The sequence below is a fragment of the Woodsholea maritima DSM 17123 genome (assembly GCF_000382325.1).
In the GTDB taxonomy this organism is placed as follows: domain Bacteria; phylum Pseudomonadota; class Alphaproteobacteria; order Caulobacterales; family Maricaulaceae; genus Woodsholea; species Woodsholea maritima.
The window spans coordinates 1-55,793 of record NZ_KB908056.1; the positions used below are offsets into that span (position 1 = coordinate 1).

The following is a 55,793-nucleotide window of genomic DNA, read 5'->3' on the forward strand; positions in this document are numbered from 1 at the left end:
AAGCAACAGCCGCGCGGGATCAGCGGCGGCGAACACCAACCGTTTATCGAATGGTCGTAACAAAGTGGAGAAGGGCTTGCCCTTGTTCGTCCGCCACGCCCGCGTGGCAGATTGATGAGGAAGCAATGGGGGAGGTATGAATGATATGAATATTAAAGAGCTGCAAGAGCCATACATTCTGCATAAAGGCTATGAAGCCTCTTAAATACGGTGACAGGCTTGAGGTTTTTGATGTTAGACCGCGTCCCAGCCGCTCACTCTTCGACCTGATGGATATGCTTCAGATGATGAAGGAGCGGAACATAGCGTTTCGTTCAATCTGTGTGGGGTGGATACAGGCTCGCCGTATAGGGAAGCCATCTACGCCATTGCGAACGCTGGAGGGCAAACACATCGCCGAACGCACATACGCTGGAATCGCTGCAGCGAAAGCACGAAGTTAAGGAGAATATCGGCGCTTAACTGCGAGATAATACGGGAGGCAGGCAATCAAGCAATGAAAAAAGGCATATCTGGACGAGCATTAGCTGCGCACCTCGGCGTTGGACACTCTACATTGTGTCGAACTTGTAGCAAGTTACTTAAGCTGCTTAACCACTAGCAGGCGGTGGTCCTATTATACCCATTTCGGTGGAAACTATCTGACCATCTAAGACAACTTGATGTGGCCCCACGCAAGCACCTTTAAGCACTTTACCAAATGGCTTGATTGTTGCGGTGGGGTCTATCTTTGCAAAGGCCGATACGAGACCTCCGACACTACCATCTGGATTTTTGTGTCTTGATAATAAATCGGGTGAATTTTCCGGCATTGGGTTCGTTCCTTGTATATATTCGCATTGGCGCAATAATTTGAATGCGCGATTCAAGTTAATTATTAATTAATAAAAATAAGCATAAACAACTATAAATGTAAATATAGCAGGCGTTAAAAAACTTAAAATGTTAGCTATTGTAACAAGGGCGTTTAGCACATTTTTTTTTCCGACAAATGTCCGACTATCGTCATCACTAATGCTCTGCGCTTTTGCACTTTGTTTAACATTCTCAAAATGCTCAATTAGAAATGATTTAATTTTATTAATATAATATACGGGCAAAATAAAGCAAAGTGCTGTGAAACTAGCTTGAATTAAGCTTATTGTGTCTTTAGATGAAATTTCGGCAATGCCAAATTTCACAGAAAATTCCTCTACGGACTCCGCTGCTAGTATAAAAATCCCTACAGAATAAATTAACCTATCATTTATAAGCTCTCTATTCATCGTATCGTTACTTCGTCCCCATTTGTAATGATAATCCTTGCTGTGCGGGGCGAGCCAGGGCCTTTGCGCTGTGTGATCTCGACTTTACGGATTTTTTGCCCCTTTAGGGTGTATTGTTTTGCTGATAGGGTGTGGAAAAAGCCATCCTGCATGTATGAGTTTTTGTAAGGCAGCTTTTCAAGATCAGCGATGGGGTACCGTGTAATATTAGGGCTCGGATCAACGTCAATATCTGCATTTGGATGGGCTAGTGCGTGAACCACGCCCGTAGAAAGGATTGGTAAAACAAAGACGTCATCGCCGATTTCCATGCGGTTCTCCTAGTCCCATTTTTTAGGGAAATTTAAGTATGGCGGGTCTACTGATGATCAAAGTTTTACAAATTTGTCAACGTAAAAATAAGCGTAAGAAGTTCGCGTGGCCCACTCCCTCAACGTATTGTAATGAGAAACCCATCGACATTCTCTTCAGCCGCCTCACGAACCTGAGGATCAGGATCGGCTAAAGCCAAGTCACTTCACGAAGCAGAGCGGATAATTCGCCTTTGTTCAAGCGCTTGGCTTCGGATGGATTTGGAATGCGCAGTGTCATTTTGACCTCCCTCGTTGGTGACGAGGAAAGCAACAGCCGCGCGGGATCAGCGGCGGCGAACACCAACCGTTTATCGAATGGTCGTAACAAAGTGGAGAAGGGCTTGCCCTTGTTCGTCCGCCGCGTCCGCATGGCAGATTGATGAGGAAGCGGTGGGGGAATTGGATGTCTTATTAGCACGTTATTTTCAAATTAGACTCGTTAGCTGATGGGTGAAAATGTGGGCAGTTTAAGTTGCGGGTGTGTGAATTACCTGTTAAGCAGTTCATGGCAATTTATGGTAGAAAGCTAAGCCGTTGTGCTCGCGTTTTTGGGGGAAATAATGAGAATGACTATTCTGAGGGCGGGTGTCGCCTCGGTTTCGGTTTTGATGCTGACTGCATGTTCTGTAACGGCATCTAGGCAAGAGATGGGTACCGTTCTTGGCGGCGCGCTGGGGGGATTAATTGCTAGCCAAGTTGCGGATGACAACGAGGAGGCATGGATTGCCTTTGGCATGCTTGCTGGTGGTTTTCTTGGCAATCAACTCGGTCGCTATCTTGATGAGCGCGACCAACAACGTATGGCAGTTGCCACACAACAGGCTGCTGCAACCGGGGTAGCCCAAACCTGGTCAAATCCGGACAATGGTACGGCCGGACAGGCGCGTGTGGTTTCCAGTGAAGTGAAGTCGCAACCTGTTAGTGTGCCAGTACTGCGAGAGCGGATCAATGAGGTTCCTCCGCTGGACATTATGGGCGAGACCTACAGAGCACGTGGCAACTCAAACTTGCGGGGTGGACCAGGAACTGACTATGTGGTCGTTGGTAGTCTGACGCCTGGCGAAGTGGTGAACGTGGTCGGACGAGTGCAGGGCCAGGACTGGTTCATGATTAGCCAAGGTGGGGTCGGAAGCGGCTTCATCTATGCCCCCCTACTTGAGGCTGCCCCCGGCGCTCAGCCCTCAGACCTCTCTACGCAGTTCGCTGATGAAGACGTGTATGAAACGGCGTTGGCCGATGAGCAGCTCTGCCGTACAATTGAACAGTCGATCACGCTTGCCGACGGTTCCACCCATTCCTCCTCTATGGAGGCTTGCCAGGGCGCGAACGGCTGGGTCGCCCAAGCCTAAGGAAGTTTGCGCATCAGCGAGGTGACTGATGAGGATGAAGCGGCATGGGGAAACTTGCAGGAATAGGTGCTGCACTTGCCTTGTTTGCGGCTCAATCTGACCCAGCGCTCAGTCAAGAAAGGGTGCTGGCGTCGGATGGCGCGGACGTAGAACTGACGTTGCCTGGTGATTACACATGTGCTGAAGAAGCGCCCATCACCATAACGACACGTTCGGCAGCATATTTTGATCAGGACGCAGCGACGATCCAGCGGCTCGCCAACGTTGTTAGCGCAGTCCTTGGTTTCGAGTGCTCACTGATTGAACGCATTACTCTAGTCGGCGTAACGGACGGCGTGGTTGTGTTCCGTGCAGATGCTGCGGCGACTCAAAACTGGGCGATCCAGTCTGAACCAGCTCCCCTTGAAGCGCGTGCATTGCTATTTAGCGTTCTGGAGCCAAGCTTCGGGCTTCTCGGCCCGCTGGAAACAGAACTCGCCCCCTTCAGGTCAATCACAGGTCTTCAGGGAAGCCAGCAGTACAGAGCATTCCGAGCGCAAGGTGAGTGGATCACGTCAGAAGTCGTTGATGGCGATCTCGACGCGTTTCGAGCCTATCTAGAAAACCCTGCGTTTGAATTCGCAGAATTCGAACAGGCGCTCGAACACTTTCGCAATATCCTCGCGTCAATCGAGGCGTATGCACCAGAGCAATACCCTGCCTACTTGAGCGCGTATGAAGAAGTGTCTGCGGGTTTGAAGGATCGTATATGGTCCACGAGGGTGGCGCAGGCGCTCGGTGGTGACGACATATCTCTTGCTCCGGCCGTTAGCGCATCGATTGAACTCTCTCGCAATGCGTCCTCGCCGGAATTCAAGACCTATCTAGATGACCGTGTACTGGCTTGGCTTAATGAGCAAACGGCCTGGATCGAAACGGATCTTGAGGAAGCGCCTCTCTTTGATTTGGCGTTTGCAGCCGATCAGATTGCCGCTCTGAACTCTACTGAGGGGCTAGAGGAGCTTCCGACCACCTCATCACGTATTAGCACGCTACCGGAGCTGGCCGCTCCAATTATTGCTGAACGCCTAGACGTATTGCGGGTGCTTGCGGTCGAAACGGTCGTGGCTTCAGGTGAGCGCTACACTGACGCTTCTGTCATGCTTGAGACAGCATTCGCGCTGGCGGAAGAGTTTGAGCTATCCGGCTTTCCTGACGATGCGCAATTGGTCTTCACTGACGCATTAAACGCGATCAACGAATTCTTATCGGGCGACTTGGATACCTATAAACAGGAATTGGCGGAACTCGAATGGTCTGCTGATGACGCAGAGGACGTTCAGCAGCAGGCGCTGTTGTTTGAACAATTGAGCGCCGATTTTACCGCTTTCGGGCTCTACGAGACGGCGGCGGAGACAGCGCTCCGGCGCAACAATAACGAAATCTGTCAGGGTGTGCTTCGCGATGCTCGAGTCAACGGCTTGGATTTCAACAAGCGAATCTTTGTCGATGGAGAGTGGCTAACCCTTACAGAACTAACGTGTGATCTTTTCGAATACGATCATAGAGTTACGGAATTCATTTGGGCGTTCCGGCCTGGCGTATTTAATCTCGAGATTACAGACGCGGACGGTGTTGCGACACGCTTTAGATTCAACGCTGAGAATTTCTTTACAGGTCAGAATCTCCGACCTGTCGACCAGCTTGCGCCTGAAGAGCGATCGATTGATCAAGATGATTGGGATCAATACCTAGCTGAGCTGCTTCTTCCACCTCCGAGCGGGCGACCTGACGCCAACGGAGTCCGAGAGTGTGATGTTCTCGCTGCCGACCCAAATGATCCGACGAAGCGTGCCGAAGGGGTTCACTTTCAGGGTAACGACGACCTCGATTTTGAACTCTTTGAGCGCGGTATCGATGCATGTATTGCGGCGGTCGAGGACGACCCCACAGACACACACTCTCTATACCAACTTGGTCGCATTCTTTGGTATGCAGGTGAACAAGACGAAGCAGCACCCTATATAAATGCGGCATCTGAAGCGGGCTACGCATCAGCCATTCACTATCAGGCTGAGCTGCTTCTCTCGACGTCAGAAGACCCGGATGTGTTTGTCGAAGCGTTGGAGCTGTTCGAGCGATCCGCAGATGCGGGCTATCAACCCGCGCGTCAGATGGTTCTTGAGCTCAATCCCGATGGGATGCATTTCTTCCGTGAAATTTCCCCACCAACTGAGCAAGAGATACTCAGCACGTTATCCAACCGCAATGTCAGAAGTCCGGCCTTTCTCGGGATAACAACTGCCATTGATGTTGTCGGTGTGGAGATACGGTCCTGTTTTCAGACGAATGCAACGGACTTCATGTGCGAGTATCGTCGTATCGCCTCATGCCGGATGTCGGGCGGTGGAAACGATCCGATCATGGGATTAATGAATATGGCGCTTCAGGCTGACTGCAACCAGAATTTCCCTGATTTTCATACGTTTAGGAAGCGTGAAGATGGGCGCTGGACGATGGTCCAGTCATAATCACTCAGCTTGACCAAGCACCAAATAAAAGCGCCAATGATATAATGCCTCTGATGCTTCAATCAGCTCGCCATTTCCAATCATCTTGTAAATAAGCCGCTTGCGCATACCTTCGACCGCCGACGCTAGATCGCATTGCTGCGATAGCGTGGGAAGATTGGGTTTAACGTGAACTGCTATTGTAGGAAGGTCCTTGCGGTTATCGTACGCCCACTCGCCTGCAAAGTCAGCTAGCTGGTCTAGACTTTCAATTCTGTTTTCAAAATAAACGCTGTTTTGAAAAACTCCATCGCAGATAGAAAAAAACTCTTTCCTTTCAATACTTGCATCTAGTTCGATCACGGCATTTTTGATATACTGAAGCTCCTCAGCCCATTGGTTTATTGATATTAGCACTATCGAATCCTTGTCGGGTTTGTAGTCATATGGTTTTTTGATAAGTATACATCGCGACCATCGTCGCTTGCAATAATTCGTATACGGCCCCGATCTGCCGCTCGGGGGTCAGGAACGGTGTACTCCCGATAAGTTACCCCCCGCCGCATTGATGGAAATCTCTCTCGGTTTTCAAAGATCTTGCCCCAGTTGTCACGATTTGCCCAACTCGGACGCGTTCCCGCGCGCACATGCCCATACACACTCGAAATGTTTCGTTGTACCGCCGCTGGGAGCTCGCGCATTGCGTTGCGCAATGGTAGACACCTGGAGTCGTTGTGAACCCAGACCGGCGCTGCAGTGCCACTAGTTCCAGCGACGAAGTAGCTGTGGTAGTTGGCGATTGAAAGATTGTATAGAGACGATGCGCCAGCTAGGTGTTCTATCGCCTGCACAGTTATCAGCTGCCCCCCTGCGCCAATCAGTCGATCACCGATGTTCAAGTCTTCCGCATAAACCCAATCGTCAATATCTCGATTGATAGCTGATCTGGGATTGTTTCGGTCTTGCTGCCGGAAAAAACGATGATTCAGGCTAGCCGTTAAGGTGCTTGTTTCTCCGGTAGCTACATCCTCTACAGAAATGCTCAGCATTTCAAAGTGGCGGCCTCGGTTAATCCAATTGATTTCCTGCCAACCATAATCCAATGTCTCATCACTTCTGGACCAAACAACGTCTGAAAGTGGCATCACCTCGCTAATTCGAATCAATCCCCTTTGAGTTAAGACTAATGTGTCCGGTGAGAAGGAAGCACACCTCGGTGCGCGACAGACACCTTCTGGACAGTTGTTGAAGTTTCGCCGCGCTCTTTGCAAACGGCTATTAGTTAGCCGACCAGCCGCTTGGCGAGGCGGTCGAGTGCTTTGAACTCGGTTAAGAAGCGTTCGGCGTGCATCGATTTGTTGCCGCACCGCCGCCGTCATCAAAGACGTAGGTCTTGGTGCTTGGTCATTGTTAAAACGATTGGTGATTTGTGCCCTTAACGCAAGAACGGGTCGATTTACGTTGCTCGCAATTCCTGCTCTAGAAGCGAGTGAGGCTAGGGTCTGACGCTCCGTCCGGTCTTGTCGCTCATCAGTTTCTCTGCGCTCTCGACGTTCGCGCTCAAGCCTTCTCAACCGTTCCTGACGCTCCCTCATCAATCGTTGCTGCCTGAGAGATTGTCGCTGCCTGCCAATTTCTTGCTGCCGCGCGCCCTGACGACCGGCCTGTACCTGGGCCTGTTGACGGGCGAGCTGACGGTTCGCCATTTGCTGACGCTGTTGCACAGACTGCTGTCGGCGCAATTGAATTTGTTGCTGCATTTGAGCTTGACGTTGGCGCATCATCTGCTGCTGGCGCGCGCGGGCCTGTCGCATCTGCGCTTGTTGCCTCTGCATGGCCGCTTGCTGCTGCCGCATCTGTGCCTGGCGGGCTTGTTGCTGTTGAGCGGCCTGCGCTTGTCGTTGCGCTTGCTGCCTTGCATAGAAGCTGCCGCCACCACCGCCTCGATAGCGTTGTGCCTCCACCGAAAAATCTATGATTAACATCGCGGCAATCGCGAAAAATACTATTGAGATAGTTGTTCGCATGTCGAAGTCCATTAAACACTTAAGATGCTATCTAGCAGGAACTCAAGGGATGGGCTAGTCGATGCAACTAGAAATTATAGATGACTGATGTCTTACCGATGTGGTCATAGATTCGTTCGCGAAAGTTTCATTTTGAAACCTTGCATTGTTAAATTGTTTCATCCTTTTCATAACTGATGTGCCATAAATGGCGTTGTGCGAGATGTGAGCTAAAGCTCGTTGCGCAAGGAGTGCGTTGTAGTACAACGCCGTCCTTGGCAAGGGGACCCGTTAGCACGTCCCCGTTGCATCCCCCCGGCGGTGGCTTGATTGTCTCTGATCCCGTTTCGCTCTCCTGGCACCGGGTTTGCGCTTGGCATCATAGCTGATGTTGCGCATGCCGGTGGGGAGGCTCAGGTGGGACCGATCAATCAAGCCAGTAAACGCGCGCGCGTTTAATCCGCGCTTAGGGAAGCTTCCATGCTCCCCTAAGAACCCCATGGCCATGTCATGGAGACACGTTCCGTGGGACGCTTTCAGCGCGACCAATTCTTGGGGACCAACCCTGCGCGGATTGGATGGCGATCAGGTCTTTCGAAACCCGATACCTCCAAGCCTGTTTTGCTGCCGATGTGAGGCGGCGTGTGTTTATATAATGGGGATGTACTAGTCATAGAGTCTGTATCGCACGCTTACAGACTCTATGATCACGGTTTCAACATCGGGCTCAGCGCTGATGTCAGGGTTGAACAGCGCCAAATTCATTCCGGCTTCGATGGAGCTAGCGTATGCAACACCATCAAAGCCCTGCTTCTTGATAAACTCGCAAAGATACTGACTGGGAATGTAATTGATCGCGGCGGCAGTTGGCACAACGGGCCTAGTTAATTCCGCGCCCAAGTTCTCCAGAAACTCGACATCCCCTCGTAGAGCGGGAAGGTCGCTATCATCAAACTGGAATGGTGAGATGCTTGCGCGTGGATTTCTGAGGTCTGCAATTTTTAGATTGTCTGGGGTGTTAAAGGTGCCCACACAAACGGTTTCACCGGGGTGGGGGCGAACTTCCGCTACCGCAGTCTTTTTGCTCGATGCTAGATACAAGTAGGGGATGCCTGCTGGATTGGCTCGCCCTTGCCCAGCACGCATTTTGGGTGGCGCTCCCATTTCATCCGCGCCAAACTGTCGACCATCCTTGACGATTCGCGCCCTAAACCACTGAGTGGGGAGATATATAGAATCAAGCAGGAGCTGATCCAACAATTCTGCTAGTCGTTCTTTGTTAAAGTCAGAATCTGGGAAAAAACGATTTCGATGTTGTAGCTCCTCCTTTAAGTCTCGCCAACGGTCTAAATTGACCGTCTGACACTGTTCTGACGGTGAGAAATTCCGCCGCACGATTTCGCCATCGTCAAGAATTTCCGCGAGGAGAATTTGAGCTTTCTCCGCTGACATGGACGCTGTCTTGAAAATTAGCCAATCGCCCATCAACCACTCAACAAGAGGTCGGCCACCTTCGTCGTCAGGAACATAAACTCCGATTACGGCACCGAATTGGTCACCCAGTGATCGCGGGGTGACCAATTGTTGGTTAGTCGCTTTGCAGAATGAGCAGCGGCCTGTGCATTCGCTTAGTGTGGGAATGATTTCCTCGCGAAGGTGACGATCTCCGAAGCATTCCGCACAACACAATTTTTCGACGAGCGGCATAGCTCTAGTCATCTCGTCCTAAATATTCGGACAGTGTCTCGATGTGGTGGATCATCGAAAGTTTCTTCACATAGCCTAGGCCTGGATAATGCCCTCTCGCGTGAAGGTCCCGAAACTCTTGCATCGCTGTGGTTTCAAATATCTTGCAATCCGCAGAATCTAGTTCCCGGATTAGTTTTCGCAATGCCTCGGCGAATTTACCGGCTGGGTTCTGAGGGGACTCTTGACTGTCCGACTTAAAGTGATGGACGTCCATCACGTCGTCTCGCTCATCATCGATATAGGTGATGTGGATGGCTACGGTATACGCTGGGCCTCCGCCCTCGGAGTAATCATCCCCGACGATCAGGAAGTCTCCGAACCCTGTCATGTTCTCGTCTTCGTAGGTGATATGTAGGTCGGAAAAGAATTCAGAATCAGGATGATCGCGATTTCTCCGCCGTTCAAACCCATCGCTTACCAAGATGCGTGATGCATGTCCTCGGAAATGGCGTCGATACAACCTGCCGCCACTGCGTTCGTCTATGAAGATGCTAGTAGTGATATTCGGGAAGTCGGCCACGACACCGGCCAAAGCCCCTCCATCTGCGAACCCGTAGTGGATGATTGCGACCTCTTGGTCAGAATAAAGATCGCAAAGGCCCCGAATTTCGTCGAGTTCCGCTTCTTCATCCAACATCAGACCTATAACAAGCTGATCTGTGTCGCGAAATGTTTCGGTCAGCAATTGGGTGATGGGCATATGGTTTCTGGCGTGATCACCAATCGCTGGATTGGCGATGACAATCGCTTGGGCGCCTTCCTCGAACAGAGCATCTAGGGCGCGGGTCAACCCGGACAACTGCCCCTTCACTGGCTCAATGATCGGCACAAAGCCGCTTGCGGCGATAAGTGACGCCCTGTCCCGTAGGGTGATCAATTCGTATTGCTTGCCGCGAAAATATGGATGATACATGCCTATGCCCACTCCAAGGCGTCGCTAATAGATAAGCCCATCGTGCTAATCAATCGGCTGTGATCTTGCCGACGAATCTTCGAAGTGAGGGCTGCTGAGTATAGGCACGATGGAAGTTCATTCACCAATTCCGAAAGCGCAGTCAGCTTGCGCGTGTGCTTCAGGGTGCTGACCATTTGTGTGTGTGCAACGCTACCAGGGATTTGAATAAAAAGTTCGCGGCAGGCGTCATATAAGCGCGTGTTTGGCACTTCCGGGACATCAATCAACAAGTTGCGAAGTATGATCTGAGCCTCGTGTAAATTTATTGACTCAAAGATTGTATCTGCCCGAGTTCGTTCCGGCTTGTTTTCGCCTGTACGGATTGTTGAAATCCGATGCTTTGAGGAAAGCTCCATGACGCCTATCTCTGGCGGGGTCATGTCTAGGACGTGATCAGTATGGTTTTCTCCGACGATGACGTTCACTGTCGCAAAAACGTTCATATACGCGCCTATCTGCCGTTCTAGACGCGTGAGCGTGTCTCGTTCGGATTTGATTTCATAGACGGTCCCAGTGCCATTGAGGATAACAACGTCCGCTTTGCAATCCCCCACCCGAAACTCTGTGATCATCGATGCGGTCTGTAGGGAGTGAGTACCCAGTAACACCTTGTTCGTAATTGCCGATTTATAAATGTACTCGTGACGATGTGCCTTGCGACGCAGCGCGCGGAATGCAATCTGAAAGCATTTTTCGAGAGTTTCCGTCGGGAGAAGTTGTTCGGCCAAGCCAGATTCGCGTAATAGGCGGGCAAGCAGGGGCGAGCCGCCGTAACGACTCAGTTCTTGAAGAACTTTGGCCGAAAACAAGCGAGCGGTTGCGGAAATGTCTATGTTTTCAATATTCTTCATCTTTCCCCTTAGAGTGCACTTGTTACCGTATGCACCACCTGAATTCTAGAATAATTAACAGGATAATGAAACTGAAATCTAGAGCCATTATATTAAAAGAATCTGATGATTAGGTGGTTTTTGAAGTGTGAGTTCGGTCATGCCGGACGGCGGTGGATGGTTTAAGTGGTTCGGCAATAACAACCTCTACATGGAGGTCTTAAGCTGGGACAAGGTGCTGCGTGACGCCGAAATGCGCAACAGTATCTTCTTCCATAAGCTTGGCATCAAATAATGTTTTGTCTTTGTCTCCCCTGCCTTGAATACCCGCAAAATAGCGGCTGCCATGCCGGTCACAACAGTCCTTCCGCGCCACGGCCTTAAGGCCCCGTGAAGGCTATTGTGTCCGCCATTTAAGATCACCCGCTGTTCCTTTTTGCGTTCAAAGCAAAGGAGGAACACATGACCAACATTTATCACGCTACACCTTACGATATTTCAGCAACGGGCTTTTACTTCAGCACTTACGAAGATTATCTCGAAAAATTCGCATCTCACCGCAATGAATATGGTGATCCGGTCGAGGAATATGAAATCCAGTTCATCGACGGCGATAATTATGAGGTTTTTTCAGCCATCGGTGTCAATCAGGCCAATCTCAAGCTTTGGTTCGAAGCGTTCGAGGCTCTGGACGAAGATGATGCCGTCAAGGTGATTTATTTGGCCGATCACTTGGGCTGTACAACCGATGAGGTTTTGGGCCATCTTGATGATGTTTATCTTTTTAAGGGTGCGGCGCTCGAATATGCCGAGCGTTATATCGAGGATACCGGGCTCTTAAGCGAAATCCCAGAACATTTGCGTTATTACTTCGATACCGAAGCCTTCGCGCGGGACATGGTCCTGGGCGGTGACATCACTGAGGTTGAAATCATGGGTCAAAAATGGGTTGCGTGTCCCCATTGACACGCCTTGCACGATACAATGCCTCACCGCTCACGCTCACGCTCCGGCCCCGGAGCGGGGCGGTTTTTGTTTATGCCATGAAGACGCTCCCTGGCTGTTGGGCGTTGGCGCAAGCGGCTTAGCGCCTCTTGATGTCTGGCGGAGATGCCGGGCGGCGCGTGGGGTTGAGCGGCCCTGTCAAAGGCGAGTTTGGCTGAAGCCTGAGCCTGAGTGTTTTTGCGCAAGGTTTCATAGTGCTGGCGCTGCGCCTCAAGGCGTAATTCCAGGGCCTTTGCCTGCTGGCGCGCCTGTTCGCGTTTTTGGTCCAGGTTTTTGCGTTGATCAATATGGCTAAGGATTAAGGCGTCTTTTTGTGCCCGGTCGCGTAAGTGAGCCTGATAGGCGTCATGCTCGTTCTGCCGGGTGATCCGGCGATGTTCCCCGCGCAAATGGTCCCATACCCCTTTCAGGCCCGGCCTAAACCGTGCCTGTCTTTCGCGCGCTTCGGCCCAGTGGCGGCTTTCTATGTCTTTGGCTTGTTGTTCGCGTTCTGCGCGTTGACGTGTGATCAGCGCTTGCTTGCGGGCTTCAAACGCTTCGGCCTCGGCCTGATCCTTCTGCGCGGCTTCGTGTTTTAATCGCTCCATCGCCGCGATCATGCCGCGCGCGATTTTGTCCCTGGCTTCATCCATGGAGGGTAGAGCCGCCGCACCGCCAAGGCGCTGGCGTATGTCCCTGGCCTTAACGCCCGCATAGCGGGCCAGCGCATAGGGCTCGCCCGTATGATCAACCGCCACAAAACCGCGCCGATCACCGCGCGCGAGGGTTAAGCCGCGGTCTTCCAAAGCGTGGGTCAGCGCCGCCGGGCTGTCAGAAATCGCCCAGGCCTCTTGAATGGCGGCCTTAATTTCTCTGGGGTTGACGCCCTGGCGCTGGCATTGCTGCCATTCTTCCAGGGAATAATTTTTAGGGTCCCGCAAGGACCGATCCGTCATGCCGCGCGGGGTGTCCCATCCATGTTCACGGTAAAGCTGCCGCGATAAATCACGCAGCTTATAGCCCGAATGGGAGAGCTGAATGGCTTTCATGGTATCTGGGTCGATGCGGCTCCACACCGCGTGGGCATGGCGGCGGCCTTCTTTTTCATGAAACACGACGGCGCGGGGCTGTCCGCCTAAGCCTAAGCGCTCTTCAGCTTGGTCAATGGCGGATTCGAAGGTCTCGGTGCGAACCTGCTGATCGGGCGGCGGGTTCAAACTTAAGGAAAAGAGATATTGCTTACACCGTGTTGCCCGGCTGAGCGCCTCAACCTCCCGCAAAGCGCCTTTGAGATCACTGGCCACAAAACCGCGCAGCTCATGAACGCTGACATGATCATTCTCATCCTTGAGCAGATGCGCCGCCAAATCACGCGCGCCGCCGCGTTGATTACCGATCAGGATCATGGCGGGCCTCCGGGCTTAAGGCCGAGCCCAGCCATCAACGCATCACGCATCGCCTCAATGTCGGCGCAAGCCTCATGCAGCTCATCAATCAGCTCCGGCGTGACCGGCAATGCGCCCATATGGGCGGCTTTGGCGATTTGATTGAGGTTTGACGACAGGCGCGATTGCCCGAGCGCACTTAAAAGCCGGGCTAGAGCCACCTCATCGGCGCGGGGTTTACGGCGCTCGCTGGCGCGCTTTGACACCTTATCGCCCAGCAATTGATCACGGATATAAGCCCCCAGGGGCCGCCCGCCCGCCATCGCGTCCAGCGCCGCGCGCTCTTCAAAGGTCAAACGCAAGGAAAAAGGCGGGGGCGAACCCGCCTTGGGCTTGCCTGCGCGGGCAAAGGATTTGGCCGCAGAAGCCTTGCTCTCCGGGGCCTTCATGAATCCATCCCCAGATTATTAGATGACCCCTGATCCAAATGCTCGAGTTCACGCGTCCAATCATCTAAAACACTGAAAAGCTGGTTCAAGTCGAGTTGGTCGACCTGCACCATTTTTCTCTTAAAAATTAAGTTCCTCGCTCACGCTGCGGGCGCGCGGTCGCGCTTGCGGCCCGATAGGCCGTTTAAAGCGCCCTCAAATATAAAAGCGAATTGTCATCCCGGACGAACTTTAGTGAGATCCGGGATCTATCGAGTTTGCCATGAAAGCGCATAGATCCCCGATCACGTCGGGGATGACAGGTTTTTTATAAAGTCCTCGCTGACGCTGCGGGCGCGCGCTCGCGCTGGCGAACCTATGGTTCGATTATCTATACATCCTCGCTGACGCTGCGGGCGCGCGCTCGCGCTGGCGAACCTATGGTTCGATTATCTATACATCCTCGCTAACGCTAGGAGGACACAGCAATAAGGATCGCGGCCCCGGACGTGATCCGGGGTCCAGAGACTAAAGCCCCGCCAAATCCATCTCCACCGCTGTTGCCGCGCGAAGGCCTGAGCTGATCGCGCCATCAACATAGCCCGACCAGGCAATCGCGGTTTCAGTGCCGGCCCAATGGATCCGGCCATGGGCTTGGCGCACGCTATGACCATATAGGGACAAAGCGCCAGGCGGCATGAAGGCCCCATAACAGCCCTGCGACCAGGCTTCGCGTGTCCAGTCCCGCTCAAAATATTCAATCGGGGTTAAAGCCTGATCGCCAAACCCGCGCTGCAAAGTCTTCAACACCTCCTGCTTGCGCGCGTCTTGGGTCTTCTCACTCCATTGCGCCGCACAGCGCGCATCAAAGAAGCCCGCCAGAAAGCCCCTCTCACTGCCAGGCGGTGTGGCATCAAACACCGGGGCAAAGGCGCTATCTTCATAGAATAAAATGCCATTCCAGCCCGCATCACGCCAGAAAGGACGCTCATACGCCACCCAAACCTTGATACACGCCCCCATGATCTGGCGTTTCAATAATTCCTGGCGCGCCATGGGTAAGGGGGGTGAAAAGCTCAACTGTTGCACCAAGCCTGGCGGGATCGCCACAATAACCTGGTCGGCGTGATAATTGGCGTCCTGGGTTAAAACTTGAACGCCCGTGTCGTCTTGATCTATGGCCTTAACCGCTTGATTGAGCGCCACAACGCCGGGCATCTCAGCGCTCAATTGCTGGGCCATCTGCGCCAAGGTGTCATGAAAGAGCAGGCTTTGCGCCCCGCCGGGCTTGGCCTCGATCAAAACTTCAAGCCCCCCTGCCGCTTTGACATAGAAGAGGAAGAAGAGAAAGGAGAGCTCCTCAGGCTCGGCACAAAATACCGAGCGTACAATCAAGTTTAAAATCGCACGCACGCGCTTGTTTTTGATATGACGATCCGACCAGCTGGCGACACTATAGGCATCAAGGTGCGCGGCCTGATCACCCGCCCATGGCGCAGCTGGATCAAGAGTTTTGAGATAGCCATTGAGCTTGACGAGGAGAAGGCCGAGCTGAACCTTGGAGATTAAGCCAATCGCATCTTCAAAAGCTTCCCCTTTGGCACGAAAGGCATACCCCCCGGCCTGGCCCTGGCTTTGTCCCTCTAAGGGTGTAGGATAGGTCTTCGCGCCCAGACGTGCCGCCAGAGTTTTCAAGTGAATTTGCGTCGGGCCCAGCCACATCCCACCGGCATCAATATGGCGTCCAGCAAAGTGCGCCATCTCCGTACGCCCACCTACACGATCGCGCGCTTCAAGCACACGCACCTTATAGCCTTGGGATGTTAAATGCTGCGCCGCGGACAGGCCTGCAAAGCCCGCCCCAACAATAATACAGTCAAAACGCTGCATGGGTTTTCCTCGCCCTGATTTGGAGCCCTACGGCCCTCGCCTCTTATGACACGTCGGCTTTGTTTTTTGAGGCGTTTTCATGAAGCGTGGAATATCGCTTAGGCGAAGTCAATAATATTTTATAATTAAAGGGAGGCAGGGAACTTTACGCATCTGCAGCAAAAAAGGCGGACCTGAGGCCCGCCTTTTTCTAGTCTTTTAAGCCGATAAACCGGACTTATTTGAACTTAATTTCGTCTTGCTTGGTCACGACCTGATGGCACAGACCATAGTCAATCGCTTCTTTGGCAGACAGCCAGAAATCACGATCGGTATCTTTCTGAATACGCTCCAAAGGTTGGCCGGTCGCATCTGCAAAGATCTGATTGAGACGCTCACGCATGATTTTCATTTCACGCACCTGGATCTCGATATCAGAGGCCATACCGCCTGCACCGCCAGAGGGTTGGTGCAAAAGGAAGCGGGTATTGGGCAAGCAATAGCGGTCTTCTTTTTCCGCGCCGACATAGATGAGCGCGCCCGCGCTGGCGACCCAGCCCGAGCCCAAGGTGATCACGCGCGGCTTAATAAAGCGCATGGTGTCGTGGATCATATCCCCTGATTCGACATGGCCCCCTGGAGAGGACACGACCATCAAAATCGGATCATCGCTTTTTGCGGCCATGGCAAACAGCTGGGCACATACGGTGCGGGCCATTTTGTCATCCACCCCGCCGGTGATCAGGATGGTGCGCGCTTCAAACAGCGCCTTGCCTAAAAATTCAGGAGCGGCTTTGGCAGCATCGGCCTCGCCCTCTTCCTCGTCATTGCGGATCAAGCGATTATCATACGTCAAAGACATGAGCATCCTCATCAGTCTTACAAGTGAAATAGCCAAGGCGGCCTTAGGCGGGATCTGTGAACCCGAACCGATCCACAGACATTTATACCTGTTCTAGGCGATAACAGTTATCTGAAGGTTAGGAGCGTGATCGCCCTTGCACAAGGGGCAAGACTGCGCCGCTTTACACTTTCAAAAACCGACTAAAGCCCTGTAGCTCACTTTCCACCGCTTTTAAGCGCGCTTCATCAGCGCCACGCGCGACCAAAACCACGCCGCGGGTCATCTCACCGGCCTCATTGTCTTCAAACCAAGGGTATGAGCCTAAAGACAGATCAGGATAATTCAGCGCGGTTTGCCCCAGGGCTTCGGCGATATCGCCTTCACGCACCCCATCAAGACGCACACTGATGGATTGGGTGACGGCCCCGCCCTCTAAGCGATCGGCAATATCCTCCAACATGGCGCGTACGATTTTGGGCACCCCGGCCATGACGAAGACATTGTCTAATTGGAAGCCCGGCGCGCCGGTCACAGGATTGGCAATCAGCCGCGCCCCATCGGGAATACGCGCCATGCGCAAGCGGGCCGGGGTCACTTCGGTGTTGGAGCGCGCATACCAGTCTTCCAGAATTGCGCGGGCATCATCGCGAAGGGTCAAGGCCACATCAAAGGCCGCCGCCACGCATTCGGCTGTGATGTCATCATGGGTCGGGCCAATGCCGCCGGTGGTGAAGACATAGCGATAGCGCGCGCGCAAAGTATTGAGGGCTTCGATGATCTGATCGGCCTCATCGGCGACAATGCGCACTTCACCCACGCTGAGGCCCAAGGGAGCCAGAAAGCTCGCGATTTGCTGCACATTGATATCGCGCGTGCGTCCTGAGAGGATTTCATCGCCAATGATAAGAATGGCTGTCTTGACCGGTTCCATTGTGCTCGTCTCCGCTTATCATACCCTATCTTTTGTAGACCTTTTTATCGTTAAAGCCACGAGTTTAGAGACGCTTATGCAGTTTGACCCTCCGTTGGAAAAAGCGGTTTTGAAAAAACGCTATAAACGCTTCCTCGCCGATATTGCGCTGAACGATGGACGTCTGGTGACGGCCCATTGCCCCAATCCGGGCGCGATGGCAGGTCTAAATGCGCCCAATTCGACCTGTTGGGTCAGCTATAAAGATGATCCCAAAAGGAAACTGCCCTACACTTTGGAAATGATTGAGGTTGAGCGCCAGATCGTGGGCATCAACACCCAACACCCCAATCGCCTGGCCGAAGACGCGATTGCAAAGGGCCTGATAGGTGAGCTGACCGGCTATGACACCCTACGCCGGGAAGTCAAATACGGACAAAACTCGCGTATCGATCTTTTGCTGCAAGATCCGGGCAAAGCCAATTGCTATGTCGAGGTCAAAAATGTCCACTTCGTGCGCACACCAAAGCTGGCTGAGTTTCCAGACGGTGTTACCGCACGTGGGACCAAGCATCTGGGTGAACTGATCAGCATGGTCCAAGAGGGCCATCGCGCCGTGCAGCTTTTCATCATTCAGCGCGATGATATCGAGGCTTTGAGCCCCGCCGGTGACATTGATCCAGCCTATGCGGGTGCCCTAAGGGCGGCGCAAAAAGCCGGCGTGGAGATCCTGGCCTATGCTTGCGAGGTTAGCCCCGAAGCCATCACGGTGAAGCGCGCCATTGAGGTGCAGATATGAGTGCGTCTTCGCATTGGGATCTGCCCGCGCCCTTTATTCATAACATCACCGCAAAGCCGGAAGACATCGACACGTTTGGCCATGTCAATAACGCCTGCTATCTTAAATGGGCCGATGAAACCGCCTGGGCTCATTGGTTCAAGGATGGTCTCACCCGCGAAGATTGCCTCGGCGTCGATCAAGGCATGGCGATCATTCACAGCGAAGCTGATTATTACGGCCATGTACGCGCCGGTGAGGCGTTAGAGTGTGCGGTTTGGATCGCCCAATCGGATGGGCGCCTTCGCGCCCAGCGCTGGTATCAATTTCGTAAAGCCTCGACGGGCGAAACAGTGTTCCGCGCCAGAACCCAACTGGTCTGCTTTTGCCTCTCCAGCGGCAAACCCACACGCATGGCCCCGATTTTTGCCCGTCATTATCATAAACCAGAAGGTGACTTGGCCGTAGCTATCGCTAAACTTACCGAAAGTTAAGCTGACATCCAGAACTATAGCCGCATTGTGATACGTTATTACTTTGCGACGCGCAGAAAATGCAAAGTCTAAGGGGAGAGACATGAAACACTTAATGATCGGCGCCGTATCATTACTGGCGCTTAGCGCGTGTGCGAGCACGCAAACCACCACGGCAATGGCACCTGTGGCTCCGGTGCAACCGACCGTCACCGCCGACGCCATCGAAGCCCATATCCGCTTTCTGGCTGACAATCTGTTAGAAGGCCGCGATACCGGTGAGCGCGGATACGATATTGCCTCGCTTTATGTGGCCTCACAGTTTCGTTTGTTGGGCCTAGAGCCTGGCGGGGATAGTGGCGATTATTATGCCAGCGTGCCTTTGCAAAAGGTCACCTTGGATCCTGAAGGCTCGTCTTTGAAGGTCAATGGCGAAGATCTGATCTTTGGTGAAGAATTCTTGATGGCCGCCCACACGGAAAACGATATGACCCATGCCGAAGGCGAGCTGGTCTTTGTCGGGTTTGGCCTGGACGCAGAACAATTCGGTCTTAATGATTATGCCGATGTCGATGTTGAGGGCAAAATCGTCGTGATGTTCTCTGGCACACCCCATGGTCTGCCCAGCGATGTCGCCGCCCACCTTGGCTCTAACAGCACCAAAGAAGCGATTGCGGCTTCCCACGGTGCCAAAGCCATGATCACGATTGTAGCTGATCATACCAGCCGATATCCTTTCTCAACCTACGCCCAATACGCCACACGCCCTTCGATGAGCGTGCGTAATGCGGGCACCCCGCTGGAGGCGCGTCTGTCCGTTTCACAAGCGGCTGCGGAAAAACTGTTCGCAGACGCTGACGTTACGGTCGCTGATCTGGCCGCCAAGGTTGAAGCCGAAGAAGCCCTCACCAGCTTTGCGCTGCCCGCCCATGCTGAGGTGACACAAAGCTCAACGCGTGAAGATGTGAAAAGCCAAAATGTCGTCGGCGTTCTGCCTGGCTCAGATCCAGCCTTGGCCAACGAAACCGTTGTCATCACCGCTCACCTCGATCATATCGGTATTTGCCGTCTGGAAGAGGCTGAAGACCGCATCTGTAACGGCGCGCTCGATAACGCATCTGGCTCTGCGATCATGCTGGAGACGGCGCGTGCCCTTTCTGAAGGTGAGCGTCCCAAGCGCAGCGTCGTTTTCGTTGCCCTGACCGGTGAAGAAAAAGGCTTGCTCGGCTCGCAATATATTGCCCGCAACCCAACGCCTGCGATGGGTGACATGGTGGCCAATATCAATCTGGACATGCCGGTCATCGTTTATGAATTCAACGACCTGATCGCCTTTGGTGCCGAACATTCCAGCCTGGGCCCGATCACATCACAGGCCGCGGAGACCGCAGGGGCTTATATCTCTGAAGACCCCATGCCGGAGCAATCTTTGTTCGTGCGCTCTGACCATTATAACTTCGTCAAAGTCGGCGTGCCTTCGATCTTCTTGATGACCGGCTTCTCTTCTCCTGATGAGGCCGATGACGAAGGCAAGGGCTTCTTGGGCTTCCTGGGCGGAAATTATCACGGTCCCGGCGATGATGTGATGCAGAATATTCGCTATGATCAAGGCGCGAAATTCGCCCGCATCAACTTCCAGATCCTGCAAGACATCGCCAATGCGGATGAGCGTCCACACTGGAATGAGGATAGCTATTTCGGCAAGGCCTTTGGCCAGCAATAAGTCTAAAGCTGCGTAAAAAGTGTTGAACGAAGACAACGGGCCGTTTCCCAACGGCCCGTTTGTCGTTATATTCTTGGGACATGAAAGGAGCCCCACACTTGGCTGATCTCGATCTCGATACCGCGCACAACCCCACCCGTGATGGTCACATCAAACGCCATGGCCCTGAGGGCTTTGAAGGCATGCGAAAGGCCGGACGGCTGGCGGCGGACGTGCTCGATATGTTGGTCGATCATGTCGATGTTGGGGTAACGACCCAGCGCCTGGACGATTTGGCGCGCAATTTCGTGCTGGAACGCGGCGCGGTTCCTGCAACCTTGTTCTACCGCGGCTATACCAAGTCTTTGTGCACCTCGATCAATCATGTGGTCTGCCACGGCATTCCCAATGATAAACCGCTCAAAGACGGTGATATCATCAATATCGACGTCACAGTGATCGTCGATGGCTGGCATGGCGATACCAGCCGCATGTATGCGGCCGGTAATCTCAAACGCAAGTCAGAGCTTTTGGTTGATGCCACCTATGAGGCGTTGATGAAGGGCATTGAGATGGTTCACCCCGGCAACACCTTCGGGGATATTGGCGCAGCGATCCAGGAATACGCTGAAGGCCAGCGCTATTCCATCGTGCGTGATTTCTGTGGCCATGGCCTGGGCCAGCTCTTCCACGATGCGCCCAATGTGCTGCACTATGGCGAGTACGGTACCGGCGATGTGTTGGAGCCGGGCATGTTCTTCACCATTGAGCCGATGCTCAATGCCGGTAAGCCCAGCGTCAAAGTCCTTGCCGATGGTTGGACGGCTGTGACGCGCGACAAATCCCTGTCGGCCCAGTTTGAGCACTCAATCGGGGTGACGCAAGACGGGTGTGAGATTTTCACCCTCTCGCCCAAGGGCCTTCATCAGCCGACCAAGGCCTAAGATACAAGTGAGGGGGTGTCAGGGTGAGCGAGACCACAATGGATAAGCCCGCCCCCCATTATCATGGCCATCGTGATCGCCTGCGCGAACGCTTCAAAGCGCAAGGGGCCACCGGCATCCAGGATTATGAGCTATTAGAGCTTATCCTGTTTCGGGCCATTCCCCGGCGCGATGTCAAACCCATCGCCAAGGCCCTTTTACACCGCTTTGGTGATCTGGGCCGGGTGTGTGCGGCCGATCTGGATCAACTCTGCGCCATTGAGGGCATATCAGAGCGCACGGCCCTGGATATCAAGCTGGTTCATGCCGCCGCCATTCATATCACCAAGGGGCAAGTTTCTGGACGGCCGGTGATTTCATCCTGGTCGGCGCTCTTGGATTATTGTCGCGCATCCCTGCAGCATGCCAGCACCGAAGAGTTTCGCACGCTCTATTTGGATAAGAAAAACCGCCTGATCGCGGATGAGTTTCACGCCAGCGGCACGGTCGATCACGCCCCGGTCTATCCGCGTGAAGTGGTTAAGCGCGCGCTCAGCCTCAATGCGACCGCAATGATTTTGGTACACAATCACCCATCCGGCGATCCCACCCCCTCGCAAGCCGACATCACCATGACACGCGAGATCAAGGACGCCGCCAAACCCTTTGGCATTGTCCTTCATGATCACCTGGTGGTCGGGCGCGATAATATCGCCAGTTTTAAGCGCTTAGGCCTTCTCTAACCCGCGCTTAAGGGCTGATATAGCTCCAGCTTGATCCCATTGGGGTCCATCAGCCAGGCGAAGAGACCATAACTCTCGCGCAGGATCTCACCTTCCAGCTCAACCCCAGCGTCCGTGATTCGCGCCACCAAGCCTTCCAGGTCATCGACCACCATATTGACCATAAAGGGTTGATGGGAGGGGAGAAAATAATCGCTGTCACGCTTAAAAGGCGCAAAAATCACCTGACCTTCGCCGGACGCAAAAGCACTGTTAATTTTTTTGGCTGGAAAATCAAACCCGCCATAGGCGTTGGGGATAAAACCCAAAGTTTTTTCATACCAAGCCTTTGTCGTTTCTGGATCACTGCACAGAAAGAAAATCCCGCCAATCCCTAAGACCTCAGCCATAGTCCCACCCCATTTTAACGTTCATCATAAATCTTTAAGTTGCTACACTTTCAGAACGCAGCCATCGTGTAAAGCATCGCTTTACCCTCTTGCCGAGTAATCACCGTCTTCGCTACATCACGAGAAAGCATATTTCAGTTTCGATGTCAGGTAGTTACCGATGAACGCGCTCAAAGCCAAACGCCCCCTGGGCTCGATGATGCGCCAGGGATGGGTGCTGGCTTTGCTGTTTGTGATCTATGCGATCAATCTGTTGGACCGCCAGATTATGGCCGTTTTGCAAGAGGCCATCAAACTCGATCTGGGGCTAAGCGATACCGAGCTCGCTCTGATGACCGGATTATCGTTCGCGATTTTTTATTCGGTGATGGGGCTTCCGATTGCCTGGCTCGCCGATCGCCACCCACGCACCTGGATCATCTCCATTTCCTGCGCGGTGTGGAGCCTGTTTACGGCGCTGTGCGGCCAGGCGCAGAATTTCGCCACCCTGGCTCTGGCGCGCATTGGCGTGGGTATCGGTGAAGCGGGCGGGGTCGCCCCGGCCTATGCCCTATTGGCCGATTATTTCCCGCCGAAACAACGCGGCATGGCCTATGGCGTTATGACGCTAGGCATTCCTGTCGGCGTAGCGCTCGGCACTGCCCTTGGCGCAACCATTGCCCACAGTTATGGCTGGCGTGCCGCCTTTATGGCCGCGGCTCTGCCCGGTTTGGTCATCGCGGTGGTTTTCCGCCTCACCGTGCGCGAGCCCAAGCGCGGCCAGTTTGACGATGACAGCGAAATAGCCTCACCGCCCAGCACCAATATTCTGTCTACCCTTAAAGGGTTTAAAGACAATGCGGCCCTGCGCTGGTTGTTCATCGCCAGTGCCCTGGCCTCCATCCCCAGCCAATCCTTCATGCATTGGTTCCCCTCTTTCCTTCAGCGCTCGCATGGCATGAGTTTAGAGCAAGTCGGCCATTACTACGCCCCGGTGTTGGGCTTAGGTGTGATGTGCGGGACGTTTTTGGGCGGGATCCTCGCTGATCGGCTGGCCAACACCTATCCCAAAGCCTATATATGGGTGCCTGCAGGCGCGCTGTTCTTGGCGATCCCCTTCTCGTTGATCACTTTGGCGATCCCCAGCTGGAGCATTGCACTTCTTAGTGCTTTCATCCCCTTTGCCTTGGCAACGGCCTGGATGGCCCCTGTTCTGGCAGCTCTACAAAGCCTGACCCGTCAGGATGAACGCGCCACGGCCTCTGCTTTTCTCCTCTTCCTCAACAATTTAATCGGCATGGGCTTAGGGACTTTATTTGTCGGTGTCTTTGGCGATCTGTTCACGCCAATTCTGGGTGATCAGGCGCTTAGATTAGCGCTGGGCCTGATCCTTTTGGCCCTGCCTTTTGCGGGCTGGAGCTTTTTAAAAGCGGCTAAACACACCCCTACCCCAAAAAAGATTTGAACCCTTTTGCCTTTCGCGCGTCTTTGTCTTGACCCCTGATCACTTTGGGGCAAAGAAGATGATGTGCTGGGGAGACGCATCATGCAGTCCATGCTTTTTATCCGTGCGTTATTGATCGCCCCCTTCTTTGCGGTATCTGTCGCGGCCTGTCATGGCGACCGGGTAAAAGCGCCCCCGCCCGGCGATGACCCGGCAATCCTACCCATTGCGCCTGCGGCCATAACCCTGGATCGTCAGGGTGCGCATCTTTACGCCACTATGATCATGGCCCCCCAGCCGGGTTTGGGCATGGATGTGGAGATGGAATCCGCGCTTCATATGTTGGCCGGGCTTTTGGATGGCGAAGGGCTGAGTTATGAGGATGTCATCACCTTGCATGTCTATGTGCGCGGCATCCCCACGCCCATGGATACGCAAACCCTCGCCCATGCCTATTACCGCACGGCGGGCCATACGCTTGATGTTGGCCCACGTCTTCGCATCATAGGGGTGAGCGAGCTTCCGCTTGCCGAGGCACGCGTGGCGCTCGATGCCGTCATTCAAGCCCCGGAGCCCGCAAATCCTGCCTGATGGCAGGCGCTTTATAAGGCCCTCGCCCATGATCCCTCGCTATACCCGCCCTGAGATGGAAGCCATTTGGTCGCCTCAGGCGAAATACCGTATCTGGTTTGAAATCGAAGCCCACGCCACCGATAAGCTGGCCGAGTTGGGCGTCGTGCCCTTAAGTGCCGCCAAGGCCGTGTGGACCGCCAAAGATGTCGAGTTTGACGTCGCGCGCATTGATGAAATCGAAGCCGAAGTGAAGCACGATGTCATCGCCTTCCTGACCCATTTGGCCGAACATGTTGGCGAGGATGCCCGCTTCGTCCACCAGGGTCTGACCTCCTCTGATGTTTTGGATACCTGCCTGGCCGTTCAGTTAAAGCGCGCCTCGGATCTTTTGCTTGAGGCGATGGATAAAGTCCTCGCCGCGCTAAAAACTCGCGCGATGGAACATAAAAACACCATTTGTATCGGGCGCAGCCATGGCATTCATGCCGAACCGACCACGATGGGTCTGAAATTCGCCCGCTTCTATGCTGAATTTGCCCGCAACCGCGAGCGTCTGGTGCGTGCGCGTGAGGAGATTGCGACCTGCGCCATTTCTGGTGCGATCGGAACCTTCGCCAATGTCGATCCCCAGGTCGAAGCCCATGTCGCCGAGAAAATGGGCCTCAGCGTTGAGCCGGTTTCAACCCAGGTTATTCCGCGCGACCGCCACGCCAATTATTTTGCCGTTTTAGGCCTGATTGCCTCGGCCATTGAAAATATCGCCGTCGAAGTGCGCCACCTTCAACGCTCTGAAGTGCGTGAAGCCCAGGAATATTTCTCCAAGGGGCAAAAGGGCTCCTCGGCCATGCCGCATAAGCGCAATCCGATCCTGACCGAGAATTTGACCGGCCTGGCGCGCTTGGTGCGCTCAGCCGTTGTTCCAGCGATGGAAAATGTCGCCCTGTGGCATGAGCGCGATATCTCGCACTCCTCCGTGGAGCGCGGCATTGGCCCGGACGCGACCGCGCATCTACACTTCGCCCTGATGCGCACAGCATCCATGATCGAAAGCCTGATCGTGCATGAAGATCGCTGCCGGGAAAATCTCGAAGCCTATGGCGGTATCCACAATTCACAGCGCGTTCTGCTGGCCCTGACCCAAGCAGGGGCCTCTCGCGAGGATTCCTATCGCCTGGTGCAACGCAATGGCATGAAGACCTGGGATGAAGGCGGGCAATTGGTCGAGCATTTGAAAAATGACGCCGATGTCACCGCCCTATTAAGCGTTGAAACCATCGAAAGCCTGTTTGATGAGGCCTATCATCTCAAACATGTCGATACGATTTTCAATCGCGTTTTTGCCGATTAAGACCTTATTTCCCCTATCGGATCGCCGATAGGGGACATTTTTGACGAGAACTTTACCATGTCTCAGCCCCCTTTACCTCAAACCGGGACCTGCCGCTGCGGTGCGGTAGAGATAGAGGTTTCCGCCCAGCCGCTGATGACGGCGGCCTGTCATTGCCGGGGCTGTCAAAAGATGAGCGCCAGTGCTTTCTCCCTCACCGCCATGATCCCCAGCGCCGGCTTTAAAGTCACCAAAGGCACCCCTGTGAAGGGCGGCCTTCAAGGCCCGCAGCTGGATCATTTTTGTTGCCCAGAGTGCAAAAGCTGGATGTTCACCCGGATTACCGGCCTCCCTGACTTCGTCAATGTGCGCCCAACCCTGTTTGAGGATCTCAGCTGGGCCACGCCCTTCATTGAAACCATGACCAGCGCTAAGCTCAACTGGGTCAATCTTCCTGTTGAGCATAGTTTCGATGGCTTTCCGCCGGTGGAAGACTATATGGCGTTGATCACAGCCTATAGCGCGGCCCACACACGCGCGTGAGGGCCCCCTCCCCGCGTCGTTTGAGAGTCGTTTGAGACTGGCCAGAGGGAGCGTTAGCTTTTAAACCATCCCTAGATTTGGGAGTGCGTTATGCGAAACTGGCTTCTCGCCCTATTGATCGGTTTGGGAATATGCCTGGGCGTATCTGGCACCAGCCAGGCCCAGGACGAGGCGCGCATCGCGGGCGTGCTCTTTCGCTCCACCTGGTGCCCCCCCTGCCATATCCTTGAGCCGAGATTGAATGCAGCCAAGCGCGACTATCAGGGTCGCATCCATTTTGTGCGCTTTGATTTCAGCTTTCGCGATGAAGAGACCTTGCGCGATCAAGCCCGCGCCGAGGGCTTGGTCGGGGTGTTTAATCATTACCAAAACCAGCTGGGCGTCCTGGTATTGATGGACCGCGATAGCGGACAAGTCCTGGAAGTGATCACCGCACGCTATAGCGCCGAGGATATTGAGGATGCGTTTGAACGCGCCCTCGCCTGGCAAGGCTAAGAATAACGATAATCGGCCGTGATCTGACCGGCCGTGCGCACTTCAGCCTCATGGGGTTCATCGCGCCAAGGCTCCTTCAGGCCCGCCTCATACCACTCCACCATCGCCGGTAAAGCCAGCATGCGCGCGACATAGTCTTGCGCGACTTGACTTAACGCGGGGCTTTAAGTCTGAGCACGAAATACCACAGGGGCCTTGATCACAGGTCGACTTTACGTGACAAGGCGCGCTTTGAGCCGCGCATCCGGTAAGGCGCACATATCCGCACGCCCAAACCAGCGCACACGGTTTCGTGCCAGCACACCATAGACATAATCAAGGACACGAAGAGGGAAAAGCTGCGCACAGCGCGCAAGAATGGCCCAGCCCCCGGCAAGCCTTTGGCCCAGGAAAATCATCGCACTGGCATGGGTATAGACATGGCCCTGGTGCAGGACCATCCAGGTTTGCGGATCTTCAGCGCTTAATCCAGCACGTTCCAAAAGGGCAATGCCCAAGGGCGATTGGATCGTCGCGATACGAATACAATCATCGCCATCATGCTGGCTAAGCGTTCGCGCGCCCCAGCTACAGACCGCACACGCCCCATCCATAACCGCCAAGCATCGCCCGCCCTCAATTGAACTGAGGTCCAATCCGTCAAGATTGATCAGGCGATGCCGCAGCGATTGCATCAGATATTAAGCCGCAGAGACTTGCGCACGCGCCTCAATCATCAAATCAGCCATCTGACGGCGGATCTGATGCTCAGACTGGTCCACATTCTTCGCGGCCAAATCACCTGAGACTTTACGGAAGACGTCTTCTTCGCCAACTTCTTCGAAATCGGATTTGACGACTTCAGCGGCATAGGCATTAGCCTCATCGCCAGAAAGGCCCATCAGCTCAGCAGCCCAAAGGCCCAACAGCTTGTTGCGACGCGCAACAGCTTTGAACTCAAGGTCTTGATCATGGGCAAATTTGTTTTCAAACGCGCTTTCGCGATCATCCAAGCCTGACATGGGCGCACTCCATAGATAAGGATCTTCTCTTGATCTTCTACTTAGAATGCGGCGCGCGGGAAAGCAATTCACGAACCTGTATGCCAGCGTCTGGAAACAGTGATTTTTTTATAAAGAAACGGTCATCCAAAGGGTGAGGCTTGCTTGCAAAACGATCTAGGCCTCACCCCTTTGGCCTAGGACACCATCAACTCGCCATAGGCTTCGCTCATGGTTTCATCGATAAATTTTTGAATTTGACGATCTGACATCTCCACCCCATGGGTGTGGAAATCGGCTTTGAGTTTTGCGAACAGGCTGCCCTGCCCGCCGGCGATATTGGCGCTTAACACCTCATCGGCATAACTTAAGACATCCGCACCTGTGCGCCCCATCAGGCGCGCGGCACGCCGGCCAATTTTTTTGTTCCGGCGCATTTTAGCTTTAAATTCCAAACTTTGTTCATGGCCAAATTGATTAGAGAAGGCCATCGCACGATCTTTAAAGGCTTTCATTCACGCTTGCTCCTCTGCCAGTGCAAGCGCTTCTTTTATACAACTCCTCTTAAATGCGTGTTTCTAAACTTGATTAATATTACTTTGTGCATTTGCGCCGTACAAAGAGGCTTTTCAACAGCGCGCCGATATTGCGAGGGCGAACGCTTCGGAGTAACGTCTGGCCTTAAAAAGCGGCCCAGGATCTGATTTAAATCATCTGGGCCGTTTCGTCTTTATTCGGGCGGGAGAAGCCCGGTGGTGCCGAACAGATCGGACCTCACCCCCCTTCACCGCCCCTCATGCGGGCGCACGCGCGAGCTTTCGAGGCATGCCCGCCAACCACGGAGCGCCCAAGGCCCATGTCCCGCGGAAAAAAACTCTACGAAGGCAAAGCCAAAATTCTGTATGAAGGTCCAGAACCTGGCACCTTGATCCAGCATTTCAAAGATGATGCGACGGCGTTCAACGCCAAGAAGAAAGCCACTTTGGAAGGCAAGGGCGTTCTGAACAATCGGATTTCAGAACACGTCATGGGCCATCTGACCCGGATGGGCATTCCCAACCATTTCATCAAACGCCTGAATATGCGCGAGCAATTGGTCCATCAGGTGGAGATCATCCCCCTGGAGGTGGTGATCCGCAATGTCGCCGCCGGCTCCATCGCCAAACGCTTTGGCCTGGATGAAGGCGAAGAGCTGCCGCGCACGATTGTTGAGTTTTATTATAAAGACGATGCGCTCGATGACCCTATGGTCTCAGAAGACCATATCACCGCCTTTGGCTGGGCCAGCCATGGCGAGCTCGATGAGATGGTCGCCATGTCTTTACGCGTCAATGATATCTGCTCAGGCCTGTTTGCGGCGGTCGGCATTCGCTTGATCGACTTCAAGCTGGAATTTGGGCGTCAGTTTGACGAAGACCAGCTGACCCGCGTGATCCTGGCTGATGAAATCTCACCGGATAATTGCCGTTTGTGGGATATGGCCACCAATGAAAAGATGGACAAGGATCGCTTCCGCCGCGATCTGGGCAATGTCACCGAGGCCTATGCCGAGGTGGCCCGCCGTCTGGGCATTATGAAAGAAAACCAAGTTTTGACTGACACGAATGAGGCCGGCAAATGAAAGCGCGCATCCACGTATTCTTGAAAGACGGTGTCTTGGACCCGCAAGGCGAAGCCATTTCCGGCTCTTTGAAGCATTTGGGCTTTGAAGGCGTGGGCAGTGTGCGTCAAGGCAAGCTCATCGAAGTTGAGCTTCATACCGCCGACGCCGAAGCCGCCCATGACCAGGTCAAGGCGATGTGCGACAAGTTGCTGGCCAATCCGGTGATTGAAAATTACTCGATCGAGCTTTCGGCTTAATCCCTAACGGACGAGGACAGTTTCGCGATGAAAACCGCAGTCATCGTCTTTCCGGGCTCCAATTGTGATCGCGATGCCGCGATGGCCTTGGAGGCCGTAACCGGAAAAGCTCCCCTGATGGTCTGGCATGGCGACAGTCAATTGCCCGACGGTCTCGACTTCATCATGGTCCCCGGCGGGTTCTCCTATGGGGATTATCTGCGCTCTGGCGCGGTCGCCTCGCGCTCACCCGTCATGCAGGATCTGGTCAAAAAGGCCGAAGCCGGCGTGCCGGTTCTGGGCGTGTGCAATGGCTTTCAGATCCTGACCGAAGCGGGGCTGTTACCCGGTGCCTTGATGCGTAATGCGGGCCTACGCTTTGTGTGTGAACCCGCCCCGCTGACCATCGAAAACCACAATTCTGCTTTCACCCATGCCTATGGGGATCGTAAAGACGTGGTCTTCCCGATCGCCCACCATGACGGTAATTTCTTTGCCGATCAGGCGACCTTGGACCGCATCGAAGGCGAAGGTCAGGTGATTTTGCGCTATCGCAAGAACCCCAATGGCTCGATGCGAGATATTGCCGGTGTCAGCAATGAAAAGGGCAATGTGCTGGGCATGATGCCCCACCCAGAGCGCGCGATTGATGCCCATCATGGCGGCACCGATGGCCTTGCGCTGTTTGAAAGCATTTTGGGAGGCCTCAAATAATGGCATCGGTAGATCCAAAATACGCCGAGGGCATTGATGAAGCCATCGCCCTCGATCATGTCACGGCCGAGGAATATGAGGTCATTCTCAAAGAATTGGGCCGCGCGCCCAATATCGTTGAGCTGGGCATTTTCTCGGTGATGTGGTCAGAGCATTGCTCTTACAAATCCTCTCGCCTGCATTTGGGTAAATTCCCCACCACCGGTGAGCGCGTGGTCTATGGCCCTGGTGAAAATGCCGGCGTGGTCGATATCGGCGATAATCAAGTGGCCATCTTCAAGATGGAAAGCCACAATCACCCCTCTTATATCGAGCCTTATCAGGGCGCGGCGACCGGCGTCGGCGGTATCTTGCGCGATGTCTTCACCATGGGCGCACGCCCGATTGCGCTCATGAATGCGCTGCGCTTTGGTGATCCCAGCCATCCTAAAACCCGCCAGCTCGTCTCTGGCGTCGTGGCCGGGATTGGCGGCTATGGCAATTGCGTCGGCGTGCCCACCGTGGGCGGTGAGACCAATTTCGACAAAGGCTATAACGGCAATATCCTGGTCAATGCCATGGCTGTGGGCCTAGCCGACCGGGATAAGGTCTTCACCGCGGCCGCGCGTGAGATCGGCTATCCGGTGCTGTATGTCGGCTCGAAAACCGGGCGTGATGGCATCCATGGCGCAACCATGGCCTCAGCAGAATTTGGCGAAGGCTCTGAAGAGAACCGCCCCACCGTTCAGGTTGGCGATCCCTTCACCGAGAAAAAGCTGATCGAAGCCTGTCTGGAATTGATGAGCGAAGACGCCATTTCCTCAATCCAGGATATGGGCGCAGCCGGTTTGACTTCTTCTTCTGTCGAGATGGCCTCGTCAGGCGGGGTCGGGATCGAGCTGAACCTCGATCATGTGCCTCAGCGCGAAACCGCCATGACGGCTTACGAGATGATGCTCTCTGAATCGCAAGAGCGCATGTTGATGATCTTGAAGCCCGGCTCTGAACACATCGCAGAGCGGATTTTCAAGAAATGGGATCTGGATGTTGCCACCATCGGCGTCACCACCGATACCAAGCGCTTGGTCCTGAAGCATAAAGGCGAAGTGGTCTGTGACCTGCCGCTCGATCCGATCGGCGATAAGGCTCCCAAATATGACCGCCCGCACCTGCCCTCGGAAGTGCGTGCCAATATTGATCCCAACCGCTTAAAAGCGCCCGCTCACCTGGGTGAAGCGCTCTATACCCTGATGACCAGCCCGGACATGGCGTCCAAGCGCTGGATCTGGGAACAATATGATCGCCATGTCATGGCCGACACCGTGGCCTCATCCCAGAACCCGGCCGATGCCGCAATCGTGCGCATTCACAAGAGCGATAAAGCCTTGGCGATAACGACCGACTGCACACCGCGCTATTGCTATGCCGACCCTTATGAGGGTGGTAAGCAAGCGGTCGCCGAAGCCTGGCGCAATCTGACCGCCGTGGGCGCTGAGCCCATCGCCATCACCGATTGCCTGAACTTTGGCAATCCAGAACGTCCTGAGATTATGGGTCAATTTGTGGGCTGTATCGAAGGCATGGCTGAGGCGTGTCGCACCCTCAACTTCCCCGTCGTTTCGGGCAATGTCTCGCTGTATAATGAAACCGATGGTCAGGCCATTCCCCCGACCCCTGCGGTCGGTGCGGTGGGCCTGATCGAACAGCTCGATCAGCGCGCCACCTATGGTGGGTTGGAAGCGGGCGATGTCCTGTTGATCATTGGGGAAACCCACGGTCATCTGGGCGCTTCACTCTATATGCGTCATGTCGAAGGCGATGAAGATGGCTCGGCCCCGCCCGTTGATCTGGCCGTTGAGAAGCGCAATGGCGATTTCGTACGCGCCGAGATCAAAGCCGGTCGCGCCAAGATCGTCCATGACCTCTCTGATGGTGGGCTCGCCTGTGGTGTCGCCGACATGGCGCTCGCCAATATGATCGGCATTAAGCTGGCGTATAATGGCGATCTGCCGGTCTTTGCCTGGCTGTTCGGTGAAGATCAGGCCCGCTATCTGATCGCAGCCAAGCCCGCTATCGCTGAAGACATTCGTCGCAATGCCAAAGCCGCAGGCGTGCCTGTGGATGTGTTGGGCCTTGCTGGCGGGGATGCGATCACGATCAATGGCGGTCATGGTCTGGATCTCATTCGCCTCAAAACCGGCCATGATGGCTGGCTGCCCGCCTTGATGGCCGGTGAAGCCGCCGCCGCGGAATAAAGCCTCATACGCTTGTCAATAAAAAGCCCCGCTCAGTCGAGCGGGGTTTTTTTATGCTTCTGTCAGACAAGGCGACGCCAGGATGCACTTCTAAATACTTGTCATCCCGGAGAAGCGAAGCGCACATCCGGGATCTATTGAGTTTGCCATCAAAGTGCATAGATCCCCGATCACGTCGTGGATGACAAGATCGACCGTCCGCCCGCAGCGAAGTGAGAAATTAAGAACACCTGTCATCCCGGGCAAGCGTTAGCGCGACCCGGGATCTATCGAGTTGGCCATCAGAGTGCATAGATCCCGGATCAAGTCCGGGATGACACAACAGGGCTAAGACGCCCCTTTGCCTGATCTTGTCACCCCAACTTGATTGGGCAGACAGTGTCTTCCCTACTCTCCCGCCTGTTGAGCTGCAGCTTTCTGGGCTGCATGGGCCTCAGCGATCTCATCCAGCTGCGCATCGGCGCGGTGGGCGACATCGACACTGACCGCGATCGCCCCCAGGAAGAACTCCGTCGTCAGGACCTCATAATCATCACTGGGTTCGTGGTAATGCTCATGATCTTCCACACCCAGATATATCGCCGGAATACCCGCCCGAATGAAGGCCCCTTGGTCTGACAGCAAAGTCCAGTCATTGCGGGGATTATCGCTGGGCTCATCATAGCCCATCAACAAGGTTACCGGCGCAGGGATGGCCGCAGCTTCGATCATCTGCTTCAAGAAGGGGAAGTGATAGGTGCCAACGGCATAAAGTTCATTCTTCGTATTATAGCCGATCATGTCCATATTCAGCATGAAGGCCACTGTGGTGAGATCCAAAGGCGGCTCATCCACAAAGGCCCGCGCGCCGCGAAGGCCCATCTCCTCACCATCAAAGGCGATAAGGATCACATCATGGGCGGGAGGGTGATCCATAAAGCTCTGCGCGATGGCGAGCAGCCCGGCAACGCCTGAAGCATTGTCATCGGCACCATTATAAATCTCATCCTCGATTACGCCGACATGATCATAGTGTGCGCCCACGACCATGACAGGCCCAGCGCTTTCACCGGGAATACGCGCGATCAGATTGATGCCTTGAAAGGTTTCACGCGCACTCTCAGGATCGCGAAAATCAATGGCTTGTTCAAAGCTGAAAGGATGCTCGAAACTGTCGCCCAAGGGCTGCAAGCCCATCTCAGTATAACGCGCAAGGATGTAATCGCGCGCCAAAGCCCCGCCTTGGGTGCCAATGGCACGCCCAGCCATTTCATCCGCCGACAAGATGCGCACATCTTCAAGGGCTTGTTGTTCGCGGGCCTGCAATCGCGGACCTTCCCCCGAACACGCACCCAGCGTGATGACGGCGAATGATGCGACCATACCGGCCATAAGAATTGACTTCATAAGCCCCTCCCCGAGCTATGAGCAGGGATGGTCCCTGCGATTTTTTGTCAGCCTACAGCGCCATGAGGCTGCATGCTATGAAAACGCGCACTATATTGAGGGCGAAAGAATAAAGGACACGCGCCCATGCCCATGCCCGCAGACGCCATCATCGCCCTGATTAAAGTGGGCATTCCTGATGCTGAGATCGAGATGATTGATCTGGCCGGGGATAATGATCACTGGAAAGCGATCATTACGTCTGAAAGCTTTCGCGGCCTGCCGCGCGTGCGCCAGCATCAAAAAGTCTATGCCGCTTTAGGTGACAAAATGGGGGGGGAGTTGCATGCCCTGGCCCTAGAAACCAAAGCCCCTTAACCTCTTGTGGAGCGTCTTCTCATGACTGACCAAGCCATCCTTGACGACATCAAAAACACTGTTTCCAGCCATGATGTGGTGCTGTTCATGAAGGGCACACCCGTCTTCCCCCAATGCGGATTTTCGTCCGTCGTGGCGCGGGTGCTGGACCATTTGGGCCTGACTTATCATTCAGTCAATGTGCTGGAAGATGATGGCGTACGCCAAGGCATCAAGGAATTCTCCGATTGGCCGACCATCCCGCAGCTCTATGTCAAAGGAGAATTTGTTGGCGGCTGTGACATCGTTAAAGAGATGTTCGAAACCGGCGAGCTTAAAGCCTTCCTCAATGATAAAGGCGTTCTGAACTAAGCTTCAGACCCAAGCTTTAAAAATAAAAAAGCCGCCTCAGATCTGGGGCGGCTTTATGTTGTCTGAACCCAGCGGATGCAGTATTGTGGCAAAGATTGCCAAAGGGATGTCACCATGGCCACTATGAATGTCTCGCTGCCCCAAGCCCTGAAAGACTGGGTTGAAACGCGTGCAGAAACCGGGCGCTTCAGCAATGCCAGTGATTATGTGCGCGACTTAATCCGACGCGACCAAGACCGCGAAGCCAAAATTTCAGCTTTACAGACCTATGTCGATGAAGCCCTGGCGAGCGGCATCAGCTCTGCCAGCGTTAGCGACATTAAAGCGCGCTTTAAAACGCATTCGACAACATGACCTATCGCCTCAGTCGGGCGGCTGAAGCGGATCTCCAGGCTTTACTTGATTATGGCTACGCCCATTACAGCGCGCACCATGTCGACGCCTACTGGCAGGTATTGATAGACGCCTTTGAAACGCTGGGCAGATATCCGCACTTGGCCCGCCTACGCAGGGAGCTAAACCCGCATGTGCGCATTCATCGCTGCCAAGCGCATATCATCATTTACATGCAAGACGACGGCACGCCGGATATTTTGATCCTTCGTGTGCGCCATCATCTCGAAGACTGGCTGAGCGCGTCTTAACGCTGAACCGGGTTGATCAGGCGCAAACGCGCGCCCGGCGGCAAGCCCAGATCGTCGCGGGTATAAGTCACTTCCACGCCATTGGGGAAGAAAGCCTCACACAGATCTTCATGGATGCGGATCAGCTCAACATCGAAATCCCAACCGGGGCCACCCTCAACATAGGGTTCGAAGCTAGCATCATTGGTGCACCCGCTAGAGCGCACGCGCACCACCAGATCGCCATTGGCCTCTAGGCGCCAGCCATAAACGGCCTCACCCACGGGAGTATAAGGAGGCTCATAGGGAGGATAGTTCGAGTGACCACACGCGGCCAGCCCAAGCGTCACCACCGTCAGACCCAAGCCCGTACGCATCCATTTCATCACAGCCATGGCACTTCCCCTACGCTTAACCATCCCCGTTGGGGCCACCATAACGCGATCTCGATGGCTAAAACAGGGCAAAGTGAAGACAGATCATGGAAATAACGCACAACAAGAAAAAAGGCTGCATGGCAAACCCATGCAGCCTTTGTCTGTTGCGAATGCCGTCCCCTTAAGAGGAGTAGAATTCGACCACCAGGTTTGGTTCCATTTTCACAGGATAAGGAACATCATTGAATTCCGGAATCCGTGTGAAAGTCACCTTCAACGCTTTGGCGTCAACATCGACATAATCAGGAATGTCACGCTCTGGCGATTCCAGGGCTTCCAGCACCAGAGCCATATTGCGAGACTTTTCACGCACTTCGATTACATCACCCGGCTTGATACGGTAAGAAGGGATGTTGGTGCGAACACCATTGACCTTCACGTGACCGTGGTTGATGAACTGGCGTGCGGCGAACACGGTTGGGACCAGCTTGGCGCGGTATACGATCGCGTCCAAACGAGATTCCAGCAAACCGATCAAGTTTTCCGCGGTGTTGCCTTTACGACGAGAGGCTTCGTCATAGATGCGGCGGAATTGTTTTTCGGTGATGTTGCCGTAATAGCCTTTGAGTTTCTGCTTAGCCATCAACTGAAGGCCGAAGTCAGACATCTTGCCTTTACGACGTTGGCCGTGCTGACCAGGGCCATAAGGGCGGCTATTGATTGGAGATTTTGGACGACCCCAAATGTTTTCACCCATCCGGCGGTCGATTTTGTACTTCTGCGAATGACGCTTAGACATCAATACTCTCTTCTACGATATGCACCGGCGAAGGACATTCCCAGGTCCCTCACGATTGAAACGGCGGCACGCACATCATCCCGTGACAATAGAAATAGACCAGACAGAGCACGCTCTTCCGGCTGTGGGAAAGCGGGCAAAATACGCATTTCAGCCCTGAAGTCAATTCCTCTTGGCTGTAAAGCTGGGAAGGCCCACCGGCCCGTGAGAGGGGCGATAATGGGTAATGTCTTCCTTCGGACACATACGCGCGAGCAGATCGGTGAGTGAACGGCCCGGCTCATCGCGAAACCGCTCTTCGAGCACCACATAGGACGCCAGGCGATCAATGCGGAACATGCGAAAATCCTCGCGCAATTCACACCACGCGGTAAACGTCCACACATGACCCCAGCATTCAATCTGTAACGGACGCACAGTGCGCGCACTGGTTTCCTCTTTCAGCGAGATATAATTGATCGAGACTTTATGACGGGTACGAATGGCTTCGCTTAACGGGGCGAGCGCAGAGCGCGCTTCGCGCTCACCCTGCGCCCCACTGACCCAAAAGCCCCAAGAATGGCCCGAGCGTGGACGGTCACTCGGCAGCACCGCATCAATCTTGGAGAGCGCCGCCTTTGCCGCCCGATCATGGGCCGCATCGGCATAGGCTGAAACCATTTGTGCCCCCAGATGCAAGGCGCGCAATTCTTCCTCAGTAAAAGATAAGGGCGGCAGATGCACCGGTTCGCGCAGCAAATAGCCGACCCCGCGCGCGCCCTCGATGGCAATGCCCGAGCCCACCAGGCTTTCAATATCGCGGTACACCGTGCGTTGCGAAACACCCAGGACCTCAGCCAGGTCTTCAGCCCGGTGCAGGCGGCCATCGCGGAATATCTGGATCAGTTCAAATAATCGATCGGTCCGGCGCATCACACTAATCCTTATCAGGCGGCAAAATGCATCAGTTTGGCGTGCTTGAACTCCATCATCGCGGTGTCGATGGCGGCGATGAAAGCCTGAAGGCCGGGCTCACTCATAAACCCTTCAGAGGCCGCGCGGGCATCCTCCAGACAGGCCCAGTGGAGATGATCAAGCCACAGCCCATCCTCCTGCTTCGACAAGCGCCGGCCCATAAAACCGGCAAAGCAAGAGACATAATCCGAAGCTTTCTCTGCCTCGATCAAAAACGCCTCATCACTAATCCCTGGCTTCAAGCGAAATCGCACCGTCTCCACCACCGGCGGATTGCTGGAGTGCATATAATTCCACTGATCGGCTCTTAATATCGCAAGGCTCATACCTGATCCCTTCCTTGTCCCTTAGACTAGCTGAGGAGATCATGATGACACAGTCCTCCTGACACCTTTTGTCAGGAGAGGGTTACGCGGGAGCGCGTTTCAACAGGCAAGGCCTGGCGCGAATCGCTTTATCCTCCTGAAAAATACCGCTTGGTCCTATGCTTTACAGAGCCAAGGATGCGCGCATGAGCCTTGCAGATGGTTTTTTTCTGTTCTTTGCCGCGCTGTCTTGGGGCGGCAGTGCCGCGACGGGCACCATGTTGGCGCTCGCCAATGGCACAAGGGATGCGCGCGATCTGGCCATTACCTCAGACCTCGCCTTTCGCACCAATCTGTTCTTGAACACCCCCGCCCTGTTGGGCTGTGCGCCCTTTCTGGCCGTCAAGCTGACCGGCAGCGGTGCACGGATCGCCCTAGAGCCCGGCCCCCTTGCGCTGGGGCTCTATCTGGGTGTGATCATATTTTGGATCTGGCAAATGGGCCTGCAAGCGCGTATTCGCTTCGAGAGCCAACGCGCGCGCGCCGCGCATGAGCGCTTGTCCGGGCGTTATTATCGGCTCTATGCCATCGGTTATATTTTGGGTTTTCCCGGCTTTGTGATCATGCCGGTGATTATTGGCCTTACTCTATGGGTTTAGCTTCGCCGGCCTCCCCCTTGCGCAAACCATATTTGCCGCGCCCCTTGGCCAAGGCTTTAATGGCACCGCGTAAGGTGCGCACCTCTTGTTCGGTCAAACCACCGCGCGCAAAGATATTGCGTAAGTTCTGCACCATAAGGGGCTTTTTTTCAGGGGGATAGAAAAACCCACCCTTTTCCAGCTCTTCTTCGAAATGAACATAAAGGCGCTCTAAATCCTCACGGCTCGCCATCGGCTCCGCCGTGATAAAATCAGTGTCGATGGGAGCCCCGGCAGCCCATTCATGCGCCAACACCCCGCACGCCATGGATAGATTGAGCGATGAAAAAGAGCGATCCACCGGCAAGGTGATGATCGCATTGGCCATCGTCACGGCCTCATTGGGCAGACCGGACTTTTCCGCCCCAAATAAAATGCCAACCTTTTGATTCTCTTTGATTAGCGTTTTCATCTGGCCGATGGCATCGCGCGCATTGAACACAGGCTTGACCATGCCGCGCGGGCGCGCCGTTGTGGCAAACAGATAGGTGCATTCGCCAATCGCTGATTCGAGATCATCATATAGCTGCGCCTTTTCCAGCACCGGCGAACCGGCCGCCATAGAGACCGCTTTCGGGTTGGGCCAGCCATCACGCGGTGCAACGATGCGTAAATCGGATAAGCCGAAATTACCCATCACACGGGCCGCAGCGCCAATATTTTCACCCAGTTGCGGGCCGACTAAGACAAAGGCAGGGGTCATCAACTGTAGAGCCTCTTTTGCAAATCCGCTGAGGGTGCTAGATCACCCGCAATGTTTTTCCCTGACGTAAGAGAGCGCAGCCTCTCATCGTCGCAGTGCAGCCCCGCGAAGGGGGTCCCCCTTTCGCATACCGTCAACAAAAATGAAAGTTCTCAATCATGGCGAAGATCAAAGTCGACACTCCGGTCGTTGAGCTTGATGGCGATGAGATGACCCGGATCATCTGGGCCCTGATCAAAGAGAAATTGATTCTCCCTTATCTCGACATCGACCTGAAATATTATGACCTGTCTGTCACCAAGCGTGACGAGACCGACGACCAAATCACGGTCGAAGCCGCCGAAGCGATCAAGCATTACGGCGTCGGCGTGAAATGCGCCACCATCACCCCCGATGAAGCGCGCGTTGAGGAATTTGGCCTCAAGAAAATGTGGCGCTCGCCCAATGGCACCATCCGTAACATTCTGGGCGGTGTGGTCTTCCGTGAGCCCATCGTGATCTCCAACGTGCCACGCTTGGTCCCGGGTTGGACCCAGCCAATCGTCATCGGCCGTCACGCCTTTGGTGATCAATACCGGGCGACCGATATGGTTGTTCCAGGTCCTGGCAAGCTGACCATGACCTACACCCCGGCCGATGGCAGCGCGCCGATTACCCACGAAATCTTTGATTTCCCAGGTAGCGGCGTGGCGATGGGCATGTATAATCTGGACGAGTCTATTAAAGACTTCGCCCGCGCCAGCTTCAATTATGGCTTGCAGCGCGGTTGGCCAGTTTATCTGTCGACCAAGAACACGATTTTGAAAGCCTATGACGGGCGCTTCAAAGACCTGTTCCAAGACATCTTCGATGCAGAATTCAAAGCCGATTTCGACGCCAAAGGCATTACTTACGAACACCGTTTGATCGACGACATGGTCGCATCGGCCATGAAATGGTCAGGCGGCTTTGTTTGGGCGTGTAAGAACTATGACGGCGATGTGCAGTCTGACACCGTCGCTCAGGGCTTTGGCTCTTTGGGGCTGATGACCTCTGTTCTAATGAGCCCCGATGGCAAAACCGTTGAGGCCGAAGCCGCCCACGGCACCGTGACCCGTCACTATCGCCAGCATCAGCGCGGTGAGAAAACCTCAACCAACTCCATCGCGTCGATCTTTGCCTGGACCCAAGGCCTGTCGCACCGTGGCCGCATGGATGGCAATGAAGCGGTGATGAATTTCGCCGCGAAACTGGAAGACACCATCATCAAGACCGTTGAAGCCGGCTTCATGACTAAAGACCTGGCCCTGTTGGTCGGTGATCAGCAAGGCTGGCTGTCGACCGAAGGCTTCCTCGACAAAGTCGGTGAGCGCTTCGCTGAAGCCATGAAAGACTAAGGTCAATATTGATCTTGAACTCTGAAAAGGTCGGGCTCTGCCCGGCCTTTTTTGTTTGCACTCAGAAGGTCATTACACAAAGTTTCATTACGACTTGATTTGGGGCAATGGGTGCAAGCCTTGCCCTCCTCTGCATCGCGGGGGAGGTAGTCCGATAGGACCGGAGGGGGCGTGTTATTGTTTGTCATCCTCGCTTCGCAGCGGGCATACGCTTTTTTTGCCTATCGGCTATCGCCTACTTGAGAACAACCGATGGGTCGAATGGATCCCGGCTCAAGGCCGGGAACCTGGTAAGTATTGTCGCCTCTGCGCGGCCCCGGACTTGATCCGGGGTCCATGCTGGAAGAGTATTTATCTTCTTGTGTCATCCCGGAGAAGCAAAGCGCACATCCCCTAGCGCACAACGCAATGCGACCCGGGGTCCATGCCCCCTCAGTCAGCTTCGCTGACAGCTCCCCCGCATGCAGGGGAGCACACCCCCTTCGTCATCCGTAATGGCGATGAATAACTCACCTGTCATCCCCGACTTGATCGGGGATCTATGTGCCTGAATGGCGAGCGTAATAGATCCCGGATGTGCGCTTCGCTTCTCCGGGATGACATGTTTTTTTCTTCTTCAGCGCTGACTTATTCTGCCGCCGAGGATAGCTCGCGTGTGACGGCATGCTTGTAGACATTCTCACGCTCGCACGCCAAACGATCGCGCACCACTTCCGGGGCGAGGCCAAATTCCTCCAATGCCCGTCCCGCGATCTGCAGCCCCGCCTCCACTGTTTCCGGGATCACATAGGATACGCCCAGCTTTGTCAGCTCATTGGCGTGATCACAATCATGAGCGCGCGCAAAGATCGGCACCTCTTCGCGCACCTCGCGCACGGCGCGCACAATGCGATAGGCCTTAAACGGATTATCCAAGGTCAAGATCACCATCGAGGCGCGATCAAGATCAGCATGGTGGAGAATATCGGCCTGGCTGGCATCACCATAATAGACATTCCAACCGGCTTCGCGATGCTGGGCCACCAGATCAGGATTGGCATCCAGGGCCAAAATATCCGCATCTTCGGTGCGCAGAATTTCAGCCACCGCGCGCCCAACCCGGCCAAAACCGATAATGATGACGTGATCACTTTTATCGAGATCGGCTGGCAGATACATCGCATCCTGTGCGCCCTGGGCCTGTGGCACTTTATCGGCCAACCATTGCCCCGCTTTACCCATGGCCGGAATGATCATCATCGAAAGCCCGGCAATCGCGCTGAACATATCTGCTTGCGGCCCTTCCATCAGACCTGTAACGCGCGCAGTCCCAATAACCACAAAGGCAAATTCGCCCGCCGGGGCCAAAAGCGCGGCCACCTCAAGCGCGGAGGCTTTTTTCGAGCCAAACAGCCGCACCGCCAGATAACCGATCACACTTTTCAAGGTGAGGAGGATGACCAGCCCGCCCAACACATAAGGCCAGTTCGACAGGATCGACATTAAATCAAGGCTCATGCCGACCGTCATGAAGAATAAGCCTAAAAGGAGACCCTTAAAGGGCTCCAAATCCACCGCCGTCTGATGACGAAACTCGGTCTCTCCCACCAGAACTCCGGCCAAAAACGCCCCTAAGGCTAGGCTAAGCCCAGCCCCCGCGGTGATCAAAGCCGCACCAATCAGCGTCACCAAGGTCAAGGCCATGGTCAGATCGCGCCCGCCCGATTGCACCGCCAGGCGATAGAGCGGGCGTAGCGCAAAGCGTCCGATCAAAACAATCACCGCAACCGCCAGCACCCCTTGCACAACCGAGGTGGTCAGAAGGCTCATCAAGCCGCCTTCACCTTGGGTGGTCAGCAGCCCCACAAGAATCAAAATCGGGGCCACCAAAATGTCCTGCATCAACAGCACCGCCAGCGCGCTTTGGCCCACAGGGGTCGCGGTGCGCCGTTCTTCGCTCAACACCTGCATGACAATAGCCGTTGAGGACAAGGCCAAGGCTAGGCCCGCGATTAAAGCCACACGGGGCTCAAACCCAACGATCAAGCAAAAGGCCGCGATCACCGCGGCACTTAATAGCGCCTGTAGCCCACCCGCGCCAAACACCGCCTGACGCATACGCCAGAGACGTTGAAAGGACAGCTCCAGGCCTAAAATGAAGAGCAGAAAGAGCACACCCAGCTCAGCAAAGGGCTCGGCGGCATGCGGGTCCGTGATGGTGATCCAGTTGAGAAGCTCAAAATGCTCGGCCAGACGGCCCAACCCATAGGGACCAAAGACCAGACCCGCGATCAAAAACCCTAAAACCGCGCTCATCCGCACAAGGCGAAATAAAGGCACAACAAGACCGGCCGCAATCAGAAATACAATCGCATCCTTCATCCACATCGTGTCATGCATCGCCGGTCCCCTTTTTGATCACTACTATTTTAGCATGCCCTAAAAGAGGTTGGCGGAGTATTATAGGAGGTGCGTCAAAAAAAGTGTTTTTCCAAAATGGACGCTCTAATCGCGGACAAGCGTGATGAAGCTTTCCGCGTCAATAACCCAGATCTTGCCGCGCCGTTTCCATTTGGCGTGATACGCCCCGCGCGCGGATTTGGGCGCACCCCGCTCACTCCAGCGCCCCTGCCACGTCCCAATCTCGCTGGCCAGAGGAAGACCCTGCGCGGTGGTGATCCGTTCGGGCACCCGTTCAAACACCGTATCGGGATTGGCCAAAAAGATAGAGCGCCACGCCTCGATCTGCGCCTCACGCCCGTCAATCAACTGATTATCATCACCCGTGATCAAAAGGGCTTTGGGGTCCAAAACCTCGGCCATGGCGGTTAAGTCATGCCGGGCCAGGGCAGCGTTAAACGCCAAACGGCGGGCAAGGATACCCTCACCCACCGCTTGTGATCCGATAATCTCGGCCCCAATAATCTTGGTCCCAATAATCTCGGCCATGATTTAAGCGCTTAAATGCGCGCGCAAGGCCTCCAGCGCGCTGTCGGCTTTATCCGCATCGGGACCACCCGCCTGGGCAAAGTCCGCGCGGCCGCCCCCGCCTTTACCGCCCACGTGTGCCGCGCCAATGCGCACCAGATCCACGGCAGAATAGCGCGCAGTCAAATCCTCCGTAACGCCCACGGCCAAGGCAACTTTACTATCATTGACACCGATAAAGGCGGCAATGCCCGACCCCATTTGCGTGCGCGCATCATCGATCAGGCCGCGCAAATCCTTACCGCCAACGCCGTCAACCACACGGCCCATAAATTGGATATCGCCCAAGGTTTCGGGACCAACGGGGGCGGCACCGCCGCCGCCCATGGCGAGCTTCTTCTTGGCTTCAGAAAGCTGACGTTCTAAGGATTTACGCTCTTCAATCAGGCTTGAGACGCGCGTTTCCAAATCTGTGGTCGGAACTTTTAACAGATCCGCTGCCGCGCGGGCCAGATCCGCCTGACCTTCGAGATATTGACGTGCCGCCTCACCGGTCAGGGCCTCAATCCGGCGTATACCTGATGACACCGCGCTTTCAGAAATGATCTTAAAGAGGGCAATATCGCCTGTACGCTCGACATGGATGCCGCCGCACAATTCCACCGAATAAGCCCGGGTTTCCCCCTCACGCGCCTGGCCCATCGCCAAGACGCGGACGCTCTCGCCATATTTCTCACCGAAGAGGGCCAAAGCCCCCTTCTCGATCGCGGCTTCGGGGGCCATTTCAGCGGTTTCGGTCTCAACATTCTGGCGAATGACGCGATTGACCTCGCCCTCGATGGCCGCCATCTCCTCACGGGTCAATGCCTTGGCGTGAGAGAAGTCAAAGCGCAAACGATCCGGGCCCACATATGAACCCTTCTGGGTGACATGCGGCCCCAAAGTATCGCGCAAGGCTGCATGCATCAGGTGCGTGGCGGAGTGATTGGCCATCGTCTTGGCCCGGCGCGGGCCATCCACCACAAGGCTCGCCGCATCGCCGCGCGTGATCGCGCCGCCCTCTAAACGCCCAATATGAGCAAAGACATCACCCGCGCGTTTCTTAACATCTTCAACGATAAAGCGCGCGCCGCCCGCGAACACGATCTCACCGGCATCGCCGATCTGACCCCCGCCTTCGGCATAGAAAGGCGTCACATCAAAGACCAGCTCGCCGGTTTGACCAACATCGAGCGTATCGACCTCAGCGCCGCCGGACACCAGGCTCGTCACCACGCCCTTGCCGCTGAGATGGTCATAGCCGGTAAAGACACTCGCCCCCACACGTTCGCGCACGCTGAACCAGACCGCATCCGGGGCCGCATCGCCTGAGCTGAACCCGACCGCGCGGGCTTTTTCCTTTTGGGCGTCCATGGCGGCATCGAAACCGGCCACATCGACCTCAATCCCCTTGGCGCGCAGGGCATCTTGGGTCAGATCCAGGGGGAAGCCATAGGTATCATAAAGCTTAAACGCCGTATCACCGGGAAGGGCTTGGCCCTCAGTGAGATCGCTGATCGCCTCTTCCAACAGGCCTAAACCGCGGCCCAAAGTGCGCTGGAAGCGCTCTTCTTCACCGCGCAAGGTCTCTTCGATCACCGGTAAAGCGCGATTAAGCTCCGGAAAGGCATCGCCCATTTCGCGGGCCAAAGTCGGAGCGAGCTGGTGCATGACCGGCTCATGCGCGCCCAGAATGTGCGCATGACGCATGGCGCGGCGCATAATCCGGCGCAGGACATAGCCGCGCCCTTCATTGGACGGCGTAACCCCGTCAGCAATTAAGAAGCTGGTCGCGCGCAAATGATCGGCAATCACACGATGGCTCGCCAAAGCCTCACCCTCAGCCTTTGATTTCAAGACCTCTTGCGAGGCCTCGATCAAATGCTGGAACAGATCAACGTCGTAATTGTTATGGACGCCTTGAAGCACGGCCGCGATCCGCTCCAACCCCATACCCGTATCGATCGAGGGTTTTGGCAAGTTTACACGCGAACCATCGCTCTTCTGCTCAAACTGCATGAAGACGAGATTCCAGATTTCGATGAAGCGATCGCCATCTTCTTCAGGGGAACCAGGAGGCCCGCCCCAAATATCATCACCATGGTCGAAGAAAATCTCTGAACACGGTCCGCATGGCCCGGTATCGCCCATCGACCAGAAATTGTCCGAGGTTGAGATGCGGATGATTTTATCATCACCAAAGCCAGCAATTTTCTTCCAAAGGCTCGCCGCCTCCTCGTCCTCAGAATAGACGGTCACCAACAGCTTATCTTGGGGAAGGCCAAATTCTTTTGTCACCACATTCCAAGCATTTGAAATGGCTTCTTCTTTGAAATAATCACCAAAGGAGAAATTCCCCAGCATTTCAAAGAAAGTGTGGTGGCGCGCCGTATACCCAACATTATCAAGGTCGTTATGTTTACCGCCCGCGCGCACGCATTTCTGCGAGGAGGCCGCGCGGGTGTAATCGCGCTTTTCCTGACCGGTAAAGAGGTTTTTAAACGGCACCATACCGGCATTGACGAACAACAAGCTCGGATCATCTTGCGGCACCAGAGGCGCAGATTGAACGACGCTATGACCCGCCTTCTCAAAAAACCCTAAGAATTGAGAGCGAATATCACGTAGGGCAGTCATGCGCACACACTCCGGCAAGGCTGGAAACATAAGGGGATAAGAGACTTACCCCGACACAATCTGAATATAAGAACGGGCCTTCAGTTTTGCTGAACGCCCGCCTTTAAACATACATATCAAGTCTCATCAGGGGGGCCAAGTCGCTCACCCACTCAAAGGACGAGCCACGCTGATAGGATTAGCGCACTACAGCTAGCCCAACGCCGCCTCATCATCTTGACCTTCGATATCATCGCCCTCTTCAGGACCGGTCAGCATTTCTTCGGCCAGAAGACCAGCATTCTTTCGCACCTTGGCTTCAATGGTGTCAGCGATATCAGGATTGTCCAGCAAGAATTTACGCGCATTTTCACGCCCCTGCCCGATGCGTTGGGAATCGTAAGAATACCAAGAGCCTGACTTCTCGATGATATTACTCTTCACGCCAAGATCGAGCATCTCGCCCATTTTCGACACGCCCTCGCCATAAAGAATATCAAACTCCACCTCACGGAAGGGTGGGGCGACCTTGTTTTTGACGACCTTGACGCGGGTCTGATTGCCGATGACTTCATCGCGGTCCTTGATCGCGCCAATACGGCGAATATCCAGACGCACAGAGGAATAGAATTTCAGCGCATTACCGCCGGTCGTGGTTTCGGGATTACCAAACATCACCCCGATTTTCATACGGATCTGGTTGATAAAGATCACCAGGCAGTTCGATTTCGAGATCGACCCGGTCAGTTTACGTAAAGCCTGGCTCATCAAGCGCGCTTGCAGGCCCGGCAGGCTATCGCCCATCTCACCTTCCAATTCGGCGCGCGGGGTCAAGGCCGCCACGGAATCGATCACTAGAATGTCAACCGCACCTGAACGCACTAAAGTATCAGCGATTTCCAGTGATTGCTCACCGGTATCGGGCTGAGAAATTAGAAGTTCACCCACATCCACGCCCAGCTTGCGCGCATAGACCGGATCGAGGGCATGTTCGGCGTCAACGAAGGCGGCGGTACCACCCTTTTTCTGACATTCGGCCACACAATGAAGAGCAAGTGTTGTTTTACCTGAACTTTCAGGGCCATAGATCTCGACAATCCGGCCTTTGGGTAGGCCACCAATGCCCAGCGCAATGTCTAACCCCAGAGACCCGGTTGAGATCGCCTCGATATTTTCAATCGGACGCTGGCCCAGCTTCATCACCGAGCCTTTCCCGAAGGCCCGATCAATCTGGGTCAGGGCCGCATCGAGCGCCTTTTTCTTATCGGGATTAAACTCGCGGGTGAATTCACCTTTTTTGGCCATAGGGCTACTCTTTCTTACGTCTTTTAAGGGGAAAGCCCCCATGCGAATCTGTGTCTTATTCCCTTATGTAGGCCAATTTGATCCAGAACACAAGTAGAACAAATTAATCTTAATCCCGGGCTTAGCCCTCAGAATTGCCCTGAACCAGGGTCAGCTCGGCTTTCACCCGTTCCGCTAATTGCGGCAAGGTGAAGGGCTTGGGCAGGAAGGAAATTTCCAAATCCGAAGACAAGGTGTGGGAGAATTGCTCCTCCGCATAGCCGGAAATGAACACCACGCGCGCATCGCCTAACAGCTCGCGGCCTTTCTCCAACAAGCCTGGCCCATCAAGGCCTGGCATCACCACATCCGAGATCAGAAGATCAAAGCCTTGCGGGTTATCCTCCAGGATCTCCAGCGCCTCTTCCCCGTCACACGCCTCCATCACCTCATAGCCGCGCTTGGTGAGGGTTTTGGCGGCAATGGCGCGCACCGCGTCTTCATCCTCCACCAACAAAATGCGCCCGCGCCCAGCCAGATCAGCCGGTTTGACCTCAACCGGGGCGGCGGCCTTGTCTTGGATCTCTTGGGCCTGTTCTTCCTTACTCGGAATATGTTCAGGCAGATAAATCGTGAAGGTCGTGCCGACATCAATCTGGGAGGACGCAAAGAGGAAGCCGCCGCTTTGCTTGACGATGCCATAGACGGTCGCAAGCCCCAGACCTGTGCCCTGGCCCGCGGGTTTGGTCGTGAAGAAGGGCTCAAAAATCTTGCCCAAAGTGGCGTCATCCATCCCGCAGCCGGTATCGGTGACATGAATGGCGAGCCAGCGCCCTTCCTTGGGATCAGGGGCCCCTGCCTTGGCCACATCCTCGCTGGTGAGGCTTTCGGTGGTGATCGTCAACGTGCCACCACCCTTCTCACGCATGGCGTCCCGCGCATTGGTGGCAAGGTTCATGATGGCGTTTTCAAGCTGGGTTTTATCGGCGCGTACCAGCGGCAAATCACGGCCATGCTTAAAGTCCAAACGCACGCTTTCTTCCAAAATCTGGCGCAGCAAAATCGAGAAATCCGACAAGGTGTCAGAGATGTCCAAAGTCTCCACCCGGAAGGTCTGCTTGCGCGAGAAGGCCAACAGCTTTTTGACCAGACCCGCCGCGCGATTGATGGCCGAATTAATGGTTTGCAGCTCTTGATAGGAGGGATCGCCCACCGGGTGACGGCCCAACAGCTCATCAACATTCAAGCGCATCGCGGTCAGCAAATTGTTGAAATCATGCGCCACACCGCCCGCGAGCTGACCAACGGCCTGCATCTTGGCGGCTTGGGAAAACTGACGCTCTAACTCTTTCCACGCGGTGATATCCACCACATAGGCCACGCGTTTACCTCCGCGCGCCGGCGCAAGATAAAGATGCACATCGCGCAGATCAGCGCCCGCCTTCAAGCGCATCTCAACCGGCTCGCCTCTGCCTGCGAGCGCTGGCGCGAAGGCTTCATCCGCAGACTGACCATTTGACCAATCGAACAGATCCACGAAACGACTAGCGGGCAAGGCCGCCCCGCCGGTTAATTGCAACAAGGCCGGATTGGCGTCTTCCAAAAGGGCCGATTCTGGATCAGCCCCATCCATACGCGCCACGCCGAAGGGGGATGCGGCAAACATCTCATCAAAGGTACGCCCGGCCTTGCCCGTCATCGGCGCCATGGCCTGCGCCACACCGGGAGGGGCCCCAGTCGATGACAGACCATAGACCACCACGCGCGCGCGCGGTGGACGGGCGTCATCCCAATCAATGATCAAGGTAACCGGGCTTTCCACGCCTTCACGCGCCAAAATCCGTGCATCCAGACGCGTGACCTCATCTTGGCCCTTGGACTTGGAAAAGACCTTTGCGCCATCCCCGGCCAGGAAGTCTTTGACCTTTAAAACCGCATCCGCGCTGACCCCCAGCCAGGTGCGCAAAGTGGCATTAGCGGCCAGAACCCGGCCCTCGCCATCGGCCATGAAAAGCCCGACCGGCGCCAACTCGGCCCAATCCTGGGACAGTGTCGAGGTTTCATCCTTGGCTTCAACAAAGCGCCAAACCGCCCCGCCCGCCATCGGACGGATATGGGCTTGATAGACCTGCGCCCGGCCATCGCTGAGCGTGATGGGACCGAGAACTTCGATACGCGATTCCTGATTGGCCCCAGCTTTGGCCAAGCGATAAATCGCTGAGCTGGCCGCGCCCGCCCAGATGCGATCCGCCGACGGCGGGGTCAAAGATGCGCCCAGATTGGCCGCTTGATGGGCCAAAGTGCGATAGGCGGCATTAGCCCAGCGCGGCTGTCCGCGCTCATTCGTCACCAGAACCGGATCGGGCAAAGCCTCCAGCGCGCCAAAGGCCAGCGCCGATTGCCCTCCCGCTTCTTTCGCGGGGCGTGTACCGAGGAAGCGTGCCGCTGCCTCCCCTGCTGCCAGCGCATAAAGCAGAAGGAAGGCGACAAAAGCGACCCCTGCGAGAAACACAAAGCCATGCCAACCCGCACTGCTGGCGGCCATCACCGCGACGCCCGCCGCGGCGAGCGCGCCCAGGCCAGCGGCCCAGAACACAATGCGAATGATCCGGTTAAGGCTCGGGGCGGGTTGAGGAATAGTGTCGGTCATGGGTTGTGGATCCCGATTTATGGGCGATTGCACCGCATCATCCCAGCGGATGGTATCGCGGCGGCGGAGGACATCGCTATCGGATGGCTGGGTCATAGTAGAAATCCCCATGGGCGCTGGGCGTGATTCGTTAGTTTAAGGTTAACGCATTTTAGCGCGACTTGTCGCGATCTCTTCGCCCTTTCGCCAGGCTCATCACATAGCCGATGATCTTGGCGACGGCCTTATAATGAGTTTCCGGGATCAGCTCATCCAGCTCTGCACTGGCGTAAAGCGCTCGCGCTAAAGGCGGATCTTCAACGATAGGAATGTTGTGCTCCTCGGCGATCTCACGAATTTTCAGCGCAACCTTGTCCACACCTTTTGCCAAGCACACCGGCGCCGGGGTCTCGCCCTGCACATATTTTAACGCCACAGCATAGTGGGTCGGGTTGGTCACGACGACGCTGGCTTGCGGGACATTGGCCATCATCCGGCGTTGCGAGCGCTCCATACGGATCTGGCGCAATTTCGCCCGGATCAAAGGATCGCCTTCGGTATCCTTATATTCGTCCTTGATCTCGCGCCGGGACATCTTGTTGCGCTCAGTAAATTCATGGCGTTGGAAGAGATAATCGGCCCCGGCGATGATCGCATAGACAATCAAGGCCGCGATCATCAACTGAATGGAGGCTTCACGGATAACGCCCAGGATCGAGCCCAAATCGACGAGCGCCATCACGGCCAGCTCGTCTTGCTTAGGCCATAACACCAAGGTCATAGCCGCCCCGACCAAGGCGAGCTTTCCCAGACCTTTTAAGAAATTCATCCAGCCTTGCGGGCCGAACATCCGCTTCATGCCTTCAGCGGGGTTAAGCTTGGACAGCTTTGGCTCCAGCTTGGAGGGCGTAAACATCAAGCCATGTTGGACGAAATGGCCCATCAGGCCCGCCACCAGCAAGGTCAAAAAGGCAAAGGCCACCAAAATGGCAATGCGAATCCCGGTATCCTTCACCAGCTGAAGCGCCGCCCCGGGATCCAGGCTCAACGTGCCGGCATTGGCAAAGAACAAGCGCAAATCCAGCGCCATCGCCCGGCTGAGCCCTGGCACCATGAAGGCCAAGATCGCCAAACCGGCCGCGAGTAAAAACCAGCCCGAGATTTCCTGGGATTTGGGAACATCGCCCTTTTCCTGCGCCTGCTGCAGCCGGCGCGCGGTGGGCTGCTCGGTCTTTTCACTCTTATCTTCCTCTGCCATCGCGCCCGCCTATTCCAACGTGGCCGCGAAATGCTCAAACCGCTCCATCCAGGCCAGGCTCATCGCGCCCAGCGAAATCGCGAGAATGGCAAAGCCCAATAAGATATTGAGCGGCATCGCAATAAAGAAAATCTGGGCCTGAGGCATCAGCTTGGATAGCACCCCTAAGCCCAGATAGAAGATCAAACCAAACACCACCAAGGGCGAGGCAATCTGCAAGCCCAGGGCAAAGCAATCCACAAACAGGCCCAGCGCCCATTCCGCCGCATCCTGCATCATCGGGGCCTCACCCGCCGGCATCAAATCATAGGAATGGGCCGCGGTTGTCAGCAACATATGATGAAGGTTGGAGGAAAACAGCAGCAGCATAAAGACGATATTCAAAAACGCCGCCGGTAAGGCCCCTTGGGAATTTTGCGTCGGGTCAAAGGACTGCGCCATCGCCAAACCGGTTTGGTAGCCGATGACTTGACCGGCAATGGCCGCAACCGACAAGAAAAACCGGGCCGCCGCACCAATGATCAGCCCGATCAAAACTTCATAGATCAACAGCGCGATAAAGGCCGAAAACACTTGTGGTTCTGCGGGTAAGCGTGAGGCCACGACCGGGCCAATGGCCAGCGAAAAGGCCAGCGCGAAGGACAGGCGTATGCGCGGCGGCACCCCGCTTTCGGCAATGCCGGGCAGCAACATGACCAACGCGCCCATGCGTGCAAACACCAGGCCCGCCACAAATACCCAATTGGTTGGATCAAAGGCCGGTAGATCCATGACTAGCCCGCGATAATACGATCAGCGATGGTATTCATAAAGGCACTGATCAAAGCCCCCATCAAAGGTAGGAACATCAAAAGCGCCACAAAAATCGCGATAATCTTCGGCACGAACACCAAGGTCATTTCCTGAACCTGGGTCAGGGCCTGTAACAGGGCAATCACCACACCAATGACCAGGCCCACAATCATAATCGGTGCGGACATGGCCAGCATGACCCAGATCGCATCGCGCGCAATATCGAGGACTTCTCCGCCCGTCATGATCAACCCTTCTGGTGATTCGTTTGGATAATATTAACACATCAGTAAGTTTACCGCTGGCCCTAGATCCGCAAAGATGGTGATAATGAACAAATAGACTGATCTTACGGGGAGGTAGATCATGACGTTAAAGCTTTTATTGTCCGCCAGCGCGGGCGCACTCTTGCTGGCGTGCTCACCGCAAAATACCAATAGCGCAGAGACTTCAGCGACTTCTCAGCCCGCAGCCCAGAGCCAAGAGGCGGTGGAAAGCGTTGAGACGCAAAGCGAAAGCGAGCGTTTGAACGCTTGGTTCCAGGCCATCTTTGAGGAAGACCTCGCCGAATCGCCAGAACTGCAAACCTATCTGAATATGGTTAGCGAGCCCGCTGCCTATGGTCAGTGGGATGACAACTCTGAAGCGGCCTTCAATGCCGACCTTGAGCAAACCCGCGAGCGTCTGGCCGCAATGCGAAGCCAGATTGACTATGATGCGCTGGATGAAACCGCGAAAATCTCTTACCGCTTCTATGAGTTTGTCGCCGAAGATGCGATCCGCCAAGGCGAGTTTTGGGATCACAATCTGATCTTCACCCAATTCTTTGGCCCTCATACGAGCATGCCAACCACACTGATTGGTCTGCATCAAGTCAATAATATGGACCAGGCAGAGGGCTATGTATCTCGCCTCGAAGGCTTGGGGCCTAAACTGCGCGTTTATATCGATCAAGCCGATGCGCGCGCCCAAAATGGTATTTTGCCACCAGCCTTTGCCTATGAAACCATTATCAACACGGCACGCGGGATGATCACCGGTGCGCCTTTTGATGACAGCGAGACCGCTTCGCCTTTATTGGCGGACTTTGAGGGTAAGCTGGAAAATCTCGACGCCAGTGATGAACTTAAAGCCGATTTAAGAACCCGTGCGCGCCAAGCCCTCGAAACCAGCGTTAAACCCGCCTATGAATATTTGATCGAAACCATGCAACGCCATGAAGTCATGGCCGATGGGCGCAATCAAGGGGCTTGGGCAATGCCACGGGGCGAAGCCTACTACCAAGCGCGTTTATCAAACTACACCACAGGCTTGGATCTCAGTGCCGATCAAATCCATGAAACCGGTTTGGCCGAAGTTGAACGCATCCATGGCGAAATGCGCGACATCATGGCTCAAGTCGGCTTTGAAGGCACAGTCCAGGACTTCTTCGCGCATCTGCGTGAGAGTGATGAATTCTACTATCCCAACACCGATGAAGGGCGCGCGCGTTATCTCTCTGAAGCTACGGCCAAAGTGGACGCTCTGATGGAAGCTGCGCCGAACTATTTTGCGACACTGCCCCAAGCCGAATTGGAAGTGCGTGCGGTTGAGCCCTACCGTATCGAAACCGCCACAGGGGCTTTCTATGAAAGCGGTGCGATAGATGGCTCGCGTCCAGGCGCATACTATATCAATTTGGCCAATATGCGCGAAGTTCCCGTCTATCAAATGGAGACGCTGGCCTTCCATGAAGGTGCGCCTGGTCACCACTTCCAGTTATCTATCGCTCAAGAGCTTGAGAACATTCCAATGTTCCAAAAGTTCACCGTATACTCAGCTTATGCTGAGGGTTGGGCCTTGTATTCAGAATGGCTGGGTAAGGATATGGGCTTCTTTACAGATCCGTATCAAGACTTTGGCCGCCTTTCCTATGAGGTTTTCCGCGCCGCACGCTTAGTTGTTGACACCGGGCTTCATTCAAAAGAATGGAGCCAGGAACAAGCCATCACCTATATGTTGGAAAACACGCCCATGACCGAAGGTGACATTACAAACGAGGTCCGCCGATATACCGTATGGCCGGGTCAGGCGGTGTCTTACAAAGTTGGTATGATGACCATCCAGAACCTACGCACACGCGCAGAAGAAGCGTTAGGCGATGACTTTGACATTCGCGAATTCCACGATGTCGTGCTGACCAATGGCTCTGTACCATTGAGCCTGCTTTCTGACATGGTTGACGATTATATTGCTGAAAAACAAGGGTAATCTCAAAAAGGTTCTCTCATGATCAAAACACTTTTATTAAGCGCCAGCGCCCTGTGCTTGGTCACACTGCCTGCGGGAGCCCATGAGGGCTCCCATTTTCTTGCCAGCATCAATGCTGCGCAGCAAACTGCGAGCCTGGAAACCGAAAGTGATCGGTTAAATTTGTGGTTCGAAGAGGTGTTCGAGGCCAATATCGCCCGTTCGCCCATGACCCAGACTTATCTGGGCCGCAAAACCGCCTATGATCAGCTTGATGAGAATACGGATGGGGAAGCGCGCCTGAGCTATGAGCTTAATCAGGCTTTCGCTGAAGAGATGGTCGCGACTTTCGATTTCGATGCCCTCGACACCCAGGCCCAGCTGTCTTATCGCCTGTTCCAATATGACGCCGAGCAATCGGCCCGCATGTGGGCGTTCCGCGATAATGGCTATATCTTCCAGCAATTCTCAGGTCCACAGACCGGTCTTGCCACCTTCTTGATGAACCAGCACCGCATTGATGATGTCAGCGATGCTGAGGCCTTTATTGCGCGTGTCGTCGAAATTGAGCGCGTGATGGGCGAGCTATTGCCGCGCTTTGAGGCCCGCTTTGAGGCCGGTGTTTATCCTCCGCGCTGGGTCTATGGCAAAATGATTGAGACCGCGCGCAATGTCATCACGGGGGCCCCCTTTGATGACAGCGCCGAGGATAGCCCTCTGCTCGCCAATTATCGCGGCAAGATCGAAGCCTTAGAGATTTCCGATGAGGACAAAGCCCGCCTGATCAGCGAAGCTGAAACGGCGATGCGCGCGCATTTCCTGCCCGCCTATCAACGCATGATCGCGACGTTTGAGCGTCATCAGGAAACCGCCTCCAGCGATGATGGGGTGTGGAAACTTCCTAATGGTGAAGCCTATTACAATGCGCTGCTCCACCAATATACCACCACGGATATGAGCGCCGATGAGATCCATAATCTGGGCCTGGCCGAGATGGATCGCATCCATGGTGAAATGCGCGCGATCATGGCCCAGGTGGGCTTTGAAGGCAGTCTGCAAGACTTCTTCGAGTTTATGCGCACCGACCCGCAGTTTACTTATCCCAACACCGATGAAGGGCGCGAAGCCTATCTGAGCGAGGCAACCCGCATCATTGATACGATGCGCGATACCCTGCCCCAGGTGTTCAATACCTTCCCAGAGGCCGCGTTAGACGTGCGCCGGGTAGAGCCTTTCCGCGAAGGGGCCGCCGGTAAAGCCTTCTATCAACGCCCGGCACCCAATGGGTCACGTCCGGGGGTTTATTACGCCAATCTGCGCGATATGACCCAGATGCCGACCTATCAGATGGAGGCCCTGGCCTATCACGAGGGCATTCCCGGTCACCATATGCAGCTGGCTATCATGCAGGAACTCGACGGCATTCCGTCCTTCCGTAAGTTTGGCGGCTATACCGCCTATACCGAAGGCTGGGGGCTTTATAGCGAATACCTGCCTAAGGAAATGGGTTTCTATCAAGACCCCTATTCAGACTTTGGCCGCCTCGCGATGGAGCTAT

At 54.8% G+C, this 55,793-nt stretch carries 58 protein-coding genes (1 of these 58 running past the window's edge); 27 read left to right on the plus strand and 31 right to left on the minus strand.

Annotated features, from left to right (window positions below; translation table 11 throughout):
- Nucleotides 1-881 precede the first annotated feature (881 nt).
- Nucleotides 882-1,265, minus strand: coding sequence for a hypothetical protein (locus tag H151_RS0100015; RefSeq protein ID WP_019959558.1), 384 nt, complete (start codon nt 1,263-1,265; stop codon nt 882-884).
- Nucleotides 1,262-1,576 (minus strand): hypothetical protein, encoded by a 315-nt coding sequence (locus H151_RS0100020; protein WP_019959559.1) that lies wholly within the window; start codon nt 1,574-1,576, stop codon nt 1,262-1,264. The genes H151_RS0100015 and H151_RS0100020 overlap by 4 nt, the downstream gene beginning before the upstream one ends.
- Before the next feature lie 602 nt (nt 1,577-2,178).
- Here H151_RS0100020 and H151_RS0100035 point away from each other — a divergent pair.
- A complete protein-coding gene (locus tag H151_RS0100035; protein WP_019959562.1) occupies nt 2,179-2,967 on the plus strand; it encodes an SH3 domain-containing protein in 789 nt (262 codons plus the stop codon).
- Between the two features lie 44 nt (nt 2,968-3,011).
- Nucleotides 3,012-5,477: an SEL1-like repeat protein gene (locus H151_RS0100040; protein ID WP_019959563.1), complete on the plus strand. Its 2,466-nt coding sequence runs from the start codon at nt 3,012-3,014 to the stop codon at nt 5,475-5,477.
- On the opposite strand, the gene H151_RS0100045 is transcribed toward H151_RS0100040, so the two are convergent.
- Together H151_RS0100045 and H151_RS17850 are read right to left on the minus strand one after the other, a co-directional pair.
- Nucleotides 5,478-5,873, minus strand: coding sequence for a hypothetical protein (locus tag H151_RS0100045; protein ID WP_019959564.1), 396 nt, complete (start codon nt 5,871-5,873; stop codon nt 5,478-5,480).
- Nucleotides 5,873-7,051 carry a polymorphic toxin-type HINT domain-containing protein gene (locus H151_RS17850; RefSeq protein ID WP_407703486.1) on the minus strand — a complete coding sequence of 393 codons (1,179 nt, stop codon included), beginning with the start codon at nt 7,049-7,051 and terminating at the stop codon, nt 5,873-5,875. The genes H151_RS0100045 and H151_RS17850 overlap by 1 nt, the downstream gene beginning before the upstream one ends.
- On the opposite strand from H151_RS17850, the gene H151_RS17665 reads away from it, so the two are divergent.
- Nucleotides 6,977-7,438, plus strand: coding sequence for a hypothetical protein (locus H151_RS17665; RefSeq protein ID WP_019959566.1), 462 nt, complete (start codon nt 6,977-6,979; stop codon nt 7,436-7,438). The two genes, H151_RS17850 and H151_RS17665, sit on opposite strands and share 75 nt — an antisense overlap.
- 690 nt (nt 7,439-8,128) lie before the next feature.
- Here the strand turns inward: H151_RS17665 and H151_RS0100060 are convergent.
- From H151_RS0100060 to H151_RS0100070, 3 genes are read right to left on the minus strand one after another with little or no spacing between them, the layout of a single operon-like run.
- Nucleotides 8,129-9,169, minus strand: coding sequence for an RES family NAD+ phosphorylase (locus tag H151_RS0100060; protein ID WP_169336683.1), 1,041 nt, complete (start codon nt 9,167-9,169; stop codon nt 8,129-8,131).
- A 4-nt stretch (nt 9,170-9,173) separates the two neighbouring features.
- Nucleotides 9,174-10,124, minus strand: coding sequence for a sce7725 family protein (locus tag H151_RS0100065; protein WP_019959568.1), 951 nt, complete (start codon nt 10,122-10,124; stop codon nt 9,174-9,176).
- A 2-nt stretch (nt 10,125-10,126) separates the two neighbouring features.
- Entirely contained in the window at nt 10,127-11,017 is an 891-nt protein-coding gene (locus H151_RS0100070; protein WP_019959569.1) for a sce7726 family protein, read from the minus strand.
- Between the two features lie 139 nt (nt 11,018-11,156).
- On the opposite strand from H151_RS0100070, the gene H151_RS17785 reads away from it, so the two are divergent.
- The gene (locus H151_RS17785) at nt 11,157-11,291 is read left to right on the plus strand and encodes a hypothetical protein (protein ID WP_019959570.1); all 135 of its coding nucleotides are present in this window, start codon (nt 11,157-11,159) and stop codon (nt 11,289-11,291) included.
- Nucleotides 11,292-11,458: 167 nt separating this feature from the next.
- Nucleotides 11,459-11,962 carry an antirestriction protein ArdA gene (locus H151_RS0100080; RefSeq protein WP_019959571.1) on the plus strand — a complete coding sequence of 168 codons (504 nt, stop codon included), beginning with the start codon at nt 11,459-11,461 and terminating at the stop codon, nt 11,960-11,962.
- A 23-nt stretch (nt 11,963-11,985) separates the two neighbouring features.
- Here the strand turns inward: H151_RS0100080 and H151_RS0100085 are convergent, their stop codons facing one another.
- The 5 genes from H151_RS0100085 to H151_RS0100110 all read right to left on the minus strand — a co-directional run bounded on the left by H151_RS0100085 (nt 11,986) and on the right by H151_RS0100110 (nt 17,437).
- The gene (locus tag H151_RS0100085) at nt 11,986-13,386 is read right to left on the minus strand and encodes a relaxase/mobilization nuclease domain-containing protein (RefSeq protein WP_019959572.1); all 1,401 of its coding nucleotides are present in this window, start codon (nt 13,384-13,386) and stop codon (nt 11,986-11,988) included.
- Complete coding sequence (locus tag H151_RS0100090; RefSeq protein ID WP_019959573.1) at nt 13,383-13,814, minus strand: hypothetical protein; 432 nt, start codon at nt 13,812-13,814, stop codon at nt 13,383-13,385. The genes H151_RS0100085 and H151_RS0100090 overlap by 4 nt, the downstream gene beginning before the upstream one ends.
- A 507-nt stretch (nt 13,815-14,321) precedes the next feature.
- Entirely contained in the window at nt 14,322-15,683 is a 1,362-nt protein-coding gene (locus H151_RS0100100; protein WP_019959575.1) for a flavin monoamine oxidase family protein, read from the minus strand.
- A 217-nt stretch (nt 15,684-15,900) separates the two neighbouring features.
- A complete protein-coding gene (locus H151_RS0100105) occupies nt 15,901-16,524 on the minus strand; it encodes an ATP-dependent Clp protease proteolytic subunit (RefSeq protein WP_019959576.1) in 624 nt (207 codons plus the stop codon).
- Nucleotides 16,525-16,687: 163 nt separating this feature from the next.
- A complete protein-coding gene (locus H151_RS0100110) occupies nt 16,688-17,437 on the minus strand; it encodes a competence/damage-inducible protein A (protein ID WP_019959577.1) in 750 nt (249 codons plus the stop codon).
- 76 nt (nt 17,438-17,513) lie between these two features.
- Between H151_RS0100110 and sfsA the strand changes: the two genes are divergently transcribed.
- The 5 genes from sfsA (at nt 17,514) to radC (ending at nt 22,035) form a co-directional block, all read left to right on the plus strand.
- On the plus strand, nt 17,514-18,215 hold the full coding sequence (gene sfsA, locus H151_RS0100115) for a DNA/RNA nuclease SfsA (RefSeq protein ID WP_026353731.1): 702 nt from the start codon (nt 17,514-17,516) through the stop codon (nt 18,213-18,215).
- Nucleotides 18,212-18,688, plus strand: a complete 477-nt coding sequence (locus H151_RS0100120; RefSeq protein WP_019959579.1) for an acyl-CoA thioesterase — start codon at nt 18,212-18,214, stop codon at nt 18,686-18,688. Before sfsA ends, H151_RS0100120 begins: the two co-directional genes overlap by 4 nt.
- 82 nt (nt 18,689-18,770) lie before the next feature.
- A complete protein-coding gene (locus H151_RS0100125; protein WP_026353732.1) occupies nt 18,771-20,390 on the plus strand; it encodes a M28 family metallopeptidase in 1,620 nt (539 codons plus the stop codon).
- A gap of 98 nt (nt 20,391-20,488) precedes the next feature.
- Nucleotides 20,489-21,313 carry a type I methionyl aminopeptidase gene (map, locus tag H151_RS0100130; RefSeq protein ID WP_019959581.1) on the plus strand — a complete coding sequence of 275 codons (825 nt, stop codon included), beginning with the start codon at nt 20,489-20,491 and terminating at the stop codon, nt 21,311-21,313.
- Nucleotides 21,314-21,351: 38 nt separating this feature from the next.
- Nucleotides 21,352-22,035, plus strand: coding sequence for a RadC family protein (radC, locus tag H151_RS0100135; RefSeq protein ID WP_019959582.1), 684 nt, complete (start codon nt 21,352-21,354; stop codon nt 22,033-22,035).
- Here the strand turns inward: radC and H151_RS0100140 are convergent.
- A complete protein-coding gene (locus tag H151_RS0100140) occupies nt 22,032-22,424 on the minus strand; it encodes a VOC family protein (RefSeq protein ID WP_019959583.1) in 393 nt (130 codons plus the stop codon). The genes radC and H151_RS0100140 overlap by 4 nt on opposite strands.
- A gap of 160 nt (nt 22,425-22,584) precedes the next feature.
- On the opposite strand from H151_RS0100140, the gene H151_RS15020 reads away from it, so the two are divergent.
- The 5 genes from H151_RS15020 to H151_RS0100165 all read left to right on the plus strand — a co-directional run bounded on the left by H151_RS15020 (nt 22,585) and on the right by H151_RS0100165 (nt 26,785).
- Entirely contained in the window at nt 22,585-23,868 is a 1,284-nt protein-coding gene (locus H151_RS15020; RefSeq protein ID WP_019959584.1) for a spinster family MFS transporter, read from the plus strand.
- Nucleotides 23,869-23,949: 81 nt separating this feature from the next.
- Nucleotides 23,950-24,438, plus strand: a complete 489-nt coding sequence (locus tag H151_RS0100150) for a hypothetical protein (protein ID WP_156823317.1) — start codon at nt 23,950-23,952, stop codon at nt 24,436-24,438.
- 28 nt (nt 24,439-24,466) lie between these two features.
- The gene (purB, locus tag H151_RS0100155; RefSeq protein ID WP_019959586.1) at nt 24,467-25,768 is read left to right on the plus strand and encodes an adenylosuccinate lyase; all 1,302 of its coding nucleotides are present in this window, start codon (nt 24,467-24,469) and stop codon (nt 25,766-25,768) included.
- A 57-nt stretch (nt 25,769-25,825) separates the two neighbouring features.
- Nucleotides 25,826-26,290, plus strand: a complete 465-nt coding sequence (locus H151_RS0100160; protein WP_019959587.1) for a GFA family protein — start codon at nt 25,826-25,828, stop codon at nt 26,288-26,290.
- A 90-nt stretch (nt 26,291-26,380) separates the two neighbouring features.
- On the plus strand, nt 26,381-26,785 hold the full coding sequence (locus H151_RS0100165; protein WP_019959588.1) for a TlpA family protein disulfide reductase: 405 nt from the start codon (nt 26,381-26,383) through the stop codon (nt 26,783-26,785).
- Here the strand turns inward: H151_RS0100165 and H151_RS17790 are convergent.
- The 4 genes from H151_RS17790 to H151_RS0100185 form a co-directional block, all read right to left on the minus strand.
- Nucleotides 26,782-26,907, minus strand: coding sequence for a hypothetical protein (locus H151_RS17790; protein ID WP_019959589.1), 126 nt, complete (start codon nt 26,905-26,907; stop codon nt 26,782-26,784). The two genes, H151_RS0100165 and H151_RS17790, sit on opposite strands and share 4 nt — an antisense overlap.
- 90 nt (nt 26,908-26,997) lie before the next feature.
- Nucleotides 26,998-27,459 carry a thiol-disulfide oxidoreductase DCC family protein gene (locus H151_RS0100175; RefSeq protein ID WP_019959590.1) on the minus strand — a complete coding sequence of 154 codons (462 nt, stop codon included), beginning with the start codon at nt 27,457-27,459 and terminating at the stop codon, nt 26,998-27,000.
- A gap of 6 nt (nt 27,460-27,465) precedes the next feature.
- Entirely contained in the window at nt 27,466-27,786 is a 321-nt protein-coding gene (locus H151_RS0100180) for a DUF1476 domain-containing protein (RefSeq protein ID WP_019959591.1), read from the minus strand.
- A 176-nt stretch (nt 27,787-27,962) separates the two neighbouring features.
- Nucleotides 27,963-28,280, minus strand: a complete 318-nt coding sequence (locus tag H151_RS0100185; protein ID WP_019959592.1) for a DUF1476 domain-containing protein — start codon at nt 28,278-28,280, stop codon at nt 27,963-27,965.
- Between the two features lie 341 nt (nt 28,281-28,621).
- On the opposite strand from H151_RS0100185, the gene purC reads away from it, so the two are divergent.
- The 4 genes from purC to purL are packed head-to-tail and all read left to right on the plus strand — an operon-like array spanning nt 28,622 to nt 32,552.
- Entirely contained in the window at nt 28,622-29,386 is a 765-nt protein-coding gene (gene purC, locus H151_RS0100190; protein ID WP_019959593.1) for a phosphoribosylaminoimidazolesuccinocarboxamide synthase, read from the plus strand.
- Nucleotides 29,383-29,625: a phosphoribosylformylglycinamidine synthase subunit PurS gene (gene purS, locus H151_RS0100195; RefSeq protein ID WP_019959594.1), complete on the plus strand. Its 243-nt coding sequence runs from the start codon at nt 29,383-29,385 to the stop codon at nt 29,623-29,625. Before purC ends, purS begins: the two co-directional genes overlap by 4 nt.
- 27 nt (nt 29,626-29,652) lie before the next feature.
- Nucleotides 29,653-30,318, plus strand: a complete 666-nt coding sequence (purQ, locus tag H151_RS0100200; RefSeq protein WP_019959595.1) for a phosphoribosylformylglycinamidine synthase subunit PurQ — start codon at nt 29,653-29,655, stop codon at nt 30,316-30,318.
- Nucleotides 30,318-32,552 carry a phosphoribosylformylglycinamidine synthase subunit PurL gene (purL, locus tag H151_RS0100205; protein ID WP_019959596.1) on the plus strand — a complete coding sequence of 745 codons (2,235 nt, stop codon included), beginning with the start codon at nt 30,318-30,320 and terminating at the stop codon, nt 32,550-32,552. Before purQ ends, purL begins: the two co-directional genes overlap by 1 nt.
- 387 nt (nt 32,553-32,939) lie before the next feature.
- On the opposite strand, the gene H151_RS0100210 is transcribed toward purL, so the two are convergent.
- Entirely contained in the window at nt 32,940-33,938 is a 999-nt protein-coding gene (locus H151_RS0100210; protein WP_156823318.1) for a M20/M25/M40 family metallo-hydrolase, read from the minus strand.
- 126 nt (nt 33,939-34,064) lie between these two features.
- On the opposite strand from H151_RS0100210, the gene H151_RS0100215 reads away from it, so the two are divergent.
- From H151_RS0100215 to H151_RS0100230, 4 genes are all read left to right on the plus strand, one after another.
- A complete protein-coding gene (locus tag H151_RS0100215; RefSeq protein ID WP_019959598.1) occupies nt 34,065-34,295 on the plus strand; it encodes a BolA/IbaG family iron-sulfur metabolism protein in 231 nt (76 codons plus the stop codon).
- A gap of 21 nt (nt 34,296-34,316) precedes the next feature.
- The gene (grxD, locus tag H151_RS0100220; RefSeq protein WP_019959599.1) at nt 34,317-34,646 is read left to right on the plus strand and encodes a Grx4 family monothiol glutaredoxin; all 330 of its coding nucleotides are present in this window, start codon (nt 34,317-34,319) and stop codon (nt 34,644-34,646) included.
- A gap of 114 nt (nt 34,647-34,760) precedes the next feature.
- Nucleotides 34,761-35,000 (plus strand): type II toxin-antitoxin system ParD family antitoxin, encoded by a 240-nt coding sequence (locus tag H151_RS0100225; protein WP_019959600.1) that lies wholly within the window; start codon nt 34,761-34,763, stop codon nt 34,998-35,000.
- Nucleotides 34,997-35,290, plus strand: a complete 294-nt coding sequence (locus tag H151_RS0100230) for a type II toxin-antitoxin system RelE/ParE family toxin (protein WP_019959601.1) — start codon at nt 34,997-34,999, stop codon at nt 35,288-35,290. The genes H151_RS0100225 and H151_RS0100230 overlap by 4 nt, the downstream gene beginning before the upstream one ends.
- Here H151_RS0100230 and H151_RS15025 read toward each other — a convergent pair.
- From H151_RS15025 to H151_RS15035, 4 genes are all read right to left on the minus strand, one after another.
- On the minus strand, nt 35,287-35,664 hold the full coding sequence (locus tag H151_RS15025; RefSeq protein ID WP_019959602.1) for a hypothetical protein: 378 nt from the start codon (nt 35,662-35,664) through the stop codon (nt 35,287-35,289). The genes H151_RS0100230 and H151_RS15025 overlap by 4 nt on opposite strands.
- Nucleotides 35,665-35,827: 163 nt before the next feature.
- The gene (gene rpsD, locus H151_RS0100240) at nt 35,828-36,445 is read right to left on the minus strand and encodes a 30S ribosomal protein S4 (RefSeq protein ID WP_019959603.1); all 618 of its coding nucleotides are present in this window, start codon (nt 36,443-36,445) and stop codon (nt 35,828-35,830) included.
- 162 nt (nt 36,446-36,607) lie between these two features.
- Entirely contained in the window at nt 36,608-37,357 is a 750-nt protein-coding gene (locus tag H151_RS15030; RefSeq protein ID WP_019959604.1) for a helix-turn-helix transcriptional regulator, read from the minus strand.
- Nucleotides 37,358-37,371: 14 nt separating this feature from the next.
- Nucleotides 37,372-37,725, minus strand: coding sequence for a hypothetical protein (locus tag H151_RS15035; protein ID WP_156823319.1), 354 nt, complete (start codon nt 37,723-37,725; stop codon nt 37,372-37,374).
- Between the two features lie 185 nt (nt 37,726-37,910).
- On the opposite strand from H151_RS15035, the gene H151_RS16720 reads away from it, so the two are divergent.
- The gene (locus H151_RS16720) at nt 37,911-38,363 is read left to right on the plus strand and encodes a DUF2269 family protein (protein WP_019959606.1); all 453 of its coding nucleotides are present in this window, start codon (nt 37,911-37,913) and stop codon (nt 38,361-38,363) included.
- Here H151_RS16720 and H151_RS0100260 read toward each other — a convergent pair.
- Complete coding sequence (locus H151_RS0100260; protein ID WP_019959607.1) at nt 38,347-39,105, minus strand: RNA methyltransferase; 759 nt, start codon at nt 39,103-39,105, stop codon at nt 38,347-38,349. The genes H151_RS16720 and H151_RS0100260 overlap by 17 nt on opposite strands.
- A 158-nt stretch (nt 39,106-39,263) precedes the next feature.
- Between H151_RS0100260 and H151_RS0100265 the strand changes: the two genes are divergently transcribed.
- The gene (locus tag H151_RS0100265) at nt 39,264-40,481 is read left to right on the plus strand and encodes an NADP-dependent isocitrate dehydrogenase (protein ID WP_019959608.1); all 1,218 of its coding nucleotides are present in this window, start codon (nt 39,264-39,266) and stop codon (nt 40,479-40,481) included.
- 627 nt (nt 40,482-41,108) lie between these two features.
- Here H151_RS0100265 and H151_RS0100270 read toward each other — a convergent pair.
- The 8 genes from H151_RS0100270 to fliQ all read right to left on the minus strand — a co-directional run bounded on the left by H151_RS0100270 (nt 41,109) and on the right by fliQ (nt 52,251).
- A complete protein-coding gene (locus H151_RS0100270; protein WP_019959609.1) occupies nt 41,109-42,860 on the minus strand; it encodes a cation:proton antiporter domain-containing protein in 1,752 nt (583 codons plus the stop codon).
- A gap of 105 nt (nt 42,861-42,965) precedes the next feature.
- On the minus strand, nt 42,966-43,409 hold the full coding sequence (locus H151_RS0100275; protein ID WP_019959610.1) for a nuclear transport factor 2 family protein: 444 nt from the start codon (nt 43,407-43,409) through the stop codon (nt 42,966-42,968).
- Between the two features lie 3 nt (nt 43,410-43,412).
- The gene (alaS, locus tag H151_RS0100280) at nt 43,413-46,064 is read right to left on the minus strand and encodes an alanine--tRNA ligase (protein WP_026353735.1); all 2,652 of its coding nucleotides are present in this window, start codon (nt 46,062-46,064) and stop codon (nt 43,413-43,415) included.
- Between the two features lie 192 nt (nt 46,065-46,256).
- Nucleotides 46,257-47,348, minus strand: a complete 1,092-nt coding sequence (gene recA, locus H151_RS0100285) for a recombinase RecA (protein ID WP_019959612.1) — start codon at nt 47,346-47,348, stop codon at nt 46,257-46,259.
- Between the two features lie 121 nt (nt 47,349-47,469).
- Nucleotides 47,470-50,073 carry a hybrid sensor histidine kinase/response regulator gene (locus H151_RS0100290; RefSeq protein WP_019959613.1) on the minus strand — a complete coding sequence of 868 codons (2,604 nt, stop codon included), beginning with the start codon at nt 50,071-50,073 and terminating at the stop codon, nt 47,470-47,472.
- Between the two features lie 55 nt (nt 50,074-50,128).
- The gene (gene flhB, locus H151_RS0100295) at nt 50,129-51,214 is read right to left on the minus strand and encodes a flagellar biosynthesis protein FlhB (protein WP_019959614.1); all 1,086 of its coding nucleotides are present in this window, start codon (nt 51,212-51,214) and stop codon (nt 50,129-50,131) included.
- Between the two features lie 9 nt (nt 51,215-51,223).
- Complete coding sequence (gene fliR / locus H151_RS0100300; RefSeq protein WP_019959615.1) at nt 51,224-51,985, minus strand: flagellar biosynthetic protein FliR; 762 nt, start codon at nt 51,983-51,985, stop codon at nt 51,224-51,226.
- 2 nt (nt 51,986-51,987) lie between these two features.
- Nucleotides 51,988-52,251 carry a flagellar biosynthesis protein FliQ gene (fliQ, locus tag H151_RS0100305; RefSeq protein WP_019959616.1) on the minus strand — a complete coding sequence of 88 codons (264 nt, stop codon included), beginning with the start codon at nt 52,249-52,251 and terminating at the stop codon, nt 51,988-51,990.
- Between the two features lie 121 nt (nt 52,252-52,372).
- Here fliQ and H151_RS0100310 point away from each other — a divergent pair, with 121 nt between their 5' ends.
- A complete protein-coding gene (locus H151_RS0100310) occupies nt 52,373-54,256 on the plus strand; it encodes a DUF885 domain-containing protein (protein WP_019959617.1) in 1,884 nt (627 codons plus the stop codon).
- An 18-nt stretch (nt 54,257-54,274) separates the two neighbouring features.
- On the plus strand, nt 54,275-55,793 hold the 5' portion of the coding sequence (locus tag H151_RS0100315) for a DUF885 domain-containing protein (protein WP_019959618.1). It continues 329 nt past the right edge of the window; 1,519 of the gene's 1,848 nt are visible here — the first part of the coding sequence; the start codon lies at nt 54,275-54,277; the stop codon falls past the right edge of the window.

What these genes read in the sequence shown, in the direction of transcription:
- H151_RS0100015 (WP_019959558.1), bottom strand. Translation starts at nt 1,265, where the DNA reads ATGAATAGAGAGCTTATAAATGATAGGTTAATTTATTCTGTAGGGATT.
- H151_RS0100020 (WP_019959559.1), bottom strand. Translation starts at nt 1,576, where the DNA reads ATGGAAATCGGCGATGACGTCTTTGTTTTACCAATCCTTTCTACGGGC.
- H151_RS0100035 (WP_019959562.1), top strand. Translation starts at nt 2,179, where the DNA reads ATGAGAATGACTATTCTGAGGGCGGGTGTCGCCTCGGTTTCGGTTTTG.
- H151_RS0100040 (WP_019959563.1), top strand. Translation starts at nt 3,012, where the DNA reads ATGGGGAAACTTGCAGGAATAGGTGCTGCACTTGCCTTGTTTGCGGCT.
- H151_RS17850 (WP_407703486.1), bottom strand. Translation starts at nt 7,051, where the DNA reads ATGAGGGAGCGTCAGGAACGGTTGAGAAGGCTTGAGCGCGAACGTCGA.
- H151_RS0100060 (WP_169336683.1), bottom strand. Translation starts at nt 9,169, where the DNA reads ATGCCGCTCGTCGAAAAATTGTGTTGTGCGGAATGCTTCGGAGATCGT.
- H151_RS0100065 (WP_019959568.1), bottom strand. Translation starts at nt 10,124, where the DNA reads ATGTATCATCCATATTTTCGCGGCAAGCAATACGAATTGATCACCCTA.
- H151_RS0100070 (WP_019959569.1), bottom strand. Translation starts at nt 11,017, where the DNA reads ATGAAGAATATTGAAAACATAGACATTTCCGCAACCGCTCGCTTGTTT.
- H151_RS17785 (WP_019959570.1), top strand. Translation starts at nt 11,157, where the DNA reads ATGCCGGACGGCGGTGGATGGTTTAAGTGGTTCGGCAATAACAACCTC.
- H151_RS0100080 (WP_019959571.1), top strand. Translation starts at nt 11,459, where the DNA reads ATGACCAACATTTATCACGCTACACCTTACGATATTTCAGCAACGGGC.
- H151_RS0100085 (WP_019959572.1), bottom strand. Translation starts at nt 13,386, where the DNA reads ATGATCCTGATCGGTAATCAACGCGGCGGCGCGCGTGATTTGGCGGCG.
- H151_RS0100090 (WP_019959573.1), bottom strand. Translation starts at nt 13,814, where the DNA reads ATGAAGGCCCCGGAGAGCAAGGCTTCTGCGGCCAAATCCTTTGCCCGC.
- H151_RS0100100 (WP_019959575.1), bottom strand. Translation starts at nt 15,683, where the DNA reads ATGCAGCGTTTTGACTGTATTATTGTTGGGGCGGGCTTTGCAGGCCTG.
- H151_RS0100105 (WP_019959576.1), bottom strand. Translation starts at nt 16,524, where the DNA reads ATGTCTTTGACGTATGATAATCGCTTGATCCGCAATGACGAGGAAGAG.
- H151_RS0100110 (WP_019959577.1), bottom strand. Translation starts at nt 17,437, where the DNA reads ATGGAACCGGTCAAGACAGCCATTCTTATCATTGGCGATGAAATCCTC.
- sfsA (WP_026353731.1), top strand. Translation starts at nt 17,514, where the DNA reads ATGCAGTTTGACCCTCCGTTGGAAAAAGCGGTTTTGAAAAAACGCTAT.
- H151_RS0100120 (WP_019959579.1), top strand. Translation starts at nt 18,212, where the DNA reads ATGAGTGCGTCTTCGCATTGGGATCTGCCCGCGCCCTTTATTCATAAC.
- H151_RS0100125 (WP_026353732.1), top strand. Translation starts at nt 18,771, where the DNA reads ATGAAACACTTAATGATCGGCGCCGTATCATTACTGGCGCTTAGCGCG.
- radC (WP_019959582.1), top strand. Translation starts at nt 21,352, where the DNA reads ATGGATAAGCCCGCCCCCCATTATCATGGCCATCGTGATCGCCTGCGC.
- H151_RS0100140 (WP_019959583.1), bottom strand. Translation starts at nt 22,424, where the DNA reads ATGGCTGAGGTCTTAGGGATTGGCGGGATTTTCTTTCTGTGCAGTGAT.
- H151_RS15020 (WP_019959584.1), top strand. Translation starts at nt 22,585, where the DNA reads ATGAACGCGCTCAAAGCCAAACGCCCCCTGGGCTCGATGATGCGCCAG.
- H151_RS0100150 (WP_156823317.1), top strand. Translation starts at nt 23,950, where the DNA reads ATGCAGTCCATGCTTTTTATCCGTGCGTTATTGATCGCCCCCTTCTTT.
- purB (WP_019959586.1), top strand. Translation starts at nt 24,467, where the DNA reads ATGATCCCTCGCTATACCCGCCCTGAGATGGAAGCCATTTGGTCGCCT.
- H151_RS0100160 (WP_019959587.1), top strand. Translation starts at nt 25,826, where the DNA reads ATGTCTCAGCCCCCTTTACCTCAAACCGGGACCTGCCGCTGCGGTGCG.
- H151_RS0100165 (WP_019959588.1), top strand. Translation starts at nt 26,381, where the DNA reads ATGCGAAACTGGCTTCTCGCCCTATTGATCGGTTTGGGAATATGCCTG.
- H151_RS17790 (WP_019959589.1), bottom strand. Translation starts at nt 26,907, where the DNA reads ATGCTGGCTTTACCGGCGATGGTGGAGTGGTATGAGGCGGGCCTGAAG.
- H151_RS0100175 (WP_019959590.1), bottom strand. Translation starts at nt 27,459, where the DNA reads ATGCAATCGCTGCGGCATCGCCTGATCAATCTTGACGGATTGGACCTC.
- H151_RS0100180 (WP_019959591.1), bottom strand. Translation starts at nt 27,786, where the DNA reads ATGTCAGGCTTGGATGATCGCGAAAGCGCGTTTGAAAACAAATTTGCC.
- H151_RS0100185 (WP_019959592.1), bottom strand. Translation starts at nt 28,280, where the DNA reads ATGAAAGCCTTTAAAGATCGTGCGATGGCCTTCTCTAATCAATTTGGC.
- purC (WP_019959593.1), top strand. Translation starts at nt 28,622, where the DNA reads ATGTCCCGCGGAAAAAAACTCTACGAAGGCAAAGCCAAAATTCTGTAT.
- purS (WP_019959594.1), top strand. Translation starts at nt 29,383, where the DNA reads ATGAAAGCGCGCATCCACGTATTCTTGAAAGACGGTGTCTTGGACCCG.
- purQ (WP_019959595.1), top strand. Translation starts at nt 29,653, where the DNA reads ATGAAAACCGCAGTCATCGTCTTTCCGGGCTCCAATTGTGATCGCGAT.
- purL (WP_019959596.1), top strand. Translation starts at nt 30,318, where the DNA reads ATGGCATCGGTAGATCCAAAATACGCCGAGGGCATTGATGAAGCCATC.
- H151_RS0100210 (WP_156823318.1), bottom strand. Translation starts at nt 33,938, where the DNA reads ATGAAGTCAATTCTTATGGCCGGTATGGTCGCATCATTCGCCGTCATC.
- H151_RS0100215 (WP_019959598.1), top strand. Translation starts at nt 34,065, where the DNA reads ATGCCCATGCCCGCAGACGCCATCATCGCCCTGATTAAAGTGGGCATT.
- grxD (WP_019959599.1), top strand. Translation starts at nt 34,317, where the DNA reads ATGACTGACCAAGCCATCCTTGACGACATCAAAAACACTGTTTCCAGC.
- H151_RS0100225 (WP_019959600.1), top strand. Translation starts at nt 34,761, where the DNA reads ATGGCCACTATGAATGTCTCGCTGCCCCAAGCCCTGAAAGACTGGGTT.
- H151_RS0100230 (WP_019959601.1), top strand. Translation starts at nt 34,997, where the DNA reads ATGACCTATCGCCTCAGTCGGGCGGCTGAAGCGGATCTCCAGGCTTTA.
- H151_RS15025 (WP_019959602.1), bottom strand. Translation starts at nt 35,664, where the DNA reads ATGGCTGTGATGAAATGGATGCGTACGGGCTTGGGTCTGACGGTGGTG.
- rpsD (WP_019959603.1), bottom strand. Translation starts at nt 36,445, where the DNA reads ATGTCTAAGCGTCATTCGCAGAAGTACAAAATCGACCGCCGGATGGGT.
- H151_RS15030 (WP_019959604.1), bottom strand. Translation starts at nt 37,357, where the DNA reads ATGCGCCGGACCGATCGATTATTTGAACTGATCCAGATATTCCGCGAT.
- H151_RS15035 (WP_156823319.1), bottom strand. Translation starts at nt 37,725, where the DNA reads ATGAGCCTTGCGATATTAAGAGCCGATCAGTGGAATTATATGCACTCC.
- H151_RS16720 (WP_019959606.1), top strand. Translation starts at nt 37,911, where the DNA reads ATGAGCCTTGCAGATGGTTTTTTTCTGTTCTTTGCCGCGCTGTCTTGG.
- H151_RS0100260 (WP_019959607.1), bottom strand. Translation starts at nt 39,105, where the DNA reads ATGACCCCTGCCTTTGTCTTAGTCGGCCCGCAACTGGGTGAAAATATT.
- H151_RS0100265 (WP_019959608.1), top strand. Translation starts at nt 39,264, where the DNA reads ATGGCGAAGATCAAAGTCGACACTCCGGTCGTTGAGCTTGATGGCGAT.
- H151_RS0100270 (WP_019959609.1), bottom strand. Translation starts at nt 42,860, where the DNA reads ATGCATGACACGATGTGGATGAAGGATGCGATTGTATTTCTGATTGCG.
- H151_RS0100275 (WP_019959610.1), bottom strand. Translation starts at nt 43,409, where the DNA reads ATGGCCGAGATTATTGGGACCAAGATTATTGGGGCCGAGATTATCGGA.
- alaS (WP_026353735.1), bottom strand. Translation starts at nt 46,064, where the DNA reads ATGACTGCCCTACGTGATATTCGCTCTCAATTCTTAGGGTTTTTTGAG.
- recA (WP_019959612.1), bottom strand. Translation starts at nt 47,348, where the DNA reads ATGGCCAAAAAAGGTGAATTCACCCGCGAGTTTAATCCCGATAAGAAA.
- H151_RS0100290 (WP_019959613.1), bottom strand. Translation starts at nt 50,073, where the DNA reads ATGACCCAGCCATCCGATAGCGATGTCCTCCGCCGCCGCGATACCATC.
- flhB (WP_019959614.1), bottom strand. Translation starts at nt 51,214, where the DNA reads ATGGCAGAGGAAGATAAGAGTGAAAAGACCGAGCAGCCCACCGCGCGC.
- fliR (WP_019959615.1), bottom strand. Translation starts at nt 51,985, where the DNA reads ATGGATCTACCGGCCTTTGATCCAACCAATTGGGTATTTGTGGCGGGC.
- fliQ (WP_019959616.1), bottom strand. Translation starts at nt 52,251, where the DNA reads ATGACGGGCGGAGAAGTCCTCGATATTGCGCGCGATGCGATCTGGGTC.
- H151_RS0100310 (WP_019959617.1), top strand. Translation starts at nt 52,373, where the DNA reads ATGACGTTAAAGCTTTTATTGTCCGCCAGCGCGGGCGCACTCTTGCTG.